The following is a 55,685-nucleotide window of genomic DNA, read 5'->3' as shown; positions in this document are numbered from 1 at the left end:
CCTTCGCCACCGGTGTAGGTGGTCAGCTTGACGGTGTTCTTGTCGATGAACTCCACCGAGATGCCCGCTTCGCCCTGGCCGGTCGGCGTGCGGTAACCGATGGTGCCGACGTAACCCGCCTCGTTGCTGAAGTGGTGGGTGTTGGCCACGTAGCCCGGGAGCAACCGGTTGCCGTCGATGTTCGCGCCGACCTCGGCGTGCGGACCGGTCATCTCCACGACCGGGGCAGCCGGGGCGGCCTCCAGCCGTGGCGCCTGCCACCGCGGCTGCTGCACCACGGTGGAAGATTCCGGCCGCGCTTCGGCGTTCCCGCCGCCCTGCGTTCCCGGTTGTGGAGCGGCATGTGTTCCCGGCTGCGGAGCAGCCTGCGTTCCCGGCTGCGGAGCGGCCTGCTGCCCAGGCTGCGGGGCCGCCTGATCCGGCGCCACCGCCGGCTGCGGATCGCCCGGCTGCTGGCCGGGGACCGGCAGCGGCGCGACGCGCGGCGTGGTCACACCCGGCTGCGTCGGCCGGGCCAGCCGCGGGTCCTTCTGGTCGGGCATCGCGTGGTCCGGGTCCGGCGTGACGACACCGGGCTGGCTCGGCGTCGGCTTGGTCTCCGGCTTCTGCGGATCCGGCTTCTGCGGATCCTGCTTGGCCTCGGGCTTACCCGGCTCCGCCTGCGTGGTTTCCGGCGTGCTCGGCGACTCGGTCACGCCGGGCTGGGTCGGCTGATCGTTGGGAGCCGCCCCCGCCGGCGCCGCGAAGAGAGTCGCCACTGCGGCCGCTGTGGCCAGGGGCAACGAGGTGCTCGCCATCGCTCGCTGGGCCCGACTCGGCTTACGATGTTTCACTTGCGCAATTCCCTTCCCGGGTGCGACCAGATCGGCCACTTCCAGTTGTCCTGGGTGAGACGCCCGATCGTCGAACGATCCGAATCGTTCGTCATGCCGATTTGGAAAGGAAACCCATCCCCCCGCACCGTACTTCGCGACCGCTCTCCGATCGCATCTCTGCCGAGGAGTGAACCATAACTGCGGAAAATGAGCAACGCGGCGAATAACCAAGAGTGGCAATATCACCCGCGTCGAGCGCCGCCCCGGTCTCCGAAAATCATGGTGTCCGAGACCGGACACGCGACAGCGCACGCCGGGTCGACATCACCCCAGATCGTCGTGCCGCATCAGCAATCGGGCCGCCTCGGTCACCGATCCGGTGAGCGACGGGTAGACCGAGAAGGTCTGGGCCAGGTCGTTCACCGTCAGATTGTTCTGTACCGCGAGCGCGATCGGCAGAATGAGCTCCGACGCGATCGGCGCCACAACCACGCCGCCGATCACCACACCGGTGGCGGGGCGGCAGAAGATCTTCACGAAACCACGTCGCAGCCCGGACATCTTGGCGCGCGGATTGGTGTTCAGCGGCAGCATCACGGTGCGCGCGGGCACCTCGCCGTTGTCGATCGCGGTCTGGCTGACCCCGACGGTCGCGATCTCCGGCCGGGTGAACACCGCTGATGCGACGGTCTTCAGGCGGATCGGGCTGACGCCCTCGCCGAGCGCATGGTACATCGCGATACGTCCCTGCATCGCCGCCACCGAGGCGAGCGGCAGCAGACCGGTGCAGTCGCCCGCGGCGTAGATGCCCGGCACCGATGTGCGCGAGACTCGGTCCACCCGCAGATAGCCGCCGCGGTCGAGTTCGATGCCGAGCCGCTCCAGCCCGAGGCCCGCGGTGTTGGGAGTCGAACCGACGGTCATCAGCGCGTGCGAGCCGGCAACCGTGCGTCCGTCGGACAACTTGACCACGATACCTTCGACGGTGCGCTCCACCGCGTCCGCGCGCGCGTGCTTGACCAGCTCGACGCCACGCTCGGCGAGCGCGTCTTCCAGCACCAGCGCCGCGTCGGCGTCCTCACCGGGCAGCACGCGGTCGCGGCTGGAGACCAGTTTCACCCGCACGCCCATTTCGGTGTAGGCGGAGACGAACTCGGCGCCCGTCACGCCGGAGCCGACCACCACCAACGTCTCCGGCAACTCCTCCAGGTCGTAGAGCTGACGCCAGTTGAGAATGCGCTCGCCGTCCGGTTCGGCGCCGGGCAACACGCGCGGGCTGGCGCCGGTTGCGATCAGCACCACCTCGGCCTCGAGGATCTGCTGCGCTCCGTCGGCCAGCGTGGCCAGTACCCGGTGTGCGGCCAGACCGCCGGCGGGATCGATCAGCTCGGCGTGTCCGGACAGCACCGTCACCCCGACGGTCTGCAGTTTCGAGCGGATATCCGACGACTGCGCCAGTGCCAGCGCCTTCACCCGCTCGTTCACCTCGGGCAGCTGTACCCGCGCCTGGTTCGGGTCGAGGGTGATCCCGAGATCCCGGGCCCGGCGCAGGTCGGTGCGCACCCCGGTCGAGGCGATGAACGTCTTGGAGGGAACGCAGTCCCACAGCACACACGCCCCGCCGATGCCATCGGAATCGATCAGCGTCACCGACGCACCGTGCTGGGCGGCCACCAGCGCCGCCTCGTAGCCCGCCGGTCCACCACCGATGATCGCGATGCGGGTCATTGATACCTCCGCTTGTGCTTCGCACCGGGATCTCCGGTACGACGTCAACGGTATCGGGCAACCACCCCGCACTTTCGACCGCGTTACCGGTGCGGGACGTTGCCGCGCCGTACGCCGCGCCGCAGGTGCGGCAATCGAACGCGGTCCGGGAAGTTTATTGGCTACCCTTTGCTGGTGCCGATCTATGCCGCCTATGGGTCCAACATGGACGCAACGCAGATGCTCGAGCGCTGTCCGCACTCCCCCATGTCCGGGACGGGCTGGTTGGAGGGCTGGCGGCTCACCTTCGCCGGTGACGATATCGGCTGGGAAGGGCCTCTCGCGACCGTCGTCGAGGACCTGGGTTCCCGGGTGTTCGTCGTGCTCTACGACGTGTCCCCGGAGGATGAGCAGCGGCTGGACCGCTGGGAGGGTTCGGACTTCGGTATCCACAAGAAGATCCGCCTGCGCGTCACCCGGGACGCCGAGGGCGCCGGCGAACCCACCCTCGCCTGGCTCTACGTGCTGGACGCCTACGAGGGTGGCCTACCGTCGGCCCGCTACCTCGGCGTGATCGCGGATGCCGCCGAAAAGGCGGGCGCCCCACCGGATTACGTACACGAGCTACGTACCAGAAACAGCCGCAACGTGGGGCCGGGCAACTTCGGCTGACCACACGTCACACCGAACGCGACAGCGGCGTGGCGAACCCGAAGCTTCGGCCACACCGCTGTCCGACCACTGCAAATCAAACGCAACCCAGCACGATATTCGTCAGCACCCGGACGCCGACCGCGAGCGCCCGCTCGTCGATGTCGAAGGTCGGCTGGTGCAGGTCCAGCTGTTCGCCTTCGCCGCTCCACACACCGAGGCGAGCCATCGCGCCCGGCACCTCTTCCAGGTACCAGGAGAAATCCTCACCACCGCCGGATTGCATGGTGTCGGCCAGCGCGTCGGGACCGAGCGTACGGATCGCGTCCTCGAGCATGCGGGTGGAGTGCTCCTCGTTGACCACGGGGGGCACGCCACGCCGGTAGTTGAGCTGGTAGCGCACACCGGTCGGAGCGAGCAGCCCGTCGACGATCTCGCGCACCATCGGCTCCAGCAGCGACCAGGTGTCGTGGTCGCCGGTGCGGACGGTGCCGGTGAGCATGCCGGTCTGCGGGATCGCGTTCGGCGCCTTGCCCGCGCTGACCGCGCCCCACACCATCACGGTGCTGGTGCGCGGGTCGATGCGGCGGCTGAGCAGGCCGGGAAGTCCGGTGATCACCGTGCCGATCGCGTAAACCAGGTCGCTGGTCAAGTGCGGGCGTGAGGTGTGGCCGCCCGGCGAGTCGAGCACCAGCTCGATGGTGTCGGCCGCCGAGGTGATCGCGCCGACGCGGACGCCGACCCGACCCACCTCCAGGCGGGGATCACAGTGCAGCGCGAAGATCCGCTCGACGCCCGCCATCGCGCCGGCGGCGACCACGTCGATCGCGCCGCCGGGCATGACCTCCTCGGCGGGCTGGAAGATCAGCCGCACACCGACCGGCAGCTTCGGCACCTCGGCCAGGGCCAGCGCGGTGCCGAGCAGGATGGTGGTGTGCGCGTCATGGCCGCAGGCGTGCGAAACGCCCGGAACGGTGGAGGCGAAGCTCAGGCCGGTGAACTCCTGCAGCGGCAGCGCATCGATATCGGCGCGCAATCCGATCCGGCGCCCGTCAGGGCCGAGATCACAGATGAGACCGGTGCCGCCGGGCAGGACCTGGGGGGCCAGGCCCGCCTTGGTCAGCCAGGCCGAGACGAACTCGGTGGTGCCGAACTCGGTGCGGGACAGTTCCGGGTTGGCGTGGATGTGCCTGCGCCACCCGACGAGGTCGACGGTGTGATCGGCGAGCCACGACTGGACCGCTTCCCGCCCGGATCCCAGGGGCTGCGGCACCGTGGAGCTCACGAGGCCTTGCATTGCCCCACGGGCGTCCGCAGCCCCACGGGTGTCCGCAGCCCCACGGGCGTCCGCGGCGGGACCCGTCGCCTGCGCCGCCGAACGGCGGGTTGTGCTCACCGAATGTCCTCCTGTCGTTGAACCAACCGTTGCAACAACCTGTCTCTATGGATGTCATCGCGTGCGACGGTGATCGCAGTACGCGCGAGCGCGAGCGCACCGTCGAGGACCGCGCGATCCGCCGAGGCGTTCACGCTCGCCGCGGCGAAGCCTGGCTGATGGGTCACCGCACCACCGGCATCAATGCCGATGACCGGGTGAATGCCCGGAACGACATTGGTGACATTGCCCATGTCGGTGCTGCCCAGCGGCCGCTGCGCCTCGAGCTCCGGGGCGATCGGCACGCGTCCCAATCCGATGATCTGCTCGCGGTAGACGAACAATAACTCCGGATCCGGGGTCAACTCGGTGTACGTCGGCGCGAGCGTCCGGATTTCGTGGGTGCAGCCGGTCGCGAGGGCGCCCGCCTCGAAGCAAGCCGACGCTCGTCGCGTCAGATCGTCAAGGGATACGGAGTCGGCTGCGCGTAGGTAATACAGCAATTCCGCATGGCCGGGCACGATGTTGGGAGCTACGCCACCGTCGCCGACTATACCGTGCAGTTGTTGGCCCGGCAGGAGATGTTGTCGCAGCAACCCCAGCGCAACCTGCGCGACGGTGACCGCGTCCCCCGCGTTGCGGCCCTGTTCCGGGGCCGCGCTGGCGTGTGCCTCGCGCCCATGGAACAGCACCGAAAGGTCGGCCAGCGCCAGCGAACGAGCCCCCACGATGTCGAGCGGACCAGGGTGCACCATCATCGCCATCGCCACGTCGTCGAATACGCCGCGTTCCAGCATCAGTATCTTGCCGCCGCCACTCTCCTCGGCGGGCGTGCCGAACACCTGCACGGTGATGCCGAGCTCGTCGGCGACCTCGGCCAGGCCGAGCGCCGCGCCCACTGCGGCAGCGGCGATGATGTTGTGGCCGCAAGCGTGCCCGATTCCGGGCAGCGCGTCGTATTCGGCGCACAGGCCCACCGTGAGCGGCCCGCTGCCATAGCCGGCCCGGAACGCCGTCGGCAGGTCCGCGACACCGGTCTCGATCTGGAACCCGCGCTCGGCGAGCGGGGCGATGGTCTTGGCGACGCTGCGGGTCTCCTCGAACGCCAGCTCCGGTTCGGCGTGGATCGCGTGCGAAAGCGCGATCAGCTCGGCGGACGCGGCGTGGATCGCGGCGTCACTGCGACCGGCCGCGTCGGCATCCGAGCACGCGGGGTGCCCGGCACAGTGCAATAGATCGCGCCCACTGCGCGGTGGTGGCATAACCCCAGTCTGGCAGCCGTGTCGGTTTTGCAGCGCCTGCGGCGCCGCAGAACGAGTCGATCGATGGTTTGCCCGCGTATCCGCGGGCTGTGATGGCGCTTCTGGAAGGGTGATTCCGGCGCGCGTCAGCCGGCGCCGAAGGCCAGGTTTTCCGGGGTGGTGGGTACCGCGAGCCCGGCCAGCGCCGTCGCGTGCAACGCGCGCTTGATCACCGGCAGGCTCGGCTTGCGGTTGCCCGCCAGGGCCGCCGCCCGCTCGACAGCGGTCACGACCAGCGCGGATGCGTCCGCCTTACCGTCCACGATGCCCGCGGCGATCGCCTCGTCGGCCGGGTAGCGGTGCCCCGTCGTCATCGCCTGCACGCAGACCTGCCTGCTCAGCCGCTCGGTGAGCAGAGCGTTCATGCCGACGGTGAACGGCATGCCGAGGTGCACCTCGGGCAGGCAGTAGAAGCCGCGGTCGGCGCGCATCAAACGGAAGTCGTGCGAGGTGGCCAGCATGGCGCCCGCGCCGAAGGCATGGCCGTTGATCGCGGCGACGGTCGGCAGCGGGAAACCGAGCAGGCGCGTGTAGAGCGAATGCACCTGGTCGAGATAACTGTGCATCTTGTCCATGTTGCCGAACAACCAGTCGGTGTCCAGACCGTTGCTGTAGAACTTTCCGGTCGCGGTGGTCACCAGCGCGGCGGGCCCCTCGGAGCTCTCCACCTTGTCCAGCAGCGCGTGGAACTCGTCGATCCAGTCCGGGTGGAAGCGATTCTCGCTGTCGGTCTGCCCCTGCGCGCCGAGATAGCCGACGAACACGTCCCCCGCACGTTCCAGGTACGGCATGCGTGCAGCGTATCCGGCGTACGCGAATATTCCTACTCGCGGGTAGGGGTCGATCGTCCCGCACTCGGGGACGCCGGCTCCCCGTCACGAACCGCCTCACCTGCCGACCTGGCGCTACAGTGACGATCATGCTTGCCGAACAGGCCGCTGAGGCGATCGCCGAACGTACGGGAGTGCCGCGCCACCGGGTGGCGGTCGTGCTGGGATCCGGTTGGCAGGATGCGGCCGCCGAGATCGGGGCGCCGCGGGCGTCGGTGCCGATGCCGGAGCTGCCCGGTTTCGGGACGCCGAGCGCGCAGGGTCACGTCGGTGTGGTCCACTCCGTCCAGGTCGGCGACACGCCCGTTCTGGTGCTGATGGGCCGCCAGCATCTCTACGAGGGCTACCGGCCCGCCGACGTGGTGCACCCGGTGACGGCGGCGATTTCCGCGGGCGCGGAAATCGTCGTGCTGACCAATGCCGCGGGCGGTATCCGGCCCGGCCTCCGGGTCGGCGAACCGGTCCTGATCAGCGATCACCTCAACCTGACCGGCCGCACGCCGCTGGCGGGCGCGACCTTCGTCGACCTGGTCGACGCATGGGATCCCGAACTGCGAGCGCTGACCCGGGAAATCGACCCGAGCCTGACCGAAGGCGTGTACGCGGGCCTGACCGGACCGCAGTACGAGACTCCCGCCGAAATCCGGATGCTGCGCACGATCGGCGCGGACTTGGTCGGCATGTCCACGGTGCTGGAAGCCATCGCCTGCCGCGCGCTCGGCGCGCGCGTGCTGGGCATCTCACTGGTCACCAACCTGGCCGCAGGAGTCACGGGCGCGCATCTGTCCCATGCCGAGGTGCTCGCCGAAGGGCGTGCCGCGGCCGCACGGCTCGGCAAACTGCTGCGTGGCGTGCTGGAACGGGTCTAGATGCTGCGCTTCGGCACCGCTGGCCTGCGCGGGCCGCTGCGCGACGGCCCGGACGGCATGAACGTCACCACGGTGACGCGGGCGACCGCCGGGATCGTCGACTGGCTGCGCGGCCGCTGTCTCGGCGGCGGTCCGGTGGTGGTCGGCCGCGACGCCAGGCACGGGTCCGCCGAGTTCGCCACGGCGACCGCGGAAATCTTCGCCGCGGCGGGTTTCCCGGTGACGCTGCTGCCCGGCGCGCTGCCGACGCCGGTGCTCGCGTACGCGGTCCGGGAACTCGGGGCGGTCGCGGGCGTGCAGATCACCGCGTCGCACAATCCGGCTACCGACAACGGTTACAAGGTCTACCTCGACGGCGGGTCGCAGCTGGTCGCCCCGGCCGACACCGACATCGAGCGCTGCATCGGGAAGGTCGTCGAGCCGGTCGATCGTGCGCCGGTTGCCCCGGCGACCGACGACGTGGTGCGGCGCTACCTGCGTCGGGTCGCCGAACTGCCCGCCCTGATCGGTGGCCAGGGCGAGCGTGCGGGTATCCGGATCGCGCTCACCCCGTTGCACGGCGTGGGCGGCGACCTCGCCGTCGAAGCGCTCACCGCGGCCGGATACCCCGACGTCCACGTGGTGGACGAGCAGTTCGCGCCCGATCCCGACTTCCCCACCGTCGCGTTTCCGAATCCGGAGGAACCCGGCGCCCCCGACCTGCTGCTCGCGCTGGCCGCCGAGGTGGGTGCCGACGTGGCGATCGCGCTCGACCCGGACGCGGACCGCTGCGCGGTGGGTGTTGCGCGACCGGACGGCAGTTGGCGGATGCTGCGCGGCGACGAGACCGGCGTCCTGCTCGGCAACTGCGTGCTGCGCACCGCCGCGGCCGACGCGCTGGTGGCGACGACGATCGTGTCCTCGCGATTGCTGTCCAAACTGGCTCCGGCGCGCGGCGGCCGGTACGCCGAGACACTCACCGGCTTCAAGTGGCTGGCCCGTGCGGGCGACGGCCTGGCGTACGCCTACGAGGAGGCGATCGGGCACTGCGTCGACCCGGCGAAGGTCCGGGACAAGGACGGGATCTCCGCCGCCGTGCTCGTGGCCGACCTGGTCGCCCGGCTGAAGGCGGCGGGACGCACCCTGAACGACGAACTCGACGACTACGCGATCGAATTCGGCCTGCATGCCGGCGACCAGGTAGCGCTGCGGCTGCCTTCCGCAGCAGACGCCGCGGCAGTGCTCGAACGGCTGCGGGCCGACCCGCCGGACGAGATCGCCGGCGAGCCGGTGAAATACACCGACCAGCTCCAGGTGCGCGGCCGGATGCGGACCGATGCGTTGATCTTCGAGGGCAGCTCCGCGCGCCTGGTCGTACGTCCTTCCGGCACCGAGCCGAAGCTCAAGTGCTACCTGGAGGTGGTCGAGCCGGTCGGCTCGCGGGCCGAGCTCGCCGCCGCGCGAGCCGCTGCGCGCGTACGCCTTTCGGCGCTGCGCGAGTTCTGTCGGACGCTCTGATCGTCCGCCGGCCGTTCAGCGCCGGCGTTTCAGCACGGCCCGTACAGTGCGGGCCGTTCAGCGCGGCCCGTGCAGTGCGGCCCGTTCAGTGTGGGCCGTTCAGGACGCGTTCAGCGCGGCCCGTTCAGCGCGGACCGAACTGTCGATCGCCCGCGTCGCCGAGGCCGGGCACGATGAAGGCGTTCTCGTTCAATCCCGCGTCGACCACCGCCGTGACCAGCCGCACCGGCAGACCCGAATCAGCCAGTACCGCAATGCCTTCCGGTGCCGCGACCACGCACACCGCGGTGACGTCGGCGGCACCGCGCGCGACGAGCAGCTCCAGTGTGCGGACCATCGAGCCGCCGGTGGCCAGCATCGGGTCGAGGACGAAGACCGGTAGTCCGGCGAGGTCCGTGGGCAGCGATTCCATGTACTGGACCGGCAGGTGGGTCTGCTCGTCCCGGGCCAGGCCGACGAATCCGATTCTGGCGTCCGGGATCAACTCGGCGGCCGCGTCGACCATGCCGAGCCCGGCGCGCAGCACCGGAACCAGCAACGGCGGTTGCGCCAGCCGAACGCCTTCGGTGGCGGCGACGGGCGTCACGATCGGGAAGCGCTCTACCGGCGCCTCGCGCAGCGCCTCGTAGATCAGTATCCCGGTCAGATCGCGTAGTGCGGCACGGAAAGCCGGATTCGGCGTGCGTTCGTCCCGCATCGTGGTGAGCAAGGCGGCGACGAGTGGATGGTCCACGGTGTGGGTGCGCATGAGGGAACGATAAGGTCGATCACCGACGCGCCGACGGACTCGACCCAACTTTTTTCCGAAGTGGCGGAACCGAACCGCAACAGCGCGCGTCGAACCAAGTGGATGACGTACTCTGCCTGGGAACAACAGATGGGGGAAGCTCTGATGCGAAAGATGTCGGCGGACACCGAGGGCATTGCGGCCTACGGGGCGACCGCCCACGTCATGGCGGGTGAGATGGCGGCAGCGGGGGTCAACGCGGCCGCGGCGGAGCCCGCGCTGCTCGGCCCGATCATGGGACTCGTCGGTGCCGACTTCATGGCGGCCTATACCGCGGCGCACGCCGGTCACGTCGCCGCGATCGGCCAGCTGTCGGCGGTGCTCACCAGCATGGGTGGCGCGGCCGCCGGCGCGGCGACCGTGCTCACCGAGACCGACACCTCCGCCGCGAGCGCGCTGCAGAGCGCGGCCACCGAACTGGAGTGAGCCGATGATCGATATCAACGCGCTGGCGAAACCGATCCTCGACCTGCTCGCCGGCTTCGGCACCGGCGTGCTGCCCACCGGCGGTCCCACCGATGCGCTGCGCAGTACCTCGACCGTGGTCGACCAGATCCATCAAATGGGCCGCGACAGCATCAATGGCATGAACACCGCGTGGGACGGCCGCGCCGCCGACGCCGCCACCGCCAAGGCGCTGCGCGTGCAGACCTCCGCGGCCACCATCTCCGATCGGGGCAACGAGATGGCCACGGTGGTGAACCAGGCCGCCGGAGAGGTCGAGACGGGTCAGAAGCAGCTGACCGATATCGCTCAGTCGTTCGTGAACACCGCGGCGAGCATGGGTCCCGCCCTGGGAACGCCCGCGGGATTGACGGTGCTCGTCGGATCGGCGATCGACCATCTCGGCCAGGCGATCAACGTGGTCGGCCGGGTGCAGAACGAGTTGCAAACGCACACCGCGTCGATGAACGAACTCACCCCGCCGCCGCCGACCCCGCCGCCGTCCGGTCTGCCGGGCCCCGCCGTACAGCAAGTGGCATCCACCGCGTCCGGCTTGTTCAGCGGCGTGGGCCAGATGATGAGCACCGCGATGGCGACACCGCGCTCTCAGGTGCAATCCCAGCGCGGTCCCGGTACCTCGCCGGGCGCGCCCCGGCCCGACACCGGTTCGCCGGGCACGCCCACCGACGGCAAGGGTGTGAAGCTCACGCTGCCCGATGGCAGCGTCGTGGAGGCGCCGAACGAGCAGGCCGCCACGGCGGTCCGCTCGGCGCTCGGCGCCGTCGGGACCCCCTACGTCTGGGGCGGTAACACCCCGGGTGCCGGACTGGACTGCAGCGGACTCACGAAGTACGCCTACGGCGAGGCGGGCGTCGATATCCCCCGGCTCGCGGCCGAGCAGAGCAACGGGGCCACCCCGGTGTCCCCCGGCGACCTCATGCCCGGCGACCTCGCGATCTGGGATGGCCATGTAGCCATGGTGATCGGCAACGGGCAGTTCGTCGAAGCGGGTGACCCGGTCCAGATCAGCTCGATTCGAACGGAGAATTCAGGTATGGACTTCCACGGTTTCTACAGGCCGACAGCATGACCCGACCACAAGTCCCCAACGTCACCGTCGCGGCCAGCAGCAACCGGTCCGGCACCATCTCGGTGCGGGCGACCGATCAGGGCATGCCGGTGGAGATCAAGTTCGAGCGCAGCGAATACCGTTACGGCGCACAGTCACTCGCCAACGAGATCCTGCGGCTCACCCAGCGCTCCGCGATCGCGGCACGGGCGCGGCGGCGCGAACTGCTCGCCGAGTCGGGCATGCCCGCGGACATCCTCGACCGCCTCGGCCTGCCCACCCGCCAGCAGGCGGTGGACGAACTGGACCGGATCGATGACGCGGACACGGGACCGACGAGCTGGATGAGGCCGGTATGAGCGAGCGAATCATGGACGCGGCCGCGAGCGCGGTCATGCGGGAGCCGAGCGCGGGCGAGGCGAGCGCATGAGCGGGGAAATGGACGCGCTGGTCGCGTCGGCGACCCAGCGGCTGGAGGCGCTGGAGGCGGCGCTGTTCGGGCTCCAGCAGGTACGCGGACGCTTCACCAGCGAGGATGGCGCGGTGAGCGTCGAGATGAACAGCGATGGCGCGCTGGTGGGTCTGTCGTTGGCGGAATCCGTCACATCGCTGCCGCCCGCCGAGGTGGGACAGCTGATCGTCTGGGCGTGCCGGCAGGCCGCCGAAGACGCCGGCGCACAGCGATCCAAGGTCGTTGCCACACTGAACGAGTCGTTCGTCCCGGCCGGGCAGCCGCCCGGAGCGACGAATGGGGGCGGGCCGGATAGTGCCTGACGCGGAAGGTCGATAGGCTTCCGCACATGGCTTCTGGAGACATCGTCCCGATCGAGCTCGGCCTGACCGACGGCGATCTCGTCACCCTGTGGGCACCGCGCTGGCGAGACGGTGACGACGAGTGGGAGGCGTTCCTCGGACACGAGGACGCCCTCTACGGTTTCGAGTCCGTCGCGGAGCTGGCCGCGTTCATCCGCACCAACTCCGACAACGATCTCGTCGACCATCCGGCCTGGAAGGTCATCGCTGGTCTCTCGGCCGTCGAACTGGAGCCGGAGGAGAACTTCACCTTCGATCTGGTCGCGGTGCCGGAATTGGCCGCGGGCGAGCCGGACGTGGATGCCATCGCCGAACTGGAGGACACTCTCGGCATGGTGCGCAACATCGGTGAGGTGTGCGAACTGGAGACGGTGACCAAGTTCTTCGGTTCGCATCCGGTGCTCGGCGCGCTGCCCAGTGGGGTGAGCGCCTTCGTCGGGCGCGATGGCGAGGAGCTGTGGGGCCAGATCGGCGCGGCCATCGCCAAGGGCTGGGACGACGTCCTGGACGCCATCGACTCCGTGGTGCAGACCCCTGAGGTCGACGCCGAGGCGGTCGCCGTCGCCGAGGCCGAACTCCTGGCCGCCGAGGAGAACGTCGTCGACGCCGACGACGCGGCCGACAGCGATGAGGACGAGGAGTTCGAGCCTGTCGACCTCGACGACGAGGAGGACGAGCAGGACGAGGACGAGTCGTTCTGGCACGAGGTCGGCATCGACCCGATCAAGATCATCGCGTCCGAGGGCAGTTTCTTCACCCTGCGGTGCTACCTGGACGACGAACCGATCTTCCTCGGCACCAAGGGCTCGATCACGGTGTTCTCCTCGGAGCGCGCACTGGCCCGCTACCTCGCCGACGATCACGAGCACGACCTTGCCCGGGTGAGTACCTTCGCCGACGTGCAGACCGCGGCGGTGGACGGCTCACTGGAGGTGGAGGTCACCGACGAGAACGTGTATGTGCTGCCCGGCCTGTCCGAAGACTTGGCGGAGGGCCCGGAGGCAGTCGATATCGAACAGCTCGACTTCGCGGTCGAGCTGTTCACCGACGCCGCCGACTACGCCGACGACGACACCGTCGAGCAGGCGCTGGCGCAATCCACCCCACTCGGCTGGTACGTGTCCTACCTACTGAATCCCGACCCGACCCGGTTGGCGCCGAATCCGCCGTTCACCGCCGAGGCACAGGCGTGGCGGGAGCTGGAACGCAACCTGGAGTCCCGGCTGGACAAGCAGTAACCAGGTCAACCCGACCCAGGACCTTCGGCCTGTCAGCGCACGTGCCCGCCCTCGTGGTGGGCGGCGGTCGAGGTGAATCATCAGCGGCCGTGCGTTACCGTGGCCCTCGCCCACGGTGACGCAGCGCTGCCGACCTCGGACGGTGCCCAGGGTGACGATCATCGAGCCGAGCATGCCGGGATGGTCGAGCCTGCCGGGTAGCGACCAGCCAGCCGCCGGGGATAGCCCACACCCGGGCCTCCTTTCAGCGGCACCGTTTTGTCGGGTACCCACGAAGCGGCCTACTCCGTCCGGCCCGGTTCGACGCGCCGCGCGTCCGCGCGACCTTCGGCGAACGAACTCCGCCGCACCCGCGCGGTTCGCCGCCCGGCGCGCTGTCCACCGCAACGCCGGGCGAGCGACCCCGAAGCCGGGCACGCCCGATCTCGTTGTGTCCGTGGACTATCCGATCAGTACCGCGTATCCGGGTTTGATGATGTCGTCGATGATCCGCAGCCGCTCGGGGAACGGGATGAACGCCGACTTCATGGCGTTGATGGTGAACCGTTCCAGATCGCTCCAGCCGTAGCCGAATGTCTCGACCAGTTTGTGCATCTCCTTACTCATGCTGGTGTCGCTCATCAGCCGATTGTCGGTGTTGACCGTGACCCGGAAGCGCAGCCGGGCCAGCAGATCGAAGGGGTGCTTGTCCAGCGAGGGCACGGCGCCGGTCTGCACGTTCGACGACGGACACAGCTCCAGCGGAATGCGCATGTCCCGGACGTAGTTGGCGACCAGTCCGAGCCGCGCGTCCTCGGTCGCGCCGGGCACGCTGATGTCGTCGGTGATCCGCACGCCGTGACCGAGCCGGTCGCAGCCGCAGAACGCCAGCGCCTCGTGGATGGAGGGCAGACCGAATGCTTCTCCCGCGTGGATGGTGAAGTGCGCGTTGTTGGCGCGCATGTACTCGAATGCGTCGAGGTGCCTGCTCGGCGGGAAGCCCGCCTCCGCACCCGCGATGTCGAAGCCGCCGACGCCGCGATCGCGGAAGCGCACCGTCAGCTCGGCGATCTCCCGCGAGCGTGCGGCATGGCGCATCGCAGTGAGCAGGCAGGTCACCACAATGGTGTGGCCCTGCTCGGCGGCGGCCGCCGCACCCTCACGAAAACCGGCGAGAGTGTGTTCGACCACCTCGTCGAGCGTAAGTCCACACTCCAAGTGCTGTTCGGGGGCGAAGCGCACCTCCGCGTACACCACGCCGTCGGCGGCGAGGTCCTCGGCGCATTCGCGGGCGACCCGGCGCAGGCCCTCAGAGGTCTGCATCACGGCGACGGTGTGGGCGAAGGTCTCCAGGTACCGTTCCAGCGACCCGCTGTCGGCCGCGTCCCGGAACCACGCCGCGAGCGACACCTCATCGGTGGCGGGTAGATCCTCGTAGCCGCTCTGCGCGGCGAGCTCGAGCACCGTAGCGGGCCGCAGACCACCATCGAGGTGATCGTGCAGCAGCGCTTTCGGCGCCTGGCGGATCGAGGCAAGCGTCAGAGGCATCGGTCCAGTCATGTATCGACGGTAGCCGCAGTACACCGAATCGGCAGCGAACTCCGGCCGCGGCAACCATCTCGTTGCCGAGCGGATGCGGGCAGGTCCGCAACGCGACACCGGCCGGACCGACAACACACCTGTGCGCTACCAACGGCGCGCCGACAGCACCGCGGTGTCGGCCGATGCTGGACCGAGCAATTCAGGCCTCGATGCGACCCAGAATCAGCGATGCGGGTGTGTCCATCGGCGCGCTGTCGATGGTGACCGCCTCGCGCAGCGCGGCGGCGGCACCCGCGAATGCCTCGGGAGTATCGGTGTGCAGGGTGAGCAGAGGCTGTCCCGCAGTGACCGGATCACCCGGTTTCGCATGCATTTCCACTCCGGCGCCGAATTGCACCGGCTCGCCCTGACGCGCCCGGCCCGCGCCCAGCCGCCAGGCGGCGAGGCCGACGCCCATCGCGTCGAGCCTGATCAGCACACCGTCGGCGGCGGCGAGGACGGTCTCGGTGTGCTCGGCGACCGGCAGCGGCGCGTCCGGGTCACCGCCCTGAGCGCGGACCATCGCGCGCCAGTGGTCCATTGCCCGCCCATCAGCCAGTGCGTCGGCGGGGTCGACGTCGAGCCCGGCCAGGGCGACCATCTCGCGCGCCAGGACCAGGGTCAGTTCCACCACGTCGGCGGGTCCGCCGCCGGCGAGTACCGCCACCGATTCCGCGACCTCGAGAGCATTGCCCGCGGTGCGCCCGAGCGGGGTGTCCATGGCGGTGAGCAACGCCACCGTCCGCACGCCCGCGTCGGCTCCGAGCCCGACCATCGCCGTGGCCAGCTCGCGCGCTTCGTCGAGTGTCTTCAGGAAGGCGCCGGAGCCCACCTTGACGTCCAGCAGCAACGCCGCGGTGCCCTCGGCGATCTTCTTACTCATGATCGAGCTGGCGATGAGCGGGATCGATTCGACGGTGCCGGTGACATCGCGCAAGGCATAGAGCCGTTTGTCCGCGGGCGCGAGGTCGGCGCTCGCCGCGCAGACCACCGCTCCGATGCGGGGATCCGTCAGCATGTCGCGCATTCGCGACACCGGCACGTCGGCCCGCCAGCCGGGGATGGATTCCAGCTTGTCCAGCGTCCCTCCGGTGTGGCCGAGCCCGCGGCCGGACAACTGCGGCACCGCGGCACCGCAGGCGGCGACGAGAGGCGCCAGCGGCAACGTGATCTTGTCGCCCACCCCGCCGGTCGAGTGCTTGTCCACGGTCGGCCGGGGCAGGTCGGTGAGGTCCATCCGGCTGCCGGACGCGATCATCGCGGCGGTCCACCTGGCCGTCTCGCGCCGCGTCATGCCGCGCCAGACGATCGCCATGGCCAGCGCCGACATCTGCTCATCGGCCACCACGCCACGAGTGAACCCGTCGACGACCCAGTCGATCTGCGCGTCGGACAGTTCGCCGCCGTCACGCTTCGTCCTGATGATCGAAACCGCGTCCAGTACCGTCACATTCGCCAGTCTGGCATGTGATGCCGCCCGAGCCCGGTTCCAGGAGGCGGCATCCCGATAGCGTTGCCGCATCACTCGTTCGCGGTTGGGGGAAGCGACGATTCCGGCGCACACGGACCAGCGGGGCACAGAACGAGGAAACCCGCGGCGAGTCGCCCTATCGGCTGACAAGGCGCGCCGTCGATACCCATACGCGACGCGCGGCCGATCGCTGGTCTCAACCGCCCGGAGCAAGACGGGGCGCTGATGACAGAGCGGATCGGCTCCGGTCCCGCGTGTTCTCACACCGCACCACGCCACCGCGCACGACGCTCCACCGCAGCCCACGAACTCGACACCGCCCTGGCCACACACCTCTCACGACCGGGTTCGGCCACGGGTTCGGTCGTGCCGGACAACCGCGATCGACCGACCTTGGTGACCACATGAGCGCCGCGCACCGACTGCTCGATCGCATCGAGCGCTCCGCGCCGAGACGCCCCTCGCCGGGCGGATTGCCGACGGACTCGGCTCACACCTGCCCGGCGTCCAGATCGTCGGGGCCGAAAGCATCCGGAAGCAGCGTGCGCAGCGGCACTGCTCCCGCTTGGTGATCGACCAGAAGGCCGGCTCCACCGTGCTCGTAGAGCAATTGGCGGCAGCGTCCGCATGGCATCAGGATTGCACCGCGAGAATCGGCCACCGAGATGGCCAGCAGACGCCCACCACCGCCGGAAATCAAGTTACCGACGAGTACACATTCGGCACACAGGCCCAATCCGTATGAGACATTCTCCACATTGCAGCCGCTCACAATGCGCCCGTCGGCACTGAGAGCTGCCGCGCCGACCGGAAACCTGGAGTAGGGTGCGTACGCATTTCGCATAACTCTAATCGCGTTGTCACGCAACACATTCCAGTCGATTTGCGACATAACCAACCCCTCTCGAACTATGCCGAATACGGCCGCGCGAGAGCCAGGACACAACCCCACGAATGCCGAGAAAGGTAAACCTAACCCGATCCTTTGTCGTGCAACGCACGGCCCGCCGAATTAGTTCCGGGTGTGCGAGAGGATTAGAGTCCAGAACAGATCGGTTCAGGCTTCCCCGCGACGGGCCGCAGTGCAGCCACCTGGGCATTCGCCCCCAACGCCGCCGAGCGGCGGACCTGAAACCGGGTCCATCAACGACGTTGGAGGCACCGCACTCTATGACCACGATTGAAGCTCCGGCCCAGCCGAAGCGGAAGACGCTGTACCGAGGCGACCCTGGCATGTGGTCGTGGGCGCTGCACCGGATCACCGGCGTCACCATCTTCTTCTTCCTGTTCGTCCACGTGCTGGACACCGCTCTGGTGCGCGTGAGCCCGGACACCTACAACCAGGCGATCGAGACCTACAAGACGCCGATCGTGGCGTTGATGGAGATGGCCCTGGTCGTCGTCGTGCTCTTCCACGCGCTCAACGGCGTCCGCGTGATCCTGGTGGACTTCTGGTCCAAGGGACCGAAGTACCAGCGTTTGATGCTCTGGATCGTCCTCGCGGTCTGGTTCCTGCTGGCCGTCCCGTCCATCGGACGCCAGTTCTTCTACTTGTTCACGGAGCACTGACAATGAGCGCACCTGTTCTCGGCAAGTCGTATGACCGCCCGGCCAGTCTGGATCTGCCCCGCTCGCCGCGCGCCCGCTCGAGCAGCAACTTCGAGAAGTACGCCTGGCTGTTCATGCGCTTCTCCGGCCTGCTGCTGATCGTGCTGGTGCTCGGCCACATGGCGATCATGCTGTTGCTGGACGGCGGCGTGAAGCGGCTCAACTTCGCCTTCGTCGCCGGTCGCTGGTCCAGCCCGTTCTGGCAGATCTGGGACCTGACCATGCTGTGGCTCGCGCAGCTGCACGGCGGCAACGGTCTGCGCACCGTGATCGACGATTACTCCCGTAGGGACTCGACCCGGTTCTGGCTCAAGACGCTGCTGGCCGTCTCGATGATCCTGGTCATGGGCGTGGGCACCTACGTCATCTTCACCTTCGACCCCAACATCAGTTAGGAACAGGCCCCCTCGCATGAGTGAGCGCAGCGAACGAATCATCGGGACTGGTGAATCTCGTCCGGTCCAGGAGCACCGCTACGACGTCGTGATCGTCGGCGCGGGTGGCGCGGGCATGCGTGCCGCGATCGAGGCCGGCCCAAAGGCTCGGACGGCGGTGCTGACCAAGCTGTACCCGACGCGCAGCCACACCGGCGCGGCGCAGGGCGGTATGTGCGCCGCGCTGGCCAACGTCGAAGAGGACAACTGGGAGTGGCACACCTTCGACACCGTCAAGGGTGGTGACTACCTGGTCGACCAGGACGCCGCGGAGATCATGGCCAAAGAGGCCATCGACGCGGTGCTCGACCTGGAGAAGATGGGCCTGCCGTTCAACCGCACCCCGGAGGGCCGGATCGACCAGCGCCGCTTCGGCGGGCACACCCGTGACCACGGCAAGGCCCCGGTCCGCCGCGCGTGCTACGCCGCCGACCGCACCGGCCACATGATCCTGCAGACGCTGTACCAGAACTGCGTCAAGCACGACGTGGAGTTCTTCAACGAGTTCTACGTGCTCGATCTGGTGCTCACCGAAACCGATCGCGGTCCGGTCGCCACCGGCGTGGTCGCCTACGAGCTGGCCACCGGCGAGCTGCACGTCTTCCACGCGAAGTCGATCGTATTCGCCACCGGCGGCTCCGGCCGGATGTACAAGACCACCTCGAACGCGCACACGCTGACCGGCGACGGCATGGCGATCGTGTTCCGCAAGGGCCTGCCGCTGGAGGACATGGAGTTCCACCAGTTCCACCCGACAGGTCTGGCCGGGCTCGGCATCCTGATCTCCGAGGCCGTCCGCGGCGAGGGCGGCATCCTGCGCAACGCCGATGGCGAGCGCTTCATGGAGCGCTACGCCCCCACCATCAAGGACCTCGCACCGCGCGACATCGTCGCCCGTTCGATGGTGATCGAGGTCCTGGAAGGCCGCGGCGCCGGACCGAACAAGGACTACGTCTACATCGACGTGACCCACCTCGGCGAGGACGTCCTCGAGGAGAAGCTGCCCGACATCACCGAATTCTCCCGCACCTACCTCGGTGTGGACCCGGTGAAGGAACTGGTGCCGGTCTTCCCGACCTGCCACTACGTGATGGGTGGCATCCCGACCCGCATCCGCGGTGAGGTGCTGCGCAACAACACCGACGTCGTCCCGGGCCTGTACGCGGCGGGCGAGTGCGCGTGCGTCTCGGTGCACGGCGCCAACCGGCTGGGCACCAACTCGCTGCTGGACATCAACGTGTTCGGCCGACGCGCCGGCATCGCCGCCGCGGAGTACGCGCAGCGCAGCGAATTCGTGGAGATGCCGGAGAACCCGGCGCAGATGGTGCAGGACTGGCTCGCCCAGCTGCTGGGCGAGCACGGCAACGAGCGGGTCGCCGACATCCGCACCGAGCTGCAGCGGTCGATGGACAACAACGCCTCGGTGTTCCGCACCGAGGACACGCTCAAACAGGCACTCACCGACATCCACGCGCTCAAGGAGCGCTACTCGCGGATCACCGTGCAGGACAAGGGCAAGCGCTACAACAGCGACCTGCTCGAGGCCGTTGAACTCGGCTTCCTGCTCGAGCTGGCCGAGGTCACCGTCGTGGGTGCGCTCAACCGGAAGGAATCGCGCGGCGGCCACGCCCGCGAGGACTACCCGGACCGCGACGACGTGAACTTCATGCGGCACACGATGGCCTACAAGGAAGGCGCGGATCTCCTCTCGGACATCCGACTGGACTTCAAGCCGGTGGTGCAGACCCGTTACGAGCCGATGGAGCGTAAGTACTGATGACTGCTGTTGCCGAAGCACCCTCTTCGCAGACGCCCGCTCCGGTCCCCGAGGGCTCGGTGCTGATCACCGTCAAGGTGGCCCGGTTCAACCCGGAGGACGGCCGGGGCGCGCACTGGGATTCCTTCCAGGTGCCGGTCCTGCCGACCGACCGCTTCCTGAACGTGCTGATCTACATCAAGTCCTACCTGGATGGCACGCTCACCTTCCGCCGCTCCTGCGCGCACGGCGTGTGCGGTTCGGACGCCGTGCGCATCAACGGCGTCAACCGGCTGGCCTGCAAGGTGCTGATGAAGGACATGCTGCCCAAGAGCGGCAAGTCCCTTACCGTCACCGTCGAGCCGATCCGCGGCCTGCCCGTGGAGAAGGACCTCGTGGTGGACATGGAGCCGTTCTTCGACGCATTCCGCGCGGTGAAGCCCTACCTGATCGCCTCGGGTAACGAGCCCACCCGCGAACGCATCCAGAGCCAGGCCGACCGTGCCCGGTTCGACGACACCACCAAGTGCATCCTGTGCGCTTGCTGCACCACCTCCTGCCCCGTGTATTGGAGCGACGGCAGCTACTTCGGCCCGGCCGCGATCGTGAACGCCCACCGGTTCATCTTCGACAGCCGCGACGAAGGCGCCCGCGAACGCCTCGACATCCTCAACGACGTCGAGGGCGTCTGGCGCTGCCGCACCACCTTCAACTGCACCGACGCCTGCCCCCGCGGCATCGAAGTCACCAAGGCCATCCAAGAAGTCAAACGAGCCTTGCTCTTCACCCGCTGAAGCAGCCCGAGCCCGAAGGCCGCCTCGATCGAAAGATCAAGGCGGCCTTCGCCGTTCATCCGCGGCATCGGCTCGCTGACGACCGGCACAGCTGATTACCGGCACCGGACGGCGCGGCACCCCGAACCCGGTCGGTCAGCACGTCGGATACCCCGGCGCGCTGGCCCATGTTTCCCCTGCGATCACGACATGGTCGAGGAAGCGCAGACCTACGGTGTGGGCGGCTTCGGCGAGGATGGTGGTGGCACGCCGGTCTTCCGGGCTGGGGCTGGGATCACCGGAGGGGTGGTTGTGGACGACGGCGAAGGCGCGGCCGTCGTGGCGCAGGACGGTGTTCAGGATTTCCCGGACCGGGACGGCGACTTGGTCGACGGCGCCTTCGGCCACGAACACCCGGTGGCGCAACCGGTTCTGTGTGTCGCAGACCAGCACGAGCAATCGCTCTACGCGGGCGCCGGTGAACTGCGGACGGGCCGCGGCGGCCACGTCCGCGGCGCTGGTCAGCTGTAACGAAGTGTCCGGCCGGCCGCGCGCCCGGGCGCCGAGGTGGAACGCGGCGACGATCGCGGCCGCCTTCGCCACGCCGATCCCGGCCCGCCGCGACAACTCTTCCGGGCGCGCGGATGCCAGTCCGGCCAGCCCGTCGTGCTCGACCAGCAATTCCGCCGCCAGATCCAGCGCACTGGCACCGCGCCTGCCGTGCCGCAACAGCAGTGCGAGCAGCTCGGCGTCGCTGAGCGCCTGCGGTCCGAGCACCAGCAACCGCTCGCGCGGCCGCTGCGCGGCAGGCACATCGACAAGAGAGACCGCCATGACTCCACCCCTCGGTCAGGCCAACAATGCCCGGGATTCTGCCAGCGACCACCGACACCTCGCGCACAACCGTCCTCCCGCGGCGCGCACCTGCGTACGCCGAGCCGACCAGGACCTATGCTGGTGGGCGGTTCGGTCACCGAGTCGGTCCGTGAGCTGGGAGTTGATGGGCGATGTGGTACCTGAAGGCGCAATGGCATCACGACCTCGAAGACGAGCCGGTCGAGATGTTCAGCGAGATCGGCGACGACGGTTTCGAGGTGCGTAAGGTCGAGGTCTATTCCGACGGTCACATGGACTGGGCCGATGCCGGTCGCCGCACCGGCACGACCACCATCAGTCGGATGCCGATCCCCACGATGGACGAGATCGACACCCAGGTCGAGTATTCCGCCCTCCAGGTCGATGCTCGTGAGTTCGAGGCCATATGGCTGCGCGCTCTGGGGGAGCTACCGCCCGAGCCGCATTAGCTCACTTCTCCACTTGCGGGCGACACCCATCCGGGGTGATATCACTACTCGACGACCGCGCCCCTCCCGCTAGGGAATTGCGAACAATGCGTTCGCGGCGAGTTTCTGCAGGCGATGCAACTGCCGCTCGTGCACGACGATGCGGCGCAGGGCCTCGTTGATGGTGGCATCGCGCGTTACCGTGCCCATGATGGCGGCGGCAGCGGCGAGCAGATCCTGGTCGAGATCGACCCGCACGGATTTCATGCGTCCTCCTTCATACATTCGCCATCTTGCGGCATGACGCCCGCTCATGTCCGGCAAATCACAAACTCGCCCGTTTCATACCCTACGGGGGTATGGTGTTGGACATGGAGCACAGGCACGGCCCGTCCGGCGATCACACCTCGCGCAGGCCCACAACGCACACTGCCGAGCACCCCGCCGCGGCGCACCCCTCGGCTACCTGGCGCATGGCGGCCATGGCGACGCTGCACTGCCTCACCGGCTGCGCCATCGGCGAGGTTCTCGGGATGGTGATCGGGACCGCACTGGGATGGAACAACACCGCGACGATGGCCATTGCCATCGCGCTGGCCTTCCTGTTCGGTTACGCGTTCACCATGCGAAGTGTGCTGCGTGCGGGGCTGCCCCTGGCCGCCGCGGTGCGCACCGCCCTCGCCGCCGACACGGTGTCGATCACCGTCATGGAGATCGTGGACAACGCCGTTGTTCTCGCCGTCCCCGGCGCGATGGACGCCCACCTCGACAGCGCGCTGTTCTGGATCACCCTCGCCTTCGCCTTCGCGGTGGCGTTCGTGGTGACCACGCCGGTGAACAAATGGATGATCGGACGCGGCGAGGGCCACGCGGTGGTGCATTCGGTGCACGGCAGCCACTGATCAGCTCACGGGCTAGCGGTTTCCTTCCGCATCGCTTGGAACAATCACGCTCAGCTAGGCAGTTTGCTCAGCTGGAAGGGCTTTTGTTGTCGAAGGCGGCTGGCGGTGCTTGCATCGAAGTATGTTCAAAGAGGCTCAGCTGTACTCGCCGGTGACCCGCACCGGCGACGATGTGACAGTGCACCTGAGCGACGAGCACCCCGGCGTGCACGACCCGCAGTACCGGGCCCGGCGCAATGCCATCGCCGCGCTGGCACTCGACTACGCCCCGGGAAAGCCGCTCCCCCGGATCGACTACACCGACCAGGAACAGCAGGTGTGGCGGATCGTGTCGGCCGAACTCGCCCGCAAGCACCGCAGCTACGCCAGCATCGAGGTGCTCGCGGCCGCCGAGGCACTCGACCTGCCGACCGACCATATCCCGCAGCTGGACGAGGTGTCCGCGGCGCTCGAACCACTGACCGGATTCCGCTACGTTCCGGCCGCGGGCCTGGTGCCGCTGCGCGAGTTCTTCGGCTCCTTCGCCGATCGAATCTTTCATTCCACCCAGTACATCCGGCACCACTCCGCGCCGCTGTACACGCCGGAGCCCGATGCCATCCACGAGATCATCGGGCATGCCAATCAGATCGCCAGCCCGCGCTTCGCGGCCATCTACGCCGCGGTCGGCGCGGCCGTCGGCAGGCTGCGCACTGAGCGCGCGCTGAAGTTCCTGGCCGACGTCTTCTGGTTCTCGATGGAATTCGGTGTCGTCCGGGAACGTGGTGAGGTTCGGTGCTACGGAGCGGGTCTGCTGTCGTCCTACGGCGAGATCGAGGAGTTCCGGCACGCCGAGCTGCGGCCGCTCGACATCGCCCAGATGGGTACCGCGGTCTACGACATCACCCACTATCAGCCGATTCTGTACTGCGCGGAATCGGTGGCCGAGATCGAGGACGTGATCGGCGGCTTCTTCGCCTCGATGGACGACGACACACCCGATCGGTTACGACCCGCCAGCACCGCCGGGGCACAGTAAGCCGGGCGCACGCCGCCCGGGCACGGCCGGGCCGAAATCCTCAGGACAGCCCGAGGGGCATGCCCGCATCCAGGAAATCCAGGGTGCGGGTGATGTTCTCGACGTTCAATGGAGTAATCGTCGCCATGCCCAGGGCCGCGCCCGCCACGGCGCCGGCCGCCACCCGCACCTCGAAATCGTCTGCGGTGCGGCCGACATGATCGGCCAGCAACCCCGCGATCAGATCGATGCTGCGGATGATTTCCAAACCGATCGCCGACCGCAACTGCGGCACGTGATAGAGCAGCGCTTGCCGCTCCTGCTCGAAGGCCAGCTCGGCGGCGGAAAGGGCGCTGAAGACCTCGAGCACCGCGTTGCGGAATGCGGCCATCGGCGTGATGTCGCGCGGCTGGCGTCGCAACGCTTCGATCAGTACCGGATCGAGATCGTCGGCCAGGACCAGCTGTTCCTTGGTCGGGAAGTAGCGGAAGAAGGTGCTCGGGGAGACATCGGCGGCCGCGGCGATCTGCTCGATGGTGGTCGAGTTGTAACCCTGCTCCCGGAACAGCCGGAACGCCTCCAGGCGAATTGTCCGGCGGGTCCGCTCCTTCTTCCGCTCGCGCAGACCCTGCGCCGTCCCGCTCCCGGGATCCTCAACCGACATGAATCGATTCTGCCGCACCCGAATCGCGCGCCTCATCGGGTCGCCGCGCACGGACGAACGTCGCCGTCAGCGTAGCCGTCAGCAGGCACAGCCCGGCGCAGACCCACAACATGGCGCTCATGCCGCTGACGAACGCTTCCTGCACCGTACGCAGCATCGACGGATCGCCCAGCCCGCGCGCGGTGGCGACTCCCGCGTTGACACCGTCGGCGATCGGAGCGTGATTCAACGCCCCGAGCTCGGATCGGTAGCGGATGGACAGCACCGTGCCCAATAGCGCGACGCCGATCGTGCCACCGGCCTGGCGCAATGCCTGCAACAGCGCGGAGCCGGAGCCGGAGCGCTCCGCGGTCAGCTCGTCCATCGCGACGCCCATCGCCGCGGGCATCACCAGACCCATGCCGGCGCCGAGCAGCGTCAACCACAGGGCGGTGTAGCCGTAACCGCTGTCGACGGTGGTCAGCGCACCGAGCGCGAGTGAACCGGCGAGCACCGCGAACCCGGCGGTGAGCACCACGCGGATGCCCAGTGTCGGCAGTATCCGATCGACCAGCCTGCTGCCGACCAGCAATCCTCCGATCAGTGGAAGCAGGCGCAGTCCGCTGCCGAGCGCGTCCACGCCGAGCACCGCCTGGAAATACTGCGGCACGGTGAAGAACATGCCGAACATGGCGAAGTTCACCACGATGGAAAGTGCCGTGCCCCAACGGAATCCGTCGGCGGCGAACAAACCGAGATCGACCAGCGGATACTCCGTCCTGCGCTGCCAGGCCAGAAACGCGCCGAGCAGCAGGACACCGCCCGCGACAGTCGCCCACGCCGGGCCGTCGTCCCACCCTTCCGCTCCGATCCGAATGAAGCCGTAGGTGAGCCCGAGCATGCCCGCGGCCGAGAGCACGATGCCGAGCAGATCGATGCGGAAAGTGAGCGCGCTGCGTGATTCCGGCACCAGCGCCGCGACAGCGAACGCGCCGATCACCACCATCGGCACGTTGATCAGGAACACCGAGCCCCACCAGAAGTTGCGCAGCAACCATCCGCCCACGATGGGACCGAGCGGAAGTCCGATCGCCGTCGAGGTGATCCAGATGGTGAGCGCCCGCTGTCGTTGCTCGGATTCGGGGAACATCGCGGGCAGCACCGACATCGACAGCGGAATCATCGCCGCCGCCGCGATCCCGAGCACGACGCGCGCCGCGATGAGCTGACCGGGCGAGGCGGCCACGGCGCAGCCGATCGAGGCGACCCCGAACAGCACCAGCGCGGCCAGCAGGAACTTCTTGCGGCCGTAACGGTCGCCGAGCGCGCCGGCGGGCAGCATCACGGCGGCCAGCGCCAGCGTGTAGGCACTGCTGAACCACTGCAGCGCGGCGGTATTCGCGTTCAGGTCGACGGCGAGCGTGGGCAGGGCCACAGTCAGCACCGTCACGTCGAGCCCGATGGTCAGCATCGCGACCGCCAGCGCGCCGAGCGCAAGCCAGCGGCGGGTCGCATCGATCTCCATAGCGCCTCCATAAATGGCATTTACAACTTTTTGATTGTAACTCTCATTTGCTAGTAGATGTCAATAACGCTTCGACCGGCGTACGGGCCGACCGGCGCAACGCTCGCTAGGCTCACTGCCGATGAAGATCACGGATTTGCGTCGTCCGGCCAGGTGCTACGCAGTCGCCCTGCTGGCCGTCCTGGCGATCGGAGCGACCGCCACGCCCGCGCCGGCCGAGCCGCCGACTACCACGCCGTTCACCACCCCGAACACCGACGGCTGCCCGCAGAAGTCACTGCCGCCCGCACCGATCGACACGTCCGAGGTGCCCGCGCCCGGTCAGCCGACACCGGCACCGCTGCCGATCCCGGCGCCTGCGATCGGCGGGACCCGACTGGCCGAATGCGGAGTCGTGCTACCGAGATCCGCGCCGCCCGCGCCGCAGGACATCTCGGCGACGGCCTGGCTGGTGGCGGATCTGGACACCGGCGAGGTGCTCGCGGCGAAGGACCCGCATGGGCGCTACCGGCCCGCCAGCACGATCAAGGTGCTGCTCGCCACGCTGGCGCTACGAACCCTGGATCTGAACAAGGTGGTGGTCGGCACCCGGGCCGACGCCGACGTGGACGGCACCAGGGTCGGCATCGGTCCCGGCGGCCACTACACCAATCGCCAGCTCATGCAGGCGCTGATCATGGCCTCCGGCAACGACGCGGCGCATGCCATCGCCACCCAACTCGGCGGCGACGCGGCCACCGTCGCGAAGCTGAACGAGCTGGCGAAATCGTTGCGCGCCATGGATACTCGCGTCGCCACCCCGTCCGGCCTGGATGGGCCGGGCATGAGCACCTCGGCCTACGACCTGGCTGTGGTGTTCCGCGAAGCCATGACCATCCCGCTGTTCGCCGAGCTGATCCACACCGAGCAGGTCGATTTCCCCGGTTTCCCGGCGGATCCAGGACTCCCCGGCGACGCCGACCGTCCCGGCTACCCGATCGGCAACGACAACCAGCTGCTCTACAACTATGACGGCGCGCTCGGCGGCAAGACCGGCTACACCGACGACGCACGCCAGACGTTCGTCGCCGCGGCCCAGCGTTATGGCCGCAGGCTGGTCGTCAGCCTGTTGCAGGCGGACGTGCGGCCGGTGCGGCCCTGGGAACAGGCGGCCCGACTGCTCGACTACGGCTTCGGTTTGCCCAGCGGCGTGTCGGTCGGCGCCCTGCCCGGGGCGGTAGTACCCCAACGTGAACACAGCGCGGTCGCCCTGGCCGCTCCCCCCGTCTCGGGAACCAACCCGTCCGCCATGCCTCATGCCGAGCAAGGCGGCATCGGCACCAGGACCCTGCTGATCGCCGGCGGCATCGTCGCGATCCTCGTGCTGTTGGCCGGGGCGCGCCGAGCCAACCGGAGGCGCTGATCAGCCCGGCACGTAAGACAACTCGGCGCACACCGCGGTCACCGGCGGCCGGGCAACCGGCGTAACTCCGAAAGGGCAAGGGCCGCAAGGGCACCCGCACCGAAGAAGACGGCGCCCGCCCCGACCGGGATGTCGCGCGCGCTGACTCGCGGCGCGATCACCGCGGGCGGAGGCGGGGGGATCTCGGCTTCCGGCTCGTTCTCGGCCGCGGTGGCGGCCCAGGCGGTGGCGAACAGGACGATGCGATAGGTGACGTAGGTGAACACCATCAGACCGATGATCGAGCCGAACGTGGCGCCGACCGGGCTATTCAGCACCGATCGCAGATAAATCGAGGCGATGATCTTGAACACCTCGAAGGCCAGCGCGGCCAGCGCCGCCGCCTTGGCCGCGCTGGCCAGTGTGACGGGCTCGCGCGGCAACCGGGCGATGACCCACGCGAACACCGCCCAGGAAGCCAGAAACCCGAGCAGCGTAGACAGCACCGCCAGCAGCAGCCCAGCGCCGGGGAGATCGGCGAGACCGACGCTGGTGAGCAGACTCCCACCGAGGGCACTCGACGCCAACGCCGACAATCCGAGCGAGACCACGAAGGCGAGACCCAGACCGATCAGCGCGCCGAGATCCGACAACTTGGTCATCACCCAGTTGCCGTCCGGGGATTTCTGCTCCCACTGCTCGGTGAGCGCGGCACGCAGGTTGGCCATCCAGCCGAGGCCGGTGTAGACGCCGACGAGCAGACCGAGCACGCCGACGGTGCGCCGCGCCTCGATCGCCCGCTCGACCAAATCGTTGATCTGGTCGCCGAACGAGCCCGGAATGTTCTCGACGATCTTGGCCTGCAACTGCGCGAGCAGCTCCGGATTGCTGGACAGGACGGTACCCGCGACCGCGAAAGCGATCATGAGCAGCGGAAACAGCGACAGTACGGTGAAGTACGTGATACCCGCCGCGTAATAGTCGCCGTGTTGTCGCTGATAGCGCGCCGCCGCCCGCACCAGATGATCCAGCCACGGCACCGTCTGAATCCGGCGGTCGATCCCGGCCTTGATGTTGTCGATCACCTGCACCTTGCGCCCCTTCGAAAGCCCCGCGCCGGGCCGAGCGACGGCGAGCAGCGCCTAGCGACCCAGCAAACCGACTCGGTCGTATACCTGTGCGAGGGTGTTGCCGGCGATCTCGCGCGCCCGCTCGGCTCCCGCGGCGAGGATGCGGTCGAGTTCGCCCTGATCCGACATGTACTCTTGCACCTTCGCCCGCAACGGTGTGACAAATTCCACCAGCGCGTCGGCGACGTCGGCCTTGAGCTCGCCGTAACCCTTGCCCTCGAAGTCCTTCTCCAGGCTGACAATCGGCGTCGCGGTCAGCGAACTCAGGATCACGAGCAAGTTGCTCACGCCCGGTTTGCGCTCGGGGTCGTAGCGGATCTCGCGTTCGGTGTCGGTGACCGCCGATTTCACCTTCTTCGCGCTGATCTTCGGGTCATCGAGCAGGTTGATCAGGCCCGCGTCGGTGGAGGCGGACTTGCTCATCTTCGCGGTCGGGTCCTGCAGGTCGTAGATCTTCGCCGTGCCCTTGACGATATGGGCCTCCGGCACCACGAACGTCTTCTTGAACCGAGTGTTGAAGCGCTGGGCCAGGTTCCGGGTGAGTTCCAAATGCTGGCGCTGGTCCTCGCCGACCGGCACCTGATGGGCGCGATAGAGCAGGATGTCCGCGGCCATCAGCACCGGGTAGGTGAACAGGCCGACGGTCGCGTTCTCGGCGCCCTGCTTCACCGACTTGTCCTTGAATTGGGTCATCCGGCTCGCCTCACCGAAGCCGGTGAGACAGCTGAGCACCCAGGTCAGCTCGGCGTGCTCGGGCACCTGGCTCTGCACGAACAGGGTGGACTTCTTCGGGTCGATGCCGACCGCGAGCAACTGAGCGGCGGCGGCGTTGGTCCGCGCCTTCAGCTCCTTGGGGTCCTGCGGCACCGTGATCGCGTGCAGGTTCGGGATGAAATACAGTGCGTCGTAGTCGTCCTGCATGGTCACCCAGTACTGCAGCGCGCCGAGATAGTTCCCGAGATGGAACGAGGAGCTGGTCGGCTGGATCCCGGACAGTACCCGCTGTTTGCGTTCGGCGGCCGGGGTGGGCGCAGGACTGGACATACCCCGATCTTCGCATGCGGGCTCCAGCCGATTTTTCGCTGCACCCAGTTGCGCGGGTCGATCCCCGGGACGGCGCCCGCCCGCTGCCGCCCTGCTCGGCGAGGATGCGGCGAGCACACCGCGGTGCGCGCCGGGCGTCACATCCGAAGCGCCACATCCTGCAGGTCGGGCGCGTCACCTTGCAGGACGACCCGGAAGAGCACGTCGCGCCGGGACCAATAGGCCGCGCAGTCGCGCATCGCCTCGGCAAACCAGTCACGTTCGACCAGCTCGTCGGTCAGCAGCCCGACCGAGTCACGCACCACGGCGACATATCCGGCCGCTTCCCCGATGAAATCGCCCAGGTCGCGAAGGCATTCGTCGAACGCGTCCTTGTTCTCGCCGAAATAGTACGGAAACTGGAACGCGGCGGCGAACTCGTCGAAAACCCGTGCGGTAGTGGGCATCTTCATCCCGCGCAGCTCACGCACCAGATAGCCCGACGGCGTCCGGTCGCGCACACCGCTGAATTCGGCGGCGTCGACCGCGAGGGTTCCGAACGTGACCCGCGGCGGGGCGAGCGCGCGGCTGGGCGGCGCCTGGTCCGCATCGGGCCGGGCAAGGAACTGCGACAACGTGACGATCTTTGTCATCAGCGCATCCTCGTGAAGGTCCGGTAATGGTCGCTGGTGTACCAGGCCGAGCTATCGCTGCCGGTGACGATGCGTTCGGCGTCGCGGGATCGGCCGGGCTGCTTCGGATTGACGTCCCATTCCCGATAGGTGATCGGTTTGCCTCCGGGGTCGGTGGCGGGCAGGTCGCCACCACGGTTCATCCAGTGTTCGCCGCCCTGGGTGCCGGGAGCGTTCGCCGAGTCGGGCCAACGACCGGCATCGATCTCCCGCAGCGTGTCGTAGGCGCGCTGCGGGACTCCCACGGCCTGGGTGACCGGCGACGCGCTGTCCGCTCCGCGCGGTGCCGGTGCGGGCGCGACGACCGCGCTGGTCGTGCTCACTCGACTGACCGGGGTGGCGGTGCTGACGTCAGTGCCGCCGCGCAGGGCGAGCACCGCGGCGATCAGTGCGACCGCCACCGCCCCGAGCACAGCGAGGCCGCGAATCAACGTCGACGGGCGGCTCATCGGTACTGCACCGTGACGGGCGCGTGGTCGGACCAGCGCTGATCATAGGCGGCGGCCCGCTCCACCACTGCGGCTTTGGCGCGGGTGGCGAGATCGCCGCGGGCCAGGTGGTAGTCGATGCGCCATCCGCTGTCGTTATCGAACGCGCGACCGCGGTAGGACCACCAGCTGTACGGGCCGTCGACCCCGGGATGCAGGCCGCGCACCACGTCGACATAGCCCGCGGCCAGCAGCTCGTCGATCCAGGCGCGCTCCTGCGGCAGGAACCCGGCCGACTTCAGGTTTCCCTTCCAGTTCTTCAGATCCTGCTCGGTGTGCGCGATATTCCAGTCTCCCGCCACCACGAAATCACCGGTCCGCGTGGTCAGGTGGGCGCCTAGCTCGGCCATGAAGCGGTACTTCTCCTCTTGGCGCACCGTGCCCGCATCGCCGGAGTGCACATACACGCTCGCCACCGTGATGTCGTCGAAGTCGGCCTCGAGGTAGCGGCCCGCTGCCTCGAACTCACTGCTGCCGAAGCCGATCCGCACGGCACGCGGCGCCCGGCGGGACAGGATGCCGACTCCAGCGCGCCCCTTGGACGCCGGCTCGGCATGCGATAGCTGCCATCCCGCCTCGAGCGCGGGCGCCAGCGCGGCCGCGACCTGCTCGTCGGTGGCGCGGGTTTCCTGCACGCAGACGATGTCGGCCTCGGTGGCCGCGAGCCAGGCGAGCAGGCCCTTGCTCGCAGCCGCGCGGACACCGTTCACATTCACTGTCGAGATGTAGGGCACTGCTCGACCGTACAATGCCGGTCTGCTGAAGTCCCCCGGACACCACCATCCCGGTGGGGGGTGAAGACAGTGGAGCTCGCCCGAGGTCCAGGCGGTTCCGCACCGGCTGCTCGCAAAGACGCCTGCCCGCTCCGACTCGTCCGCCGGACCTATCCGTCTGCTCACCGAGGCACTCGACAACATCGAACGAGGCCCCTTCTTCGAGACGTGGTTCTGTGCCCCGGCACCGGCGTCAGTCGATAATGAATATGAACGAATACCAGTCTCCGGACAGCTTTTCGAACCGCCGGGCGCTGTTCCCCACGGGCTCGATGCCAGGCGAATAGACCCAGCCGCGCACAGCCGAGCCCGCGAACCGGTCGTAGAAGTAGACGCGCCCATCGGGCTCGCGCTGAACCAAGCTGATGTCGAGCCCGCCGAGACTCAGGTCCCGGCGGGTACTCGGCTGCTGCTCGCGCAGCATCTGCACTGCGACTTCTTCCATTTCCGGACGGGCGGAGTCGAAACTTCCGGGCCGAAACACCAAGCCGGCCAGCAGACCCGCGAGCACAACCGCCGGCACCGCGGCAACCTTCCAGGACCACCGGCGCTCTCGGCCGAGCAGATACAGCGTCTTGATCGCCCACACCAGCAGCGAACCGCCCAGCAGCATCCCGCCGATCACCAGCCCGACGAATTGGTCGGGGCCCGTCGAGTTCCCGATGAGTGGAGCCCACTCGAAATGGACGCACAACAGCGCCGCCACGCCGAGGACCGCGCTCGTCAGGACCGCGTAACTCGGTGCAGTTGCGGCATCCTGTCCCTGCTCGGCCTGCGCACCGCGCCCAGGTGGTATCTCGATGGGAGCCTCCTCATCTCGACGGCCGTAGACAACCGCGGTGGCATTCGGGTGAGGTTAGCCGCTCGACTACAGGTGGCAGTGACATCGCCACGCGAGTCCTTCGCTAATGCGATGCCGACCGGCGCTCAACTTGCGGGGACCCACGAGTAGTCGACTGCGAAGGAATCCGACGCTGGGTGCAGTGCGGCCGTCGGGGTTCGTCGATGAGAAACTCGGTCAGGACCGCTGTGGGCTGAGAACGGCATCCAGGTCGTATCGGCGTCATCGAGTTCAACCGCGATGAACCCGCCATCGAGCTGGAATCGTTCGCCTGCTCAGCAGGATGTCCGACGTCCCACCGCAACTGCTGTCCAGCCCGATCGCACTTACCAGCCGGGCTGAACAGCCGGCCCGCGATCACGGGTCATTCAGCTACGCGCGCGAGTTGCGCGCAGCCCAGACCGTCACGGTGAACAACAGCGCGCCCGTCGCAGCCAGGGCGGCGCCGACCAGGGCCGGGGCCGTATAACCGAGACCCGCGGCGATCACCAGGCCACCGAGCCAGGCGCCCGCGGCGTTGGCGATGTTCAGGGCGGCGTGGTTGAGGGCGGCGGCGAGGGTTTGGGCGTCTGCGGCGACGTCCATCAGGCGGGTCTGCAGGCCGGGGGCCAGCGCGGCCCCCGAGGCGCCGACCAGGAATGCGCCCAAGGCCGCGGTGTACGGGTTGTGCGCGGCGGCGGCGAAACCGCCGACGATCACGATCATGGCGATCATCGCCGCGAAGATCGCGCGGTCCACGCCGCGGTCGGCGAGCACGCCGCCGACGATATTGCCGACCACCATGCCGACGCCGAACAACATCAGCACCACCGGCACCAGTCCGGCCCGCAGACCCGCGACATCGGTGAGTGTGGTGGCGACGTAGGTGTAGACGGCGAACATACCGCCGAAGCCGACGGCCCCGACCAGCAGCGTCAACAGCACCTGCGCGCGGCGCAGGGCGCCGAGTTCGGTCATCGGGTTGGTCACCGGTATGCCGGTGAGTTCGGGAACGAAGCGCAGCAGGGCCGCGACGGTGGCTGCGCCGATCACTACTACCACCACGAACGCGTCCCGCCAGCCGAGGTGCTGGCCGAGCCAAGTGGCTGCGGGAACGCCGACAACGTTGGCGGCGCTCAACCCCAGCATAACCGCGGCTACCGCCTTGGCCCGCTGCCCCACCGGGGCGAGTGTGGCGGCGGCCAGCGAAGCGACGCCGAAGTAGGCACCGTGCGGCAACCCCGAGACGAACCGTGCTAGCACCAGCGTCTCGAACGACGGCGCCGCCACGGTGGCCACATTGCCCAGCGTGAACGCCACCATGAGCGCGATGAGCAACCGCTTGCGCGCGACCCGCGCGCACAGCGCGGCGATCAGCGGTGCGCCGACCACCACGCCGAGCGCGTACGCCGACACCGCGTGGCCCGCGGTCGGCTCGGAAACGCGCATGGCAGAGGCGATATCCGGCAGCAAACCCATGGTGACGAACTCGGTCGTTCCGATACCGAATCCACCGAGCGCCAACGCCAGCATCGCGGGCAGGTGCCAATCGGTGCGCGCAGAACGCGCGCTGACGTGAGTGGCTGTGGGGGTGGTCACGCCTTCATGTAACCGTCAACCAGTCACGTCTGCTTCCCGCGCGAACGTGAGTTCGCCCACCGTAGCGGCGCGAAAATATTGGTCAGCAACCGAATCCGCGTGAGCGGGACGAACCCCGCTCGCTCAGAGGAACAAGCGCTCACATGGCGACGGCCACACGCAGCCGCCGTGCCCCGGAGTACGCGCAGGGTGTGGCGTGGTGGCGTCCTCGGTAGCCGCAGCCGACATTGCACTGATCGCAAACCAGTGCGGGCACCCGTTCCGCCAGGAGGCGGGGCGGGTGCCCGATGGGCCGAGCGATGAGGCTCGGCCCCGCAGCACGACGCCGAGACGGCTCAGCGCCGGATCGGCTCAGCGCAACGCGCGAGCCAGGTTCGCGTCCAGCGCGCCGAGGAACTCCTCGGTGCTCAGGTAGCCCTGGTCGCCGCCGACGAGCAGCGCGAGGTCCTTGGTCATCTGACCGCCCTCGACGGTCTTGATGACGACGTCCTCGAGGGTCTGCGCGAAACCGATGACCTCGGGGGTGTTGTCCAGCTTGCCGCGGTGCTCGAGGCCACGGGTCCAGGCGAAGATCGACGCGATCGGGTTGGTCGAGGTCGGCTTGCCCTGCTGATGCTGGCGGTAGTGCCGGGTGACGGTGCCGTGGGCGGCCTCGGCCTCGCAGGTCCGGCCGTCCGGGGTCAGCAGCACCGAGGTCATCAGACCCAGCGAACCGAAGCCCTGGGCCACGGTGTCGGACTGCACGTCGCCGTCGTAGTTCTTGCAGGCCCAGACGTAGCCGCCCTCCCACTTCATGGAGGAGGCGACCATGTCGTCGATGAGCCGGTGCTCGTAGGTGAGGCCCGCGGCGTCGAACTGGCTCTTGAACTCGGCGTCGAAGACTTCCTGGAAGGTGTCCTTGAACATGCCGTCGTAGGCCTTCAGGATGGTGTTCTTCGTCGACATGTACACGGGGTAGTTCTGCTGCAGGCCGTAGTTGAACGACGCCCGCGCGAAGTCCTCGATGGACTTGCGGAAGTTGTACATGCCCATGACCACGCCGCCGTCCTCGGGCATCTTCACGACCTCGTGCACGATCGGCTCACTGCCGTCTTCCGGGGTGAAGGTGAGGGTGACGGTGCCGCCCTGGAAAACCTTGAAGTCGGTGGCGCGGTACTGGTCGCCGAAGGCATGGCGGCCGATGATGATCGGCTTGGTCCAGCCCGGCACCAGCCGCGGGACGTTCGAGATGATGATCGGGGCGCGGAAGATGGTGCCACCCAGGATGTTACGGATGGTGCCGTTGGGCGAGCGCCACATCTTCTTCAGGCCGAATTCCTCGACCCGCGCCTCGTCCGGGGTGATGGTGGCGCACTTCACGCCGACGCCGTGCTTCTTGATGGCGTTCGCGGCGTCGACGGTGACCTGGTCGTCGGTCTTGTCCCGGTACTCGATGCCCAGGTCGTAGTACGCCAGGTTCAGATCGAGATACGGGTGGATCAGTTTGTCCTTGATGAACTGCCAGATGATCCGGGTCATCTCGTCGCCGTCGAGTTCTACGACGGTGCCTTCAACCTTGATCTTGGACATGGATCTTCGTGTCCTCCTAGGATGGTGCCCTCATTGCACGGCCAGGCGAACACGCTTGTGAGCGGACCCCAGCTGTTCCAACAGACAACGTATATGGTCCCGCATTGTCCGCGAGACCGTGGTGCAAGCAAGACAAGCGTACTGCTGCCGAAGACCGCGCACCGCAGGCAGCCCCCGGAGTGAGACGCACACGTCAGTTACCGATCGGACCCCAAGCGCCGGCCCGCTCACCCAGTTCGGCGAAGGTCGCCGACAGCATCGCGCACCCCGCGGGATGCGCGCAGTGCGCGACCGCGCCTACCGGCGCTGACCAGTGAGTTCCATGCGGAATTTCGGCCGCTGACGGCCGCCGGTTATGATTCCGGACAGGTCATGAGTACCAGCGTCAAGCCCCGGCTCGCTGGTCGGCAACCCTCCAGCAGCGGCGGGGTGCTCCGGGTGATGACCGGGCTCCCGGGAGCCGGGGGCAAGCGCGCATCAGGAGGTAAGCCGGTATGTGTTGTTCGTCACACCGTTAGCCCCTGCTGTACCGGCGCATACCTTCATTTGGAGCAAACCATGAGTGAATCGTCCGCGGCCGCGGCCGAAGACGAACCGGCACAGTGGCCCTTCGACACTGCGCAGGTCCAGGTGGGATTCGACAGCACCGGCACGCCGAAAAGCGCGAGCCGGTGTTCGGCCGTGTGGTCCCCGCGCGGGCAGCAATTGGCCGGTAGGGCATTCGCCGGCCAGCCGTCCCGCTCCGACCACGTCGCTACCATCGGCGATGTGCGTTCTGTCGTGATTCACCCTGCGTCGATGACACGTCGCCGGCTCATGCTGGAGGAGCCGACCTGCGCGAGCATTCCCCGATCGGCCCCCCTCGCGCTGGACGGCGAGAATGTGCGCGCCGGTTTCGCGGCGGCTGCGACGTGACCGTGGACATCGAATCGAGCGCTCGCACGCCCAGTGTCACCCTGCCGCCCCCGGATGGGGAGTTCGGCATCATCCCCATCGGGGACGTCCGGTTGGAGAGCGGCGCAGTCGTTGCGGACGTACGTCTCGGAGTGCAGCGCTGGGGGGAACTCTCCCCGGAACTGGACAATGTCGTGCTGGTCGAACACGCACTCACCGGTGACTCGCACGTCGTCGGCAGGCCGGACGACATCCATCCCCTGCCCGGTTGGTGGGACGGCATGGTCGGGCCGGGCGCGCCGCTGGACACCGACGAATGGTGCGTGATCGCGACCAACGTGCTCGGCGGCTGTAAAGGCAGCACCGGGCCGTCCAGCCCCGCTCCGGACGGAAAGCCTTGGGGCACACGGTTTCCGGAAATCTCGATCCGCGATCAGGTGACCGCGGAAGCGATGCTGCTCGACCGGCTCGGCATCGACCGGCTCGCCGCCGTCGTCGGCGGGTCGATGGGCGGCATGCGCGTGCTGGAGTGGATGGTAGGCGCGCCGGATCGGGTCGCCGCCGCGCTGGTGCTCGCGGTCGGCGCCCGCGCCACTGCCGACCAGATCGGCACCCAGACCACACAGATCGCGGCGATCAAGGCCGACCCCGACTGGCAGGGTGGCGATTATCACGACAGCGGCCGCGCCCCGCTGGCGGGTATGGCCATCGCCCGGCGGATCGCGCACCTGACCTACCGCACCGAGTTCGAGCTCGACCACCGCTTCGCGAACAAGCAGCAAGCGGACGAGGACCCGCGTGACGGCGGCCGCTACGCGGTACAGAGCTACCTGGACCACCAGGCCGACAAGCTGTGCAAACGCTTCGATCCGGCCACCTACGTGCTGCTGACCGAGGCGATGAACCGCCACGACGTCGGCCGCGGCCGCGGCGGCGTCGAGGCGGCACTCGCGGCGACGCCGGTGCCGTGCGTGGTCGGCGGCGTCGACTCCGACCGCCTGTACCCGCTGCGCACCCAACAGGAACTCGCCGACCTGCTACCCGGCTGCGACGGGCTGGAAGTCGTGAATTCCCGCGACGGGCACGACGGGTTCCTCACCGAGGCGGCGGCGGTGTCGAAGCTGCTGACCGAAACGATGCGGCTCGCCCGCGCCGGCGTGCGACGCGGACACTGAAAAGACTTCAGCGCCAAGGAGTTTCGCACGAATCGGCGGGCGGTTGGGGCCTGCGGAATTGTTTCTCCTAGCCGAGATTGATCGTGGCCGCGAGGAACACGATGCTCGAGCCGAACAACGTCAGCGCTCCCACGTCGAAGGGCTTGCTGCGTACCGCGAGCAGACCGACCCGCGCGGTGGGCAGGCACAGCCGCAACGCCGCGGCCAGCAGCGTCGCCCCACCGAAAAAGAAAGCTCCGCGCCGCCACCGATCAGACGCGACGAACACCACCGCCACCACGATGACCAGCGTGACGACCACCATCGGCAGATGGCACCGCAGAAGCTCCGCCCCCACATTGCGGCGCCCGGCCCGTTGCTCCGCGGAAGGTGTATCGGCTTCGGTCACGCCCCGATTCTCGCAGACCCCCCGAGCGTTACGAGATCAGGCCGCCGGGATCGCTGATCGACACAGCTGACGATCAGCTGCTTACCAGGCCGAGCCGCCAAGACTTCGACAGAGCCCGCGTCCGGTAAGAAAGTGGGGTCCGTTCGCGCAGTCGGGTTCTGCGGACACCCGGTTGCGAGGTCCTGGGAGAATCTGAAGCGAGGAGGGCTTGGTGGAAGCGACATTCGATGTGGCTGAGCAGGTGGGCCATCACTATCGCGTGGATGACTATTACGAGGTGGGTCGGGAGAAGATCCGCGAATATGCGCGCGCTGTGCAGGACTTCCACCCCGCGCACTGGAGCGAGGACGCTGCCGGCGAACTCGGGTATGCGGGTCTGGTCGCGCCGACCACGTTCATCTCGATCGCCGCGATGCTGGCCAACCGCAAGCTTTTCGAAAATGTCATCAGCGGCTACAACGTGTTCGTGCAAACCGACCAGGTTTTCGAAATGCACAAACCGGTGGTGGCGGGTGACCGTTTGGTCAGCGACGTCGAACTCGCTTCGGTTCGCCGCATCGCAGGCAAGGACCTGCTCACTGTCAAGAACACCTTCACCGACCAGACAGGTCGGGTTGGGCAAGTCATGTACACGACCGTCGTCGGCATCACCGGCGAGGACGTCGACGCCGGCATCAACGATGCGATCGAGCGCGTGGTCATGCACGGTATCGACGTGCCCTCTCGATCCGCGACCGCAGCCGCCGTGGCGGATGGGCGGATTGCGACGTATCCGGCTTCGGCGATGGGGTCACGGCAGTTCACGATCGCTCCGACGCGAATCTCGCGCAGCGGAATCCGATTCGAGGATGTTACGGTCGGTGACGAGCTTCCTACCCGGATCACGCAGCTGACGCGGGGTGATCTGGTGAACTACGCCGGTGTCGCCGGTGATGTGAACCCGATCCACTGGCACGACGATATCGCCGCGCTCGCGGGCCTTCCTGATGTGATAGCGCACGGCATGCTCACAATGGGCTTGGGGGCAGGCTTCGTCACCGAGTGGCTCGGTGACCCCGGGGCGCTGGTCAGGTACGCGGTGCGGCTGTCGAACTACACGATCGTCGAAGCCTCCTGCGCCGGAAGTGTCGAGTTCACCGGGCGCATCAAGTCGATAGACCCCGAGACCAGGGCCGCCGTCATCGTCATCGTCGCCAAGTCCGCAGGACGCAAGATCTTCGGTCTCGCCACCGCGGATATCCGCCTCGCATAGTCCGGCACCGAACCGGCCCCGCGAACCGGGCGGATGAACAACCGTCTAGGTCGGAACGTCGAGGAAGCCGGGGCACCGCAACCCCGGCTTCGTCACGCCGTGGACTTGTCGCGCCATCGGTCCAGCGCGGCCGCGACCAGCGCACGGGCCGCCTTGCCGGTTACCGACTGCGCAGCGAGAATTTCGAACGCTCGTGCGTACAACGCAATCTCTCTCGGCTGAGTGATTTTCAGCTCTGCTGTGATCGCTTCAACCAACACCATACGGTCATCGAACATGACGAAATTTGTTGCAGGGGTGAGCCATTCGGCATCCGATGGGACCACCCCGAACAGCATCCGAGGCAACCCCATGACAGCCAGGAGTCGGTCCAGCTGGCCGACCATGACCTCGGCGTCTCCCACAGTCGTAGACAACGACTGTTCGGTGATCAGGATATGGAACCGATGGTCACTCTGGTAGAGAACTTTTTGCTGTTCAAGCCGTTTCGAGACACCTTCGTCTACATCGTTGGGTATCCGGTAGAACTCGGTCACCCTGCTAAGTACCGCTTCGGCGTACTCGGCGGTCTGGAGGATCCCTGGGATCAGCACCGGTTCGTAGAACCTCATGAGCTTGGTCTGTTCGGCCAGTGTCACCGACTGTTGCTGTCGCCGCTTCGTGCCCGTGTGCAACAACCGCTTGTACTCGACATACGCCGACTCGATGTTCCGCACCGTCGCTACCAGGTCCGTTAGCTGGTCCTTGGTGCCCGTGTGGGCACAATACGCGCGTAGATCCTGCTCCGATGGACTGCGATCACCGGTTTCGAGTTTGGACACCTTCGACTCGTGCCAGCCCGCCAAGGCAGCGAGCCGGCGTCCGGTGAGTCCGGCATCCTTGCGAATCTCGCGCAGGCGCTTTCCGAGCGCTTCCCGCTGTTCGTGAACCGAGTTGGTCACAATACCGCGTGTGCGAACTCGGCGTAGGGCGTAGCCAGCTTCCACAGTCGTTCTCGGACGCTGCGGCAGTACGCGACCAGGTGCGGGTCGTCGGTCGCGGCGACCCCTGCTCCAGCGCCACTGAGATCAACGACGTTGAAGGCAACGAGCGAATCGTCGTATAGCCACCAGTCGTCCGCTGGGAGCTCCCCGGCGAGATGCCTTGGCACGTAACGGATGTCCTCCCCGGCGTCGGCGTTCTCCGGTGTGATCGAGAGCAGCCAACGGTGATAATCCGGGAGCGGCACCGTGACCACCCGAACCCGCGAGACGACTACGCCTCGATTCGTGGCGTCCCGCATGAGGTTCAGCCACGGCTGAAACCATGCATAGTCGTCGTCTCGGTGACCTTCGAGGAACCGCGCGGATCGGGGGTTCTCGTCGTCTACGTCGTAGGCATCCCTGGTTTCGAGGTGGAACGCCGAGCGCTCAGCTTGCTGGAACAGGTCCCAGAACGCTTGTCCTTGCAGCAGACGCACCGTAGAACTTCCTTTCTCGCTTCGGCACCTCGATAGCCGTCTCGTCGTCGGCTAGGACGAGTTGAGCCAGCGACTCGGCGTCCGTAATCGGTCGGCCGGAGATGGTGAACGTACCCCGGCCGGTGTCCGTCATCGTCGCCCCGACGAACGTATCCGGGTCAGCGAACCCGAGCAGCAAGTGTGGGATCTCGACTGTGCCGGGCTCGCCTGTCATCCAACCTTGGACCAGAAAGCTGCCCTGGTCGGTGGTGTACAGCGTCGGGCACTGGCCTTGGCCTGAGCCACCCTTGCCGAGGAACTGTAAGCGCATGATCTTGGCTCCCATCCAGGAGTGTGACCGAGTGTGTCACTCCTGTAGACCATATTGCCTCATTCTGGCCCACTGGTCAGGTGGTAGAAAAAGTTCTGTCAAGTTCTGTCAAGTTACTACCCTTCAGCCACTTCAAATCCTTAGCGTCTGTGAACAGCACGCGACGCCGGGTGAGTCCAAGTCACTGGGTCATCAGGACGCTGTTCCCCGGCGTCGGGTGCTCACCAACGACGACGAGCGAGGTGGACGCGATGAGGGCACGGCCAACAGCGATCGGATACCTGCGCCGGGACATATCCGGCATCTCGCAGACCTGGGACGAGATTCAGATCCGCAGTCTCGCCAAGCGGCTCGGTTACGAGCTCGCGAAAACGGTTGTGTTCCGTGCTGAGACCGACAGCCCGCTGAGCCGTCTGCTGAACGTTGTTCGCCGCGTGGACGTAGACGCGGTCATCGTTCCCGGTGTCCGGCACTTCGGCGGGGAAGTGCCCACCGGGTTGGTAGCGGTCGCTGACGTCATCACCGTCAGCCCGGAGCGCACCTATGCCCGATGGGCACCCGGTTGCAACGGTGGCCGGATGTCCTCACCAGCCGAGCACGACGCATGGAAAAGGTCTCTGGGCTGGTGAGCGTCGCGCACCCCGGCCCCGGTGCGTGCGCACATGCGAGGCCCCAAGCGCCACCCGGCACACATTTTGCGGGCGGTCGGCGAAGCCTCGATCTCCCACTCCAGGCCTACTGCGCGCAGCGCACCTCGAGGCGTAATCGAGACCCGACTCGAGCGTTTCTTTCGGCTCGAAAAGCGTTGTCGGTCAGATTAATTGGCTTCCCGGGAGCACGGGCACATGCGCGAGCTGGCATCATCTCGATCATGATCATTCGACGACTCCCCCTGCTCGCGCTCGCCGCGCTTGCGATGGCGCCCGGCTTCGGCGCCACCGCTACCGCGACACCTCCGCTGTCGTCTCCGGTGCTCGAGGAGGTCTTCTCGGTGCCCGGAACCGTGTCGGCGAAATTCCGCAACCCCAACGCCGAGGGGGTGTGCTGGGTGTACAACAACGACACCGGGGAGATCTTCGGTGGCAACAACCCCACCTCGTTCGCCATCCCCGACGGCAAGATGGTGCAGACGTCGCTCGGCAACGGGTCCCTGCCCGCCGGACAGATGCGCGTGCGCGGCGCATGCGCCTGGGAACGACCCACCGGCGATCCCCGCGAGGGCTACACCGCGACGACGGACATCGTCACCGTCGACGTGATCGGCAAGCCGAGCACGGGCAGCTTCGGCTGAAGCCTTGCCGACAGCCCCGGCGGTCGCGGCGCCTGGTTGACTGAGACCCGTGTTCCATCTGATGTTCCATGAGCCGCGCATTCCGCCGAATACCGGCAATGCGATACGGTTGGTCGCCGGGACCGGATGCCATCTGCATCTGATCGAGCCATTGGGGTTCGATCTGTCCGAGCCGAAATTGCGCAGGGCCGGGTTGGACTACCACGATCTGGCGTCGGTGACGGTGCACGCCGATCTGGCGGCGGCGTGGGAGGAGCTGCGCCCGGAGCGGGTCTACGCGTTCACTACCCAAGCGACCACCCGTTTCACCGACGTGACCTACCGCGAGAACGATGTGTTGCTGTTCGGAACCGAACCCACCGGACTGCCTGCGGAGGTGCTGTCGGACTCGCACATCACCGATCGGCTGCGCATCCCGATGCTGCCCGGCCGCCGCTCGATGAACCTCTCGAACGCGGCGGCGGTGACGGTGTACGAGGCATGGCGCCAACTCGGATTCCCCGGCGGGGTCTAGCCGCGCGACCCGCCGAATCACGGAGCGTAGCGGCGGTCGATGGACGAAGCTCGACGCCAACTCGCCTGGCATCCAGCCTGCGACCAACCTTATGTGGTCTGGGCCCAGTCGGATTCCTGGGAGCGGTTCGACTCGCGGACCGCGCGGCTACCATGGCGGCATGCCCCGTCCACGCGTTGAGCGGCCGAACCTCCCGGAATACATGACATGGGAGGAGTTGGAGCGACTCCCTGAGGAAATCGCGGAGCAGATCGAGTTGTGGGATGGCCGGGTGGTCTGGGTGCGGCGCGGCCCTAGCGAACACCAGACCTTCACGAATCTGCTGTGGAATGGCTTGCGCCGCTGTGCCCGGCAAGACATGTCGGAGCACACACAGCACTGCTGGCGCGTCACGACCGAGACGAACGTCTTCCTCGGAGGCAGCGGCAAGTCCGACTTCGTGACACCGGACTTCCTGGTGCACCGCTGCCTCGAATCCCCGTATCAGGATCTCCGCGGTGCGGACGTCCTCCTGGTCGGCGAGGTCCTCTCCCCGTCCAACACCCAGACCGATATCGAGGCCAAGAAGGGCCGCTACGCGAGCGCCGGAATCCCCTGGTACTGGGAGGTCTCGCTGGCCCGCGAAGAGAGCGCCATCGCCATGGCTCGTGCGTACGCACTGGAGACCGGGCACGCTCAGCTGCCGGATGGAGTCCGTCCGCTCCGCGCGGCCAACTATCTCGTGGTCGGCGAATGGACCCGCGACGATCCGAACGGCGTCGAGATCGACTTCCCCTTCCCCATCTACATTCCATGGGCCGAGTTGGAGTACTGATTGCTCGCGAGTTCGCAGCTTCACACGTCGATTTCGAAGCGTTTGTAGCGCGAGGTGGCCCCGGCGACGAGGCGGACCGCGGACTTGGGTACGCGATAGTGCTCGGCGAGCAACTCGATGGCCGCTTTGTTGGCCTTGCCCTCGACAGCGGGGGCCCGCACATACAGTTGCAGGCTGCCGTCGTCGAGGGTTTCCACCAACGGACCCTTACGGCTGTTCGGCTTGATCGTCGCCCTTACTGCTGTCGGCACTCTGCTCACCTGCGCTGTTGTCCGCGCCCACCACAGCGGCGGCGCTGGTCGGGGGCTCCTCGCGAGCCGGTGCCGATTCTTCCCCATCCGGCGCGGTCTTCCTGCGCCGCACCAGCCGCACGATGGCCCACAGTGCGGCGGCGAGCACCGCGAGGAAGCCGAGCCACGGAATCGCCTTGCCGCTGAACACGACCACGCCCTGCAACCAGTCCACCAGCGAGTTCCAGCCGGAGACGATGCCGTCCCAGAAACTGTCGGCGTCGTCGGGCCGCTTGGCGTCGCTGGTGACGTCGATGGTCAGGGTGGACAAGGCGATCTGGTCGTCCAGGCGCCGCTTCTGCGCGGTGAGACTGTCCACCTCGCCCTGACGGCTGGACAGCGCCTGCTCGGCGGCGAGCAGATCGGAGGTGGTGGCGGCGCCCGCGATGAGCACGCGCAGCCGCTCGACCGAAGCCTGCAACGCCTTGATCTTGGCGTCCAGGTCCTCCCACTGCATGGTGACGTCGTCGCGGTTGGTGCTGATCCGGGTGACCTGGCCGACACCGCCGAGCCCCGCGAGGAACGCATCGGTCTTGTCGGCGGGCAGCCGGACGATGAGCGTGGCGCTCGGCTCCGAGTCGTCGGTACCCGGCTGTTCGGTGCGGCTGTCGACCCGGCCGCCCGCCTCGTGCACCCGATCGATGATCGCGCCCGCCGCGGCGATCGGTGCGCCGGCGGTGATCTCGACACTGCCGGTGACGACTTCTTTGCGCGCGGTCATCGGTTCACCGCCCGAGTTATCCCGCTTCGGCGGCGCCTGCTCCCGGAACCCGGGAGGCACCACGGCGGGGGCGGGGCCGGTGGCGATCGACGACGAACGGTCCCGGGTGGGTGTCGCCTCGTGATCGCCGCAGCTGGTGAGCAGTGTCAACCCCAGCACACCGACGCACAGCACAGCAAGCTTCCTCATGCTTGGCACAGTAGCCGTTTACGCTGCGCGAACACCGCTTTCGCGAGCCTTTCGGCGGCCACGCGCTCACCTGAAGTCGCGCGACTTGGACACCATCCGCAGATCCAGGCGCTGCAGGTGTTCGGCGACGACAGTCACCGCGCCCTCGGCATTCTGCACCCGGCCACGGACGAGCAGGGCCGTCGCGCCTTGGGCGAGGCGGCGGTAACGGCTCCACAGGCCTACCGAGCAGACGATGTTCACCATGCCGGTTTCGTCCTCCAGGTTGAGGAACGTAACGCCCGCCGCGGTGGCCGGGCGCTGCCGGTGCGTCACCGCGCCGCCCACCAGCACGCGCGATCCGTCGAGCACCTCGACCAAACCGGAAGCCGGGATGACGCCGAGCGCGTCGAGCCGCGGACGCAAGAACTGGGTCGGATAGCTACTCGGGGAGACGCCCGTGGCCCACACGTCGGCGGCGGCCATTTCCAGATCACTCATCCCGGGCAGGGCGGGTGCGGTGGTGGCCGCGCCGGTACCGGGCAGACGATCCGGACGCTCACCCGCGGCAGCGCCGGCCGCCCACAAAGCTTCGCGGCGAGTGCTGCCGAGACTGCCGAGCGCACCGGCGGTCGCGAGGGATTCCGCTTGGGCGACAGTGAGTTCCACCCGCCCGGTCAGATCGAGGAAAGACGTGTATGGCCGCTCGCCCCGGGCCGCCACGATGCGTTCGGCGAGGTCGGCGCCGATCTGGCGGACCGCGGCCAGCCCGAGGCGCACCTCGGTGCCCTTCGCCTCGAGGGTAGGTTCGGCGCGGCTGGCGTTGACGTCGGGGCCGTGCACCAGGACGCCATGCCTGCGCGCGTCGGCGACCAGCGACTGCGGGGAGTAGAAGCCCATCGGCTGGGCGCGCAGCAAGCCCGCCGAGAACGCGGCGGGATGATGCAACTTGAACCAGGCCGAGTAGAACACGATCGAGGCGAAACTCTGCGAATGGCTTTCCGGGAAACCGAAATTCGCGAACGCGTAGAGCTTCTCGTAGATCCGGTCGGCGACCTCGCCGGTGATGCCGTGCCGCTCGCGCATGCCCCGGTAGAGCCGTTCCCGGAGCCGCCGCATGCGCTCCGGGGAGCGTTTGGAGCCCATGGCGCGGCGCAGCTGATCGGCCTCGACGGCGGTGAATCCGGCGACGTCGACGGCCAGCTGCATGAGCTGCTCCTGGAACAGCGGCACCCCGAGCGTGCGTTCCAGCGCGTTCTTCAGTGCCGGATGGTCGTAGACGACGTCCTCGGCCCCGTTGCGCCTGCGGATGTAGGGATGCACCGAGCCACCTTGGATGGGACCGGGACGGATCAGCGCCACCTCGACCACGAGATCATAGAAGTTGCGCGGTTTCAGCCGCGGCAGCGTGGCCATCTGCGCCCGCGACTCGACCTGGAAAACGCCCACCGAATCCGCGCGCGACAGCATCTCGTAGACCTCGGGTTCGGCCAGATCGAGTTCGTGCAACTCGACGGTCTCGCCTTTGTGCTCACGCACCAGGTCGATCATGTAATGCAGCGCGGAGAGCATGCCGAGGCCGAGCAGGTCGAATTTCACCAGGTCGATGGCGGCGCAATCGTCCTTGTCCCACTGCAAGACGCTGCGGCCGGGCATCCGCGCCCACTCCACCGGGCAGACGTCGGCGATCGGGCGGTCGCAGATCACCATGCCGCCGGAATGGATGCCGAGATGCCGTGGCAACCCCTCGATCTCGGCGGCCAGCTCGAGCACTTCGGCGGGGATGTCGGTGTTCGTCTCGGCGCTAGTGTTCGTCTCGGCGCCGACCGCGGTGCGAGCGGCGGGCCCGGAGGCCGAATCAACAAGGCTCCAGCGGCTCACCTGCTTGCTCCACGCGTCCTGCTGACCCGGCGAAAAACCCAGCGCCCGTGCGGCGTCGCGCACCGCGGATTTGCCGCGATAGGTGATCACGTTGGCCACCTGCGCCGCGTACTGGCGACCGTACTTGCGGTAGACGTGCTGGATCGCCTCTTCGCGACGGTCGGATTCGATGTCGACGTCGATATCCGGCGGACCGTCGCGCTCCGGCGAGAGAAAGCGCTCGAACAGCAACTGGTTGCGCACCGGGTCGACATTGGTGATGCCGATCGCGTAGCAGACCGCGGAGTTGGCCGCCGAACCGCGGCCCTGGCAGAGGATGCCGTTGTCCTTGCAGAAGCTGACGATATCGTGCACCACCAGGAAGTAGCCGGGGAACTCCAAAGCGTTGATCACCGCGAGTTCGTGCTCGATCTGCCGATAGGCCTGCGGGTTCCGCTCCGGCCCTCCATAGCGCCGCGCCGCGCCGGCGAGGGTGAGTTCGCGCAGCCAGGACTGCTCGTCGTGTCCGGCGGGCACGTCGAACGGCGGCAGTTTCGGGGCGATCAGCTTCAGGTCGAAGGCGCATTCGCGGGCCAGCGCCGCCGCGTTCGCTACCGCTTGCGGGCAGTCGGCGAACAATCGCGCCATCTCCGCCCCGGACCTCAGGTGCGCACCACCCGCGGGAGCCAGCCAGCCGGCGATCTCGTCCAGGCTCCGCCTGGCCCGGATCGCCGCGAGCGCCATGGCGCGGCGGCGCTGGCTCGGCGCGGCGAAATGCGCTCCGGTGGTAGCGAGCACGGGTAGGCCCAGACGTTCGGCGAGGGCGACGAGATAGGCGTTTCGCTCGTCGTCTTCGGGGATTCCGTGGTGGGTGAGTTCCACGCTCACCCGGTCGGCGCCGAAGCGGTCGGTCAGCTCGCGCAGCGCGGCCTCCGCGTGCGCCAGACGGGTGTTGCCCGTGCGCAAGTCGACCGCAAGCGCTCGGCGGAGGTGGCCCTTCCGGCAGCCGGTCAGGATGTGCCAGTGTCCCTGCGACGCGGCGGTGAGCGTGTCCAGGTCGTAGCGCAGGATGCCCTTCTCCCCTGCGGCTATGTGCGCGGCGGCGATCTCCCGGGAGAGCCTGCGGTAGCCCTCCTGACCACGGGCCAGCACCAGCAGGTGCGCCCCGGCCGGATCCGGCGCGCCGGTGCGCGGCGCCGAATCAGCAACCGCGGCGTGCCCGCGTTCCAGACTCGCGACGCGCGATTCGGCCGGCGCACCGAGCGACAGTTCGGCGCCGAAGACCGTGGGCATCCCCCACTCCTTGGCGGCCTCGGCGAAGCGGACCGTGCCGTAGAAACCATCATGGTCGGTGAGCCCGATCGCCTCCAGGCCGAGCCGCACCGCCTCTTCCACCAGCTCCTCCGGATGGCTCGCTCCATCCAGGAAGCTATAGGCCGAATGCGCGTGCAGCTCCGCGTACGGCACCGACGGTTCGTCGGTGCGTTCCACCGGCTCGGGCTGATACTCCGCACGCTTGCGCGACCACGCCGGGCTATCGCCGCCATCGCCCGGGTGCGGGTTCGACCGCCCGGACAGCACCCGTTCCATCTCCGCCCAGCTCGGCGGACCGTTGCCCCAACCCACGACACACCTCCTATACTCGAACATACATTCGAACAATGAGAAGGTACAAGCAGGTCAGGGACTTGGGAGACGTTCGACGGAAGCCGCAGCCAGAGCGCCCTCGATCCGGCACAGACGCGCCCGGATGAGCGCGCCATAGGCGTCGGCGGCGAGGACGTCGAGATGCCCACGGGCGATGGCCAACTGCATCCTGGCCACCTCGAACTCACCGACCCGGCGATGACTGTCGGCCAGGTTCAGATACAGCGACGGAAGGAAGCCGCGCAGGCCCTCGTCGAGCGGCACGCCAGGTCCGAACACCGCGGCCAGCGCGCGCTGATCCCAGCACAGCGCCTCGGCGGCCTCCTCGTGAAGATCGGCGAGATGGTGGGCGATCACACAGCGGTACAACACTTCCGCGCGTTCGCCGAGTTCGTCCCAAAGCGTTTCCAACGCCCGTCGCCCCGCCGCCGGGTCGACGCCACCGAGCCGCACCGCGGCGAACACCTCCGACATCCGATCGTCCGACATGCACTGATTATCGCACATATGTTCGAACGTTTCGAGCGTTGTTCGAACGATTCGCGCATTCGAATCCCTCGTGCGCATTCGACTCTCGAACGTGGCGGCGGACCTGCCGGACGGCGCGAGCAGTCGAGTCGCACATCGATGAGCCGCGCCCGAACTCTCGGCCCCGCCCGCTCAGCCCGCCAGGAACGGCCGAACGGTCGCCGCGAACTCCCGGTAGCGGTCGCGGTGGATGCTGTGGCCGCAGGTGAACGTGGTCACCGTGCAGTCCGGGATGGCGGCCCGCAGCAGATCCAGCTTCGCCGGATCGACCATGCCTGCCGGACCGCCGCACAGCACCAGCGTGGGCGCCGTGATATCGGGGAGCCGGTCCCACCACTCCGGGTTCGGCTTGCGGAACTGTTCCAGCGCGGTCTTCGTCATGGAGCGGTCGAACGCGAGCACCGCGCCCGGGTGGCGAACCAAACTGGAGGTGGCGTGCCACAACTCGGGCACGCTCGGAAAGCGACGGGTCAGCCGCGGTTCCTCGGCGCCGGACTGCAACGGAAGCGGGCACTCCTCGATGACCAGCCTGCGCGCCAACTCCGGCCGCTGCTGCGCGATGCAGGATGCCGCGTAGCCGCCGAGCGAATGCCCGACCAGATCCACCGCGGACAGCTCCAACTCGTCGCAGAGCCACAGCAGATCGGCGCCGAATTCGTCGAACCGATAGGAATCGGTATGTGAGCTACGGCCGTGTCCACGGAGATCCGGGATGATCACCCGGCGCCCGGATTGCACCAATACACGTGCGAACCGATCCCAAGTGTGTCCGTCACCACCCATGCCGTGCACCAGCATCACGGGAATGTCGCTGACCGCGCCGATACCCGAATCCCGATAGGCGATCCGCAGGTCTCCGAATGCCACTTGGCCCACCGTCAGATCCACGACCATCGAGAATACTGTCCGTCATACTCGCGACCCTCCCGGTGTAGCGCGGATCACTCGAAGCGCCTGCGGTGCAGCGCCGGCCGAGAAGCCGCAGCCGGGCATCGCAAAGTCGTACGCGGACTGCCTGTTTCGAGCGGCATGCGGAACAGGCCAGGAAAGGACCTGGCGACGGTGTGGTCGCGCCCGGTGCGAGTTTGACCTGGAGTGCACTCCGGCACATAGTCTGCGCGGATACAGGGTTGTCCAGTAGAAGGGATCGCTTTCATGGAGCTCGGTTTTCACTTGCCCGTATTCGACATCGACGGTGGGACCACCGCTATCGCCGGCGAGCTGGCCAGAGTAGGCGCCGCGGTGGAAGAATCCGGGGCGACCTGGCTGTCGTTCATGGACCATTACTTCCAGATAGAACCGACCGGCCTGCCGGCGGAGTCGAACATGCTGGAGGGCTACACCACCCTCGGATATTTGGCCGCGCACACCTCCCGTGTCGAGCTGGGCCTGCTCGTCACCGGCGTGACTTACCGGCACCCGGGCCTGCTCGCCAAGATCGTCACCACACTCGACGTCCTCTCCGGCGGCCGGGCGGTGCTGGGCATCGGAGCCGCGTGGTTCGAGCGCGAGCACCGCGGGCTCGGCGTGCCGTTCCCGCCGGTCGCCGAACGGTTCGAACGGCTGGAAGAGACGCTGCGTATCTGCCTGCAGATGTGGGACCCACAAGCCAACGGCGCGTTCGACGGTACGTACTACCAGTTGGCCGAAACGCTGTGTTCGCCGCAGCCGATCAATCGGCCGAAGGTGCTCATCGGCGGTGGCGGGGAGCGCAAGACGCTGCGGTTGGTCGCGCAATACGGTGACGCCTGCAACCTGTTCGCTTCCACACCCGCCGAGGTCGCGCACAAGCTCGACGTATTGCGACGGCATTGCGACGACCTCGGCCGGGACTACGACCAGATCCGCAAGACGATCCTCGCCAGCGGCTCGCGACCCGGCCCGGACACCCGAGACGCTTTCGTCCGGCAGATGGCCGACTACGCCGAGCTCGGCGTGCACGCCGTCATCGTCTCGCCGACCACCGGCTCGCCGGCCGCTTGGATCGACGGCATGGCGCCTGCGGTGCGCCTGCTTGCCGAGCTCGGCTAGGACGCTTCACTCGTAAAGTCCTTCGACGCGCCAGGTTTCGTCGCGGTAGACCAATAGGAGCACTCGGCTGTCGGCAGGGGCGCCGTCGAGCTGGACCTGGGCGCGGGCGGTGAATTCGGCGGCGTCCGAGTCCGGCGCCCACCACCGTTCGTCCACCAGCCAGGGCCCCGCCCAGCCGGTCAGCCGCCACTGCTTGCTTCCCCAGCGCAGCAGCGCGGGATCGGCGTCGAACATGGCGCGATCGGTGACCTTGACCGGAGTGCCGTCGGCGGCCTCCAGCCGCACCAGCGGACGGTTCAGCAGCAGCCCGGCAGGGGCCGGCTCGGGTAGCCGGCCCGGCCAAGGCTGCGTGGGATCGGTCGCGGGGACGAGTTCGTCGCCCAGCGTGACCATGGTGATCCGCTCGACGGGTCCGCGTCCGCCGCTGAGCACACCCACCCGCACCGCTTCCCCGCCGAGCAGGCCCTGCACCCGGACGAGCGCGCGGCGAGCACGCTCATCCTCCTCGCCGACCCCGCCCCACAACCCGAGTTGCAGCGCGCCCGCCGCGACCACTTCGACGGGTTCCAGCCGCAGCACGATGATCGGCGCGGTGGGCCGTGCGCCGTCGCGCCGGGTGAGCCAGCCGTCCAGCTGCCAGCGCACCCGGTCCGCCGTACCCTCCGGCGTCAACGGCTCGGCGCATCGCCAGATCCGCGAAAACTCCTCTCCTGCCTCTGTTTTCGCGAATACCGAGAGCCGGGTGCAGGCCAGCCCGGCAGCCGCGAGCGCGGCATGCAGCCGGGTTGCGAGCAGGCGACCTGCGAAGGCGGCGGCATCGACCCGTTCGATCGGCGGATCGCAGCGGTACTCCACCACCAGATCCGGTGGCGGCCGCCGCGCGGACGGCGGACGCTCCGGTTCGGCCCTGGCGCAACGATGCGCGAGCACGGCGTCGGTGCCGAACCGGGAGGTGACCTCGGACGAGGACAGCGCGGCGAAATCACCGATTCGCCGTAAACCCAAGCGGTGCAGCAGGTCGACCAGATCGGCGCGCTCAGGGGCGGCCAGGCTCGGTTCGATCGCGAGTTCCGCCACCGGCAGCGGCGCGAGGAATCGCGCAGCGGCGCCCACCGGCACGATCGCGGCACGACGTGCGGCGATCACTGCCGTCGACAGCTCATCGGCGATCCCGACCTGCGCCTCCGTCCCGGCCGCGGCCACCGCGTCGACCAGACGCTCGGCCGCGGCCTCCTCGGAGCCGAAGAACCGCGCCGCGCCGCGCGCACCGAGCACGAGCAGTCCCGGACGCAGCACCTCCACACCGGGCATCGTCTCAGCTACCGCGGCCACCACCGGCTCGAACAGTCGCGCGTCCCGATCCGGGTCCTCCTGCGCGAGATACAGTTCGGGACACCGCGCCTGCGCCTCCCTCCGCCGCAGCCCACGGCGCACCCCCTCGGTCCGCGCGATCGCCGAACACGCCACCACCCGGTTGGCGAACAGCACCGCCACCGGCCGCGTCGCGGGAAGTCCAGCCATCGCCGCGGCGGCGACCGCGGGCCAGTCCGGACACCACAGAGCAAGCACCCGCTTCGACCCGCGCCGAGTCACGGTGCCGTATCCATGATTCGCCCGGTCACGACACCGCCTCCTGCGTGTCGATGGCTTCGACTGGCCGCGTGGCCTTTTCGCGCAGCACCCAGTCGACTCGCCCCGCGTTCGGGCACAGGTCCAGCCGCCCGCGCCGGGGTGGTCCCGCCTTGCCGCGCACCTCGACCGTCAAGCCGAGCGACCGCAGTCGTCCGCGCCCACGGCCCAGACCGGCGTAACCCGCGATGCGGGCGTCGAGGTGGAGGGAAGCTCCCGGCCAGCGGCCGTCGGCGACCACGAGGGTGGCGCCTTTGGAGCGGGCGCGGGCCGCGATCACCCGGCTGCGGGCGGGCGCAACAGCGCCGCCGCCGAGCCCGAGCACAACCAGGTCGAGCCCGTCGAGCAGGATTGCGGCCACCTCCACCGGATCGGGGCCGGGGTCGGCGATCACGGCCAGCCGTCGCAACTGCGCCCCCATCTCCACCGCGGCCAGCAACCCGAGCCGGGGCATTCCGACCACCGCGGCATGCCCGCCACCTTCGGTCACCGCGGCGAGCAGCCCGGCCAGCAGCGAACTCGCCCCGGAGTACAGCACCACAGATCCTTTGACCAAGCCACCATCGGGCAACAGTGGCGCGAGCGCTGCGGGCACGGGCAGCGCCGCGGTGCGCCGCCCGCCGTCGGCCCGGCTGCGCTGCGCCGTGGCCGATTCACCGCGGCCAGGCACCGCAGCGATGCGTCTGCGCAGTTCAGCAAGCGATGGAGGGTTCTCCCGCACACCTCGGCTCACCCTCTCCCGCGATACCGCATCCGAACCCATCCCAACCACCCACTTCCCACGATGGAGCCGAGGCGAAGCATGCCGATTCCCGCGCTATTCGAGCGGCAGCACCGATTCAGCTATCGATTCGTATCGAATATACGTTCGATATGGACTCAGTAGAAACCGACCCCCGAGTTTCGTCAAGCACCGCGCCCGTGTCGCCGCAAACGGTTGCCGGGACGAATCGGCCCGGTCGATCAGCACCCCCACATCGACCGATCCCGCCAGCGTCCCGAGGCCACGTGACCCGCAGTCCGTCTCGAACAATGTGGCCACACCGACCGAGCACGGCGCCTGCCGGAAGGCGCGACCCGGACAATGCCCGCCGCACATCACCACCGCATCGAAGCCGTCCGGACCGCGGTGGCAATCAGCCGCCGACGACCAGAACCGCCCGGGTCCACCCGAACCGAGCCGAGCCGGGCCTACCCGAACCGAACCCGACCGGGATGCTCGGGCGAAGGAGGGTGCGGGGAGCACCCGATGGCGCCGCACGCCTCCCCTCGCACGGCACGAATCAGGCCAGCTAACCTTCTTTTCCGCTACCCTCGCACCCGTGACCGAACGCGCTCGTCCCACTGTCGGCCCTCAATACCTCGTCGCAGGCCGTTACCGCCTCCAGTCGAAGCTGGGTGGCGGCGGCATGGGCGCGGTCTGGCTGGCACACGACCGGCTGCTCGATCGGGACGTCGCGATCAAACAGGTTCTCACCACAGCCGGACTCGACGAGGCGGAGGCCGACACGGTCCGCAACCAGATCATGCACGAGGGCCGGGTCGCCGCGAAACTCTCGCACGATCACGCGATCGCCGTCTATGACGTGGTGCTCGAGGCCGGGGAACCCTGGCTGGTGATGGAGCACCTCCCCTCGCGCAGCGTCGCGAAGGCGCTCGCGCTGGTCGACACGCTGCCACCGATCGAGGTCGCGCAGATCGGCGCGCAGGTTGCCGACGCGCTCGCCGCCGCGCATGCGGTAGGCATCGTGCACCGAGATATCAAGCCGGGCAACATCCTTGTCGCCGATCGCGGCCCCGGTGTCGGCATGGCCAAACTCAGCGACTTCGGCATCTCCCGCGGTGCCGGTGAGGCATCCGACGAACCGGACGGCGTGATCACCGGCACCCCCGCCTATCTGCCTCCCGAAGTGGCGCGCGGCGCAGAGCCGACCAGGGCCGGCGACGTGTTCTCGCTGGGTGCCACGCTTTACACCGCGATCGAAGGCCAGCCGCCATTCGGTTTCCACGAGGACAGCGACGTCATCGTGCAGCGTGCCGCCATGGCGCAGATCATCCCGCCGAGCCGCAGCGGCGCGCTCACCCAAGCCCTGCTGCACATGCTGGAGCCCGCCCCGCAGCGGCGCCCGACCATGGCCGAGGCGCGGGACGAAATCCTCACGGCCGCCTTCGGTCCCGGTACCGGACCGTACATCATCGGCGCGCCCGTCCGCACCGAGGACGGAACCATCCCGGCTTGGGCGGCCCGCAATTCGGCGTCGGGTATCCGTAGCCCGCACACCACACCGCTCCCCCGCCCGCACCGCAACCACGCCGGGGCGACCGTCGCCACGCCGCCTCAGCGCACCAGAACTTCTCCGCCGAGCAACGCCCCGCTGGCCATCGCCGTCGGCTTGCTCATCGGTCTGATCATCATCGTCGCGATCCTCGCCGCCGTGCTCTGACGCCGCCGTGCTCCGACATCGCCGCCGCCGAAGACGCACGCCGTTGCGAAGACGTCAGTCGATCCGGCGACGGTGCGCCCAACGGGTCAGAGCGTTGCGGTTGGACTGCTGGGTTTTCCGCAGCACGTTGGAGGCGTGCGTCTCCACGGTCTTGACCGAGATGAACAGGGATTCGGCGATCTCCCGATAGGTGTAGCCACGGGCGAGCAGGCGCAGGACCTCCAGTTCGCGCGGGGTCAGCGAGTCCAGTTCCGGATCCAGCGCAGGCTCGGGCACCGGGGACCTACCGGTGAACGAGTCCAGCACGAACCCGGCCAGCCGCGGACTGAACACCGCATCGCCGCCCGCCACCCGGCGAATGCCGTCGGCCAGTTCGGATCCCGAAATCGTCTTGGTCACATAACCTCTGGCCCCGGCCCGGATCACCGCGATCACGTCCTCGGCCGC

At 68.0% G+C, this 55,685-nt stretch carries 58 protein-coding genes and 1 riboswitch (2 of these 59 only partly in view); of the genes, 25 read left to right on the top strand and 33 right to left on the bottom strand.

The window, feature by feature from the left end; translation table 11 throughout:
* Both ACT86A_RS05635 and ACT86A_RS05630 read right to left on the bottom strand, forming a co-directional pair.
* On the bottom strand, positions 1–833 hold the 5' portion of the coding sequence (locus ACT86A_RS05635; protein ID WP_445090919.1) for a hypothetical protein. 217 nt of this gene lie to the left of the window's left edge; 833 of the gene's 1,050 nt are visible here — the first part of the coding sequence; the start codon lies at positions 831–833; its stop codon lies off the left edge, out of view.
* Positions 834–1,139: 306 nt separating this feature from the next.
* Positions 1,140–2,543: an NAD(P)H-quinone dehydrogenase gene (locus ACT86A_RS05630; RefSeq protein ID WP_445090918.1), complete on the bottom strand. Its 1,404-nt coding sequence runs from the start codon at positions 2,541–2,543 to the stop codon at positions 1,140–1,142.
* 174 nt (positions 2,544–2,717) lie between these two features.
* Between ACT86A_RS05630 and ACT86A_RS05625 the strand changes: the two genes are divergently transcribed.
* Positions 2,718–3,194 (top strand): gamma-glutamylcyclotransferase family protein, encoded by a 477-nt coding sequence (locus ACT86A_RS05625; RefSeq protein ID WP_445090917.1) that lies wholly within the window; start codon positions 2,718–2,720, stop codon positions 3,192–3,194.
* A 76-nt stretch (positions 3,195–3,270) separates the two neighbouring features.
* Here ACT86A_RS05625 and ACT86A_RS05620 read toward each other — a convergent pair whose 3' ends face one another.
* The 3 genes from ACT86A_RS05620 to ACT86A_RS05610 form a co-directional block, all read right to left on the bottom strand.
* Positions 3,271–4,470, bottom strand: a complete 1,200-nt coding sequence (locus ACT86A_RS05620; RefSeq protein WP_445090984.1) for a M20 family metallopeptidase — start codon at positions 4,468–4,470, stop codon at positions 3,271–3,273.
* A gap of 95 nt (positions 4,471–4,565) precedes the next feature.
* On the bottom strand, positions 4,566–5,810 hold the full coding sequence (locus ACT86A_RS05615; protein ID WP_445090916.1) for a M20 family metallopeptidase: 1,245 nt from the start codon (positions 5,808–5,810) through the stop codon (positions 4,566–4,568).
* 125 nt (positions 5,811–5,935) lie between these two features.
* Positions 5,936–6,640: an enoyl-CoA hydratase-related protein gene (locus ACT86A_RS05610; RefSeq protein ID WP_445090915.1), complete on the bottom strand. Its 705-nt coding sequence runs from the start codon at positions 6,638–6,640 to the stop codon at positions 5,936–5,938.
* 128 nt (positions 6,641–6,768) lie between these two features.
* Here ACT86A_RS05610 and ACT86A_RS05605 point away from each other — a divergent pair, with 128 nt between their 5' ends.
* Together ACT86A_RS05605 and ACT86A_RS05600 are read left to right on the top strand one after the other, a co-directional pair.
* A complete protein-coding gene (locus ACT86A_RS05605; protein WP_445090914.1) occupies positions 6,769–7,548 on the top strand; it encodes a purine-nucleoside phosphorylase in 780 nt (259 codons plus the stop codon).
* Positions 7,549–9,045 carry a phospho-sugar mutase gene (locus ACT86A_RS05600; RefSeq protein ID WP_445090913.1) on the top strand — a complete coding sequence of 499 codons (1,497 nt, stop codon included), beginning with the start codon at positions 7,549–7,551 and terminating at the stop codon, positions 9,043–9,045.
* 124 nt (positions 9,046–9,169) lie between these two features.
* Here the strand turns inward: ACT86A_RS05600 and upp are convergent, their stop codons facing one another.
* The gene (upp, locus tag ACT86A_RS05595; RefSeq protein ID WP_445090912.1) at positions 9,170–9,793 is read right to left on the bottom strand and encodes a uracil phosphoribosyltransferase; all 624 of its coding nucleotides are present in this window, start codon (positions 9,791–9,793) and stop codon (positions 9,170–9,172) included.
* Between the two features lie 129 nt (positions 9,794–9,922).
* Between upp and ACT86A_RS05590 the strand changes: the two genes are divergently transcribed.
* The 5 genes from ACT86A_RS05590 to ACT86A_RS05570 all read left to right on the top strand — a co-directional run bounded on the left by ACT86A_RS05590 (position 9,923) and on the right by ACT86A_RS05570 (position 13,396).
* Positions 9,923–10,258 carry a hypothetical protein gene (locus ACT86A_RS05590; RefSeq protein WP_445090911.1) on the top strand — a complete coding sequence of 112 codons (336 nt, stop codon included), beginning with the start codon at positions 9,923–9,925 and terminating at the stop codon, positions 10,256–10,258.
* 4 nt (positions 10,259–10,262) lie between these two features.
* Positions 10,263–11,366 carry a C40 family peptidase gene (locus ACT86A_RS05585; RefSeq protein WP_445090910.1) on the top strand — a complete coding sequence of 368 codons (1,104 nt, stop codon included), beginning with the start codon at positions 10,263–10,265 and terminating at the stop codon, positions 11,364–11,366.
* On the top strand, positions 11,363–11,704 hold the full coding sequence (locus ACT86A_RS05580) for a hypothetical protein (protein WP_445090909.1): 342 nt from the start codon (positions 11,363–11,365) through the stop codon (positions 11,702–11,704). The genes ACT86A_RS05585 and ACT86A_RS05580 overlap by 4 nt, the downstream gene beginning before the upstream one ends.
* A gap of 67 nt (positions 11,705–11,771) precedes the next feature.
* Positions 11,772–12,119, top strand: coding sequence for a YbaB/EbfC family nucleoid-associated protein (locus tag ACT86A_RS05575; protein ID WP_445090908.1), 348 nt, complete (start codon positions 11,772–11,774; stop codon positions 12,117–12,119).
* 26 nt (positions 12,120–12,145) lie between these two features.
* Positions 12,146–13,396, top strand: a complete 1,251-nt coding sequence (locus ACT86A_RS05570; RefSeq protein WP_445090907.1) for a SatS C-terminal domain-containing protein — start codon at positions 12,146–12,148, stop codon at positions 13,394–13,396.
* Between the two features lie 441 nt (positions 13,397–13,837).
* Here ACT86A_RS05570 and ACT86A_RS05565 read toward each other — a convergent pair whose 3' ends face one another.
* From ACT86A_RS05565 to ACT86A_RS05555, 3 genes are all read right to left on the bottom strand, one after another.
* The gene (locus ACT86A_RS05565) at positions 13,838–14,935 is read right to left on the bottom strand and encodes an adenosine deaminase (protein WP_445090906.1); all 1,098 of its coding nucleotides are present in this window, start codon (positions 14,933–14,935) and stop codon (positions 13,838–13,840) included.
* Positions 14,936–15,116: 181 nt separating this feature from the next.
* Complete coding sequence (locus tag ACT86A_RS05560) at positions 15,117–16,406, bottom strand: thymidine phosphorylase (RefSeq protein ID WP_445090905.1); 1,290 nt, start codon at positions 16,404–16,406, stop codon at positions 15,117–15,119.
* A 511-nt stretch (positions 16,407–16,917) separates the two neighbouring features.
* Complete coding sequence (locus tag ACT86A_RS05555; protein ID WP_445090904.1) at positions 16,918–17,319, bottom strand: cytidine deaminase; 402 nt, start codon at positions 17,317–17,319, stop codon at positions 16,918–16,920.
* A 278-nt stretch (positions 17,320–17,597) separates the two neighbouring features.
* Between ACT86A_RS05555 and sdhC the strand changes: the two genes are divergently transcribed.
* Genes sdhC through ACT86A_RS05535 form a run of 4 tightly spaced genes read left to right on the top strand, consistent with a single transcriptional unit; the run spans position 17,598 to position 21,019 of the window.
* Positions 17,598–17,996, top strand: coding sequence for a succinate dehydrogenase, cytochrome b556 subunit (gene sdhC, locus ACT86A_RS05550; protein WP_445090903.1), 399 nt, complete (start codon positions 17,598–17,600; stop codon positions 17,994–17,996).
* A gap of 2 nt (positions 17,997–17,998) precedes the next feature.
* A complete protein-coding gene (locus tag ACT86A_RS05545; protein ID WP_445090902.1) occupies positions 17,999–18,430 on the top strand; it encodes a succinate dehydrogenase hydrophobic membrane anchor subunit in 432 nt (143 codons plus the stop codon).
* Positions 18,431–18,446: 16 nt separating this feature from the next.
* A complete protein-coding gene (sdhA, locus tag ACT86A_RS05540) occupies positions 18,447–20,246 on the top strand; it encodes a succinate dehydrogenase flavoprotein subunit (RefSeq protein ID WP_445090901.1) in 1,800 nt (599 codons plus the stop codon).
* Entirely contained in the window at positions 20,246–21,019 is a 774-nt protein-coding gene (locus ACT86A_RS05535) for a succinate dehydrogenase iron-sulfur subunit (RefSeq protein WP_445090900.1), read from the top strand. Before sdhA ends, ACT86A_RS05535 begins: the two co-directional genes overlap by 1 nt.
* Positions 21,020–21,154: 135 nt before the next feature.
* Here the strand turns inward: ACT86A_RS05535 and radC are convergent, their stop codons facing one another.
* Complete coding sequence (radC, locus tag ACT86A_RS05530; protein ID WP_445090899.1) at positions 21,155–21,832, bottom strand: RadC family protein; 678 nt, start codon at positions 21,830–21,832, stop codon at positions 21,155–21,157.
* Between the two features lie 173 nt (positions 21,833–22,005).
* Between radC and ACT86A_RS05525 the strand changes: the two genes are divergently transcribed.
* Positions 22,006–22,302, top strand: coding sequence for a DUF6881 domain-containing protein (locus ACT86A_RS05525; protein ID WP_445090898.1), 297 nt, complete (start codon positions 22,006–22,008; stop codon positions 22,300–22,302).
* A gap of 69 nt (positions 22,303–22,371) precedes the next feature.
* Here ACT86A_RS05525 and ACT86A_RS05520 read toward each other — a convergent pair whose 3' ends face one another.
* Positions 22,372–22,548 carry a type II toxin-antitoxin system VapB family antitoxin gene (locus ACT86A_RS05520; RefSeq protein WP_445090897.1) on the bottom strand — a complete coding sequence of 59 codons (177 nt, stop codon included), beginning with the start codon at positions 22,546–22,548 and terminating at the stop codon, positions 22,372–22,374.
* Between the two features lie 104 nt (positions 22,549–22,652).
* Here ACT86A_RS05520 and ACT86A_RS05515 point away from each other — a divergent pair, with 104 nt between their 5' ends.
* Entirely contained in the window at positions 22,653–23,183 is a 531-nt protein-coding gene (locus tag ACT86A_RS05515; protein WP_445090896.1) for a DUF4396 domain-containing protein, read from the top strand.
* Between the two features lie 121 nt (positions 23,184–23,304).
* On the top strand, positions 23,305–24,201 hold the full coding sequence (locus ACT86A_RS05510) for a phenylalanine 4-monooxygenase (protein WP_445090895.1): 897 nt from the start codon (positions 23,305–23,307) through the stop codon (positions 24,199–24,201).
* Positions 24,202–24,241: 40 nt separating this feature from the next.
* Here the strand turns inward: ACT86A_RS05510 and ACT86A_RS05505 are convergent, their stop codons facing one another.
* Together ACT86A_RS05505 and ACT86A_RS05500 are read right to left on the bottom strand one after the other, a co-directional pair.
* Positions 24,242–24,844, bottom strand: coding sequence for a TetR family transcriptional regulator (locus tag ACT86A_RS05505; protein WP_445090894.1), 603 nt, complete (start codon positions 24,842–24,844; stop codon positions 24,242–24,244).
* On the bottom strand, positions 24,834–26,348 hold the full coding sequence (locus ACT86A_RS05500) for an MFS transporter (protein ID WP_445090893.1): 1,515 nt from the start codon (positions 26,346–26,348) through the stop codon (positions 24,834–24,836). Before ACT86A_RS05500 ends, ACT86A_RS05505 begins: the two co-directional genes overlap by 11 nt.
* A gap of 121 nt (positions 26,349–26,469) precedes the next feature.
* Between ACT86A_RS05500 and ACT86A_RS05495 the strand changes: the two genes are divergently transcribed.
* Positions 26,470–27,750 (top strand): D-alanyl-D-alanine carboxypeptidase family protein, encoded by a 1,281-nt coding sequence (locus tag ACT86A_RS05495; protein WP_445090892.1) that lies wholly within the window; start codon positions 26,470–26,472, stop codon positions 27,748–27,750.
* A 38-nt stretch (positions 27,751–27,788) separates the two neighbouring features.
* On the opposite strand, the gene yhjD is transcribed toward ACT86A_RS05495, so the two are convergent.
* The 8 genes from yhjD to ACT86A_RS05455 form a co-directional block, all read right to left on the bottom strand.
* Positions 27,789–28,820 carry an inner membrane protein YhjD gene (yhjD, locus tag ACT86A_RS05490; RefSeq protein ID WP_445090891.1) on the bottom strand — a complete coding sequence of 344 codons (1,032 nt, stop codon included), beginning with the start codon at positions 28,818–28,820 and terminating at the stop codon, positions 27,789–27,791.
* Positions 28,821–28,871: 51 nt separating this feature from the next.
* Positions 28,872–29,903, bottom strand: coding sequence for a tryptophan--tRNA ligase (gene trpS / locus ACT86A_RS05485; protein WP_445090890.1), 1,032 nt, complete (start codon positions 29,901–29,903; stop codon positions 28,872–28,874).
* A 137-nt stretch (positions 29,904–30,040) separates the two neighbouring features.
* Positions 30,041–30,535, bottom strand: a complete 495-nt coding sequence (locus ACT86A_RS05480) for a barstar family protein (RefSeq protein ID WP_445090889.1) — start codon at positions 30,533–30,535, stop codon at positions 30,041–30,043.
* A complete protein-coding gene (locus ACT86A_RS05475) occupies positions 30,535–31,023 on the bottom strand; it encodes a guanyl-specific ribonuclease (RefSeq protein WP_445090888.1) in 489 nt (162 codons plus the stop codon). The genes ACT86A_RS05480 and ACT86A_RS05475 overlap by 1 nt, the downstream gene beginning before the upstream one ends.
* Positions 31,020–31,796 carry an exodeoxyribonuclease III gene (locus tag ACT86A_RS05470; RefSeq protein WP_445090887.1) on the bottom strand — a complete coding sequence of 259 codons (777 nt, stop codon included), beginning with the start codon at positions 31,794–31,796 and terminating at the stop codon, positions 31,020–31,022. Before ACT86A_RS05470 ends, ACT86A_RS05475 begins: the two co-directional genes overlap by 4 nt.
* A gap of 232 nt (positions 31,797–32,028) precedes the next feature.
* A complete protein-coding gene (locus ACT86A_RS05465) occupies positions 32,029–32,541 on the bottom strand; it encodes a hypothetical protein (RefSeq protein ID WP_445090886.1) in 513 nt (170 codons plus the stop codon).
* Between the two features lie 507 nt (positions 32,542–33,048).
* Entirely contained in the window at positions 33,049–34,254 is a 1,206-nt protein-coding gene (locus ACT86A_RS05460) for an MFS transporter (RefSeq protein WP_445090885.1), read from the bottom strand.
* 351 nt (positions 34,255–34,605) lie between these two features.
* On the bottom strand, positions 34,606–35,823 hold the full coding sequence (locus ACT86A_RS05455; RefSeq protein ID WP_445090884.1) for an NADP-dependent isocitrate dehydrogenase: 1,218 nt from the start codon (positions 35,821–35,823) through the stop codon (positions 34,606–34,608).
* Between the two features lie 368 nt (positions 35,824–36,191).
* A riboswitch (SAM riboswitch) is annotated at positions 36,192–36,302 on the top strand.
* Between the two features lie 79 nt (positions 36,303–36,381).
* Here ACT86A_RS05455 and ACT86A_RS05450 point away from each other — a divergent pair.
* Positions 36,382–36,738: a hypothetical protein gene (locus ACT86A_RS05450; RefSeq protein WP_445090883.1), complete on the top strand. Its 357-nt coding sequence runs from the start codon at positions 36,382–36,384 to the stop codon at positions 36,736–36,738.
* Positions 36,735–37,892: a homoserine O-acetyltransferase MetX gene (gene metX / locus ACT86A_RS05445; RefSeq protein WP_445090882.1), complete on the top strand. Its 1,158-nt coding sequence runs from the start codon at positions 36,735–36,737 to the stop codon at positions 37,890–37,892. The genes ACT86A_RS05450 and metX overlap by 4 nt, the downstream gene beginning before the upstream one ends.
* A gap of 67 nt (positions 37,893–37,959) precedes the next feature.
* Here the strand turns inward: metX and ACT86A_RS05440 are convergent, their stop codons facing one another.
* Entirely contained in the window at positions 37,960–38,196 is a 237-nt protein-coding gene (locus ACT86A_RS05440; RefSeq protein ID WP_445090983.1) for a DUF3017 domain-containing protein, read from the bottom strand.
* Positions 38,197–38,488: 292 nt separating this feature from the next.
* Here ACT86A_RS05440 and ACT86A_RS05435 point away from each other — a divergent pair, with 292 nt between their 5' ends.
* On the top strand, positions 38,489–39,532 hold the full coding sequence (locus ACT86A_RS05435) for a fused (3R)-hydroxyacyl-ACP dehydratase subunits HadA/HadB (protein ID WP_445090881.1): 1,044 nt from the start codon (positions 38,489–38,491) through the stop codon (positions 39,530–39,532).
* A gap of 92 nt (positions 39,533–39,624) precedes the next feature.
* Here ACT86A_RS05435 and ACT86A_RS05430 read toward each other — a convergent pair whose 3' ends face one another.
* The 3 genes from ACT86A_RS05430 to ACT86A_RS05420 are packed head-to-tail and all read right to left on the bottom strand — an operon-like array spanning position 39,625 to position 41,316.
* Positions 39,625–40,473, bottom strand: a complete 849-nt coding sequence (locus ACT86A_RS05430) for a helix-turn-helix domain-containing protein (RefSeq protein WP_445090880.1) — start codon at positions 40,471–40,473, stop codon at positions 39,625–39,627.
* Positions 40,470–40,991 carry a DUF6879 family protein gene (locus ACT86A_RS05425; protein ID WP_445090879.1) on the bottom strand — a complete coding sequence of 174 codons (522 nt, stop codon included), beginning with the start codon at positions 40,989–40,991 and terminating at the stop codon, positions 40,470–40,472. The genes ACT86A_RS05430 and ACT86A_RS05425 overlap by 4 nt, the downstream gene beginning before the upstream one ends.
* Entirely contained in the window at positions 40,942–41,316 is a 375-nt protein-coding gene (locus ACT86A_RS05420; protein WP_445090878.1) for a hypothetical protein, read from the bottom strand. Before ACT86A_RS05420 ends, ACT86A_RS05425 begins: the two co-directional genes overlap by 50 nt.
* Positions 41,317–41,552: 236 nt before the next feature.
* Between ACT86A_RS05420 and ACT86A_RS05415 the strand changes: the two genes are divergently transcribed.
* From ACT86A_RS05415 to ACT86A_RS05400, 4 genes are all read left to right on the top strand, one after another.
* Positions 41,553–41,930, top strand: a complete 378-nt coding sequence (locus ACT86A_RS05415) for a hypothetical protein (RefSeq protein WP_445090877.1) — start codon at positions 41,553–41,555, stop codon at positions 41,928–41,930.
* 242 nt (positions 41,931–42,172) lie between these two features.
* Positions 42,173–42,592 carry a hypothetical protein gene (locus ACT86A_RS05410; protein WP_445090876.1) on the top strand — a complete coding sequence of 140 codons (420 nt, stop codon included), beginning with the start codon at positions 42,173–42,175 and terminating at the stop codon, positions 42,590–42,592.
* Between the two features lie 49 nt (positions 42,593–42,641).
* Positions 42,642–43,106: a tRNA (cytidine(34)-2'-O)-methyltransferase gene (locus tag ACT86A_RS05405; RefSeq protein ID WP_445090875.1), complete on the top strand. Its 465-nt coding sequence runs from the start codon at positions 42,642–42,644 to the stop codon at positions 43,104–43,106.
* A 160-nt stretch (positions 43,107–43,266) separates the two neighbouring features.
* On the top strand, positions 43,267–43,920 hold the full coding sequence (locus ACT86A_RS05400) for a Uma2 family endonuclease (RefSeq protein ID WP_445090874.1): 654 nt from the start codon (positions 43,267–43,269) through the stop codon (positions 43,918–43,920).
* Between the two features lie 20 nt (positions 43,921–43,940).
* Here the strand turns inward: ACT86A_RS05400 and ACT86A_RS05395 are convergent, their stop codons facing one another.
* From ACT86A_RS05395 to ACT86A_RS05375, 5 genes are all read right to left on the bottom strand, one after another.
* Positions 43,941–44,171 carry a DUF167 domain-containing protein gene (locus ACT86A_RS05395; protein ID WP_445090873.1) on the bottom strand — a complete coding sequence of 77 codons (231 nt, stop codon included), beginning with the start codon at positions 44,169–44,171 and terminating at the stop codon, positions 43,941–43,943.
* On the bottom strand, positions 44,128–45,120 hold the full coding sequence (locus tag ACT86A_RS05390) for a DUF4349 domain-containing protein (RefSeq protein WP_445090872.1): 993 nt from the start codon (positions 45,118–45,120) through the stop codon (positions 44,128–44,130). Before ACT86A_RS05390 ends, ACT86A_RS05395 begins: the two co-directional genes overlap by 44 nt.
* A gap of 66 nt (positions 45,121–45,186) precedes the next feature.
* Positions 45,187–48,585, bottom strand: a complete 3,399-nt coding sequence (locus ACT86A_RS05385) for an error-prone DNA polymerase (RefSeq protein WP_445090871.1) — start codon at positions 48,583–48,585, stop codon at positions 45,187–45,189.
* Positions 48,586–48,639: 54 nt separating this feature from the next.
* The gene (locus ACT86A_RS05380; protein WP_445090870.1) at positions 48,640–49,095 is read right to left on the bottom strand and encodes a hypothetical protein; all 456 of its coding nucleotides are present in this window, start codon (positions 49,093–49,095) and stop codon (positions 48,640–48,642) included.
* A 171-nt stretch (positions 49,096–49,266) separates the two neighbouring features.
* Positions 49,267–50,028 (bottom strand): alpha/beta fold hydrolase, encoded by a 762-nt coding sequence (locus ACT86A_RS05375; RefSeq protein WP_445090869.1) that lies wholly within the window; start codon positions 50,026–50,028, stop codon positions 49,267–49,269.
* 261 nt (positions 50,029–50,289) lie between these two features.
* On the opposite strand from ACT86A_RS05375, the gene ACT86A_RS05370 reads away from it, so the two are divergent.
* Positions 50,290–51,165: an LLM class F420-dependent oxidoreductase gene (locus ACT86A_RS05370; protein ID WP_445090868.1), complete on the top strand. Its 876-nt coding sequence runs from the start codon at positions 50,290–50,292 to the stop codon at positions 51,163–51,165.
* Positions 51,166–51,171: 6 nt separating this feature from the next.
* On the opposite strand, the gene ACT86A_RS05365 is transcribed toward ACT86A_RS05370, so the two are convergent.
* Positions 51,172–52,686, bottom strand: coding sequence for a DNA polymerase Y family protein (locus tag ACT86A_RS05365; protein WP_445090982.1), 1,515 nt, complete (start codon positions 52,684–52,686; stop codon positions 51,172–51,174).
* A 97-nt stretch (positions 52,687–52,783) separates the two neighbouring features.
* Positions 52,784–53,557 (bottom strand): DnaE2-dependent mutagenesis accessory factor ImuA', encoded by a 774-nt coding sequence (gene imuA', locus ACT86A_RS05360; RefSeq protein ID WP_445090867.1) that lies wholly within the window; start codon positions 53,555–53,557, stop codon positions 52,784–52,786.
* Positions 53,558–54,116: 559 nt separating this feature from the next.
* On the opposite strand from imuA', the gene ACT86A_RS05355 reads away from it, so the two are divergent.
* Entirely contained in the window at positions 54,117–55,238 is a 1,122-nt protein-coding gene (locus ACT86A_RS05355; RefSeq protein WP_445090866.1) for a serine/threonine-protein kinase, read from the top strand.
* A 54-nt stretch (positions 55,239–55,292) separates the two neighbouring features.
* Here the strand turns inward: ACT86A_RS05355 and ACT86A_RS05350 are convergent, their stop codons facing one another.
* Positions 55,293–55,685 carry the 3' portion of a response regulator gene (locus tag ACT86A_RS05350; protein ID WP_445090865.1) on the bottom strand. It continues 243 nt past the right edge of the window, so only the last 393 of its 636 coding nucleotides appear in the window; its start codon lies off the right edge, out of view; its stop codon occupies positions 55,293–55,295.

It is taken from the genome of Nocardia glycosmidis (assembly GCF_052545115.1).
This window is presented reverse-complemented; position numbering and strand designations above follow the sequence as displayed.

Excerpts from the sequence above, each read along its gene's own strand:
- ACT86A_RS05630 (WP_445090918.1), bottom strand. The coding sequence starts at position 2,543 with ATGACCCGCATCGCGATCATCGGTGGTGGACCGGCGGGCTACGAGGCG.
- ACT86A_RS05620 (WP_445090984.1), bottom strand. The coding sequence starts at position 4,470 with ATGCAAGGCCTCGTGAGCTCCACGGTGCCGCAGCCCCTGGGATCCGGG.
- ACT86A_RS05615 (WP_445090916.1), bottom strand. The coding sequence starts at position 5,810 with ATGCCACCACCGCGCAGTGGGCGCGATCTATTGCACTGTGCCGGGCAC.
- ACT86A_RS05610 (WP_445090915.1), bottom strand. The coding sequence starts at position 6,640 with ATGCCGTACCTGGAACGTGCGGGGGACGTGTTCGTCGGCTATCTCGGC.
- ACT86A_RS05605 (WP_445090914.1), top strand. The coding sequence starts at position 6,769 with ATGCTTGCCGAACAGGCCGCTGAGGCGATCGCCGAACGTACGGGAGTG.
- ACT86A_RS05600 (WP_445090913.1), top strand. The coding sequence starts at position 7,549 with ATGCTGCGCTTCGGCACCGCTGGCCTGCGCGGGCCGCTGCGCGACGGC.
- upp (WP_445090912.1), bottom strand. The coding sequence starts at position 9,793 with ATGCGCACCCACACCGTGGACCATCCACTCGTCGCCGCCTTGCTCACC.
- ACT86A_RS05590 (WP_445090911.1), top strand. The coding sequence starts at position 9,923 with ATGGGGGAAGCTCTGATGCGAAAGATGTCGGCGGACACCGAGGGCATT.
- ACT86A_RS05585 (WP_445090910.1), top strand. The coding sequence starts at position 10,263 with ATGATCGATATCAACGCGCTGGCGAAACCGATCCTCGACCTGCTCGCC.
- ACT86A_RS05580 (WP_445090909.1), top strand. The coding sequence starts at position 11,363 with ATGACCCGACCACAAGTCCCCAACGTCACCGTCGCGGCCAGCAGCAAC.
- ACT86A_RS05575 (WP_445090908.1), top strand. The coding sequence starts at position 11,772 with ATGAGCGGGGAAATGGACGCGCTGGTCGCGTCGGCGACCCAGCGGCTG.
- ACT86A_RS05570 (WP_445090907.1), top strand. The coding sequence starts at position 12,146 with ATGGCTTCTGGAGACATCGTCCCGATCGAGCTCGGCCTGACCGACGGC.
- ACT86A_RS05565 (WP_445090906.1), bottom strand. The coding sequence starts at position 14,935 with ATGACTGGACCGATGCCTCTGACGCTTGCCTCGATCCGCCAGGCGCCG.
- ACT86A_RS05555 (WP_445090904.1), bottom strand. The coding sequence starts at position 17,319 with ATGTCGCAAATCGACTGGAATGTGTTGCGTGACAACGCGATTAGAGTT.
- sdhC (WP_445090903.1), top strand. The coding sequence starts at position 17,598 with ATGACCACGATTGAAGCTCCGGCCCAGCCGAAGCGGAAGACGCTGTAC.
- ACT86A_RS05545 (WP_445090902.1), top strand. The coding sequence starts at position 17,999 with ATGAGCGCACCTGTTCTCGGCAAGTCGTATGACCGCCCGGCCAGTCTG.
- sdhA (WP_445090901.1), top strand. The coding sequence starts at position 18,447 with ATGAGTGAGCGCAGCGAACGAATCATCGGGACTGGTGAATCTCGTCCG.
- ACT86A_RS05535 (WP_445090900.1), top strand. The coding sequence starts at position 20,246 with ATGACTGCTGTTGCCGAAGCACCCTCTTCGCAGACGCCCGCTCCGGTC.
- radC (WP_445090899.1), bottom strand. The coding sequence starts at position 21,832 with ATGGCGGTCTCTCTTGTCGATGTGCCTGCCGCGCAGCGGCCGCGCGAG.
- ACT86A_RS05525 (WP_445090898.1), top strand. The coding sequence starts at position 22,006 with ATGTGGTACCTGAAGGCGCAATGGCATCACGACCTCGAAGACGAGCCG.
- ACT86A_RS05520 (WP_445090897.1), bottom strand. The coding sequence starts at position 22,548 with ATGAAATCCGTGCGGGTCGATCTCGACCAGGATCTGCTCGCCGCTGCC.
- ACT86A_RS05515 (WP_445090896.1), top strand. The coding sequence starts at position 22,653 with ATGGAGCACAGGCACGGCCCGTCCGGCGATCACACCTCGCGCAGGCCC.
- ACT86A_RS05510 (WP_445090895.1), top strand. The coding sequence starts at position 23,305 with ATGTTCAAAGAGGCTCAGCTGTACTCGCCGGTGACCCGCACCGGCGAC.
- ACT86A_RS05505 (WP_445090894.1), bottom strand. The coding sequence starts at position 24,844 with ATGTCGGTTGAGGATCCCGGGAGCGGGACGGCGCAGGGTCTGCGCGAG.
- ACT86A_RS05500 (WP_445090893.1), bottom strand. The coding sequence starts at position 26,348 with ATGGAGATCGATGCGACCCGCCGCTGGCTTGCGCTCGGCGCGCTGGCG.
- ACT86A_RS05495 (WP_445090892.1), top strand. The coding sequence starts at position 26,470 with ATGAAGATCACGGATTTGCGTCGTCCGGCCAGGTGCTACGCAGTCGCC.
- trpS (WP_445090890.1), bottom strand. The coding sequence starts at position 29,903 with ATGTCCAGTCCTGCGCCCACCCCGGCCGCCGAACGCAAACAGCGGGTA.
- ACT86A_RS05480 (WP_445090889.1), bottom strand. The coding sequence starts at position 30,535 with ATGACAAAGATCGTCACGTTGTCGCAGTTCCTTGCCCGGCCCGATGCG.
- ACT86A_RS05475 (WP_445090888.1), bottom strand. The coding sequence starts at position 31,023 with ATGAGCCGCCCGTCGACGTTGATTCGCGGCCTCGCTGTGCTCGGGGCG.
- ACT86A_RS05455 (WP_445090884.1), bottom strand. The coding sequence starts at position 35,823 with ATGTCCAAGATCAAGGTTGAAGGCACCGTCGTAGAACTCGACGGCGAC.
- ACT86A_RS05450 (WP_445090883.1), top strand. The coding sequence starts at position 36,382 with ATGAGTGAATCGTCCGCGGCCGCGGCCGAAGACGAACCGGCACAGTGG.
- ACT86A_RS05440 (WP_445090983.1), bottom strand. The coding sequence starts at position 38,196 with ATGGTGGTCGTCACGCTGGTCATCGTGGTGGCGGTGGTGTTCGTCGCG.
- ACT86A_RS05420 (WP_445090878.1), bottom strand. The coding sequence starts at position 41,316 with ATGGGAGCCAAGATCATGCGCTTACAGTTCCTCGGCAAGGGTGGCTCA.
- ACT86A_RS05415 (WP_445090877.1), top strand. The coding sequence starts at position 41,553 with ATGAGGGCACGGCCAACAGCGATCGGATACCTGCGCCGGGACATATCC.
- ACT86A_RS05410 (WP_445090876.1), top strand. The coding sequence starts at position 42,173 with ATGATCATTCGACGACTCCCCCTGCTCGCGCTCGCCGCGCTTGCGATG.
- ACT86A_RS05400 (WP_445090874.1), top strand. The coding sequence starts at position 43,267 with ATGCCCCGTCCACGCGTTGAGCGGCCGAACCTCCCGGAATACATGACA.
- ACT86A_RS05390 (WP_445090872.1), bottom strand. The coding sequence starts at position 45,120 with ATGAGGAAGCTTGCTGTGCTGTGCGTCGGTGTGCTGGGGTTGACACTG.
- ACT86A_RS05380 (WP_445090870.1), bottom strand. The coding sequence starts at position 49,095 with ATGTCGGACGATCGGATGTCGGAGGTGTTCGCCGCGGTGCGGCTCGGT.
- ACT86A_RS05375 (WP_445090869.1), bottom strand. The coding sequence starts at position 50,028 with ATGGTCGTGGATCTGACGGTGGGCCAAGTGGCATTCGGAGACCTGCGG.
- ACT86A_RS05370 (WP_445090868.1), top strand. The coding sequence starts at position 50,290 with ATGGAGCTCGGTTTTCACTTGCCCGTATTCGACATCGACGGTGGGACC.
- ACT86A_RS05365 (WP_445090982.1), bottom strand. The coding sequence starts at position 52,686 with ATGGCTGGACTTCCCGCGACGCGGCCGGTGGCGGTGCTGTTCGCCAAC.
- imuA' (WP_445090867.1), bottom strand. The coding sequence starts at position 53,557 with ATGGGTTCGGATGCGGTATCGCGGGAGAGGGTGAGCCGAGGTGTGCGG.